This is a genomic window from Streptomyces sp. WP-1, from assembly GCF_030450125.1.
In the GTDB taxonomy this organism is placed as follows: domain Bacteria; phylum Actinomycetota; class Actinomycetes; order Streptomycetales; family Streptomycetaceae; genus Streptomyces; species Streptomyces incarnatus.
In genome coordinates this window covers 6,772,194-6,829,551 of the sequence record NZ_CP123923.1, presented here as the reverse complement: position 1 = coordinate 6,829,551, position 57,358 = coordinate 6,772,194, and the positions used below count along the sequence as shown (strand labels likewise).

Genomic DNA, 57,358 nt, shown 5'->3' with positions numbered 1-57,358 from the left:
ACGGCCTTCGCCGCGGCGGGGGCCGCCACGGCTGCCGCGGCCGTGCTCGCGATCGGCCTCCGCCTCCGCCGCACCCGGCGCGCGCGCCGCGTCGCGGTGTGACCGAGGGCTGACGGTCCGGACCGGGATCCGGTCAGGGGCGGGGACCGGCACCGGGACGCTCAGGCGCTCCGGTTCCGGTCCCCGCCCCTCCGGTTCCCGCCCCTCCGGTTCCCGCCCGAGGCGCGGCCCGCCACCCGCCGCGGGGCCGACGCGCAGCTGCGGCCGGTGACCTGGTCCGACAGGGCGCTCGCGTCGGCCGCCGGCATGGCACAGGTCCGCCACCAGATGTGCCGCATCGCGCGCGGAAGCCGCCCCACGCCCCGCACCCACCCGGCCGTCGCCCTCATCTCCGAGCAGCGCACGCAGCGGCGGCCCCTGCGCCGCTACCGCGCCTGGCTGTCCGCGTCACAGGGCGCCGCGTAGTGGTACCACCGCGCCGCCCGCCCCAGGGTGCCTTCGTACGACGCGCATGGCCGACGGCGGTCCTGGGTGGCGGCGGCAGGGCTGGGCGGTGGTCCGCCCCGTTCGCTCAGGAGGTCGGGGCGACGAGCATGTGCTCGGTGCCCAGGGCGCTGCCCGGGGTGTCGGTGTACATCGTGGTCTCGCCGTCGGACCAGCGGATGACGAGGTCGTCGGTCCGGCCGTTCCCGGTGAAGTCGCCGGTGGTCATGATGTCGCCGTGGGTCCACACCCCGTTGGGGTTCTGGATGCGCCGCTCGGCGCCGAGGCCGGACGTGGTGGTGCCGGGGTAGTTGTCGAGTTCGCCGTCGGACCAGCGGACCATGAGGTCCCACTTCTGGTTGCCGGAGAACTCGCCGCTGGTGAGCAGGGTGGCGTTCTTCCAGGTGCTGTTGGGGGCCTTGAGCCGGTGTTCCTTGCCGAAGGTGCCGGCGCCGACGCCGGTGTAGAGGGTCAGTTCACCGTCGGACCAGCGGACGATCAGGTCGGTGACGTACGGGGACGCGGCGAAGCGGCCGGCGCTGATCTGGACGGCGTTCTTCCAGGTACCGCCGGGTTTGCTCATCAGGGTGCCGGCCCGGTTCAGTCCCTTGGCGCCGACATCGCCGTACAGCGTGACCCCGCCGTCCTTCCAGCGGACCAGCAGGTCGAACTGGTCGGTCCCGGTGAAGTCGCCCGCCGTGATGGTCTGCGCGTTCTTCCAGGTGCTGTTGGGCGCCATCAGCCGCCGCTCGGTGCCGTAGCCACCGTGTCCGTCGCCGGGGTACAGCGTGACCTCGCCGTCGGTCCAGGCCACGATCATGTCGCTGTGGCCGGTCCCCCGGAAGTCGCCGGAGGCCATCAGCGCGGCCTTCCTCCAGGTGCTCGCCGATCCGGGCAGCCAGGGGTCCGTCGACCCGGCGTAAGGGGGTGTCTTGCCCAACTGCTGGTGGGCGGCGGCGTGTTGGAAGAGGTTCTGGGCGTCCTTGCCGTAGACCGGGGCGTACGTCACCCAGTCGTCGTCGGCGTCGTTGCCGCCGCCGTTGTATCCGCCGGTGTTGCCGATGACGTCGCCCTTGCCCGTGGCGCTGTCGTAGCCCTCGATCCAAGGGCCGCCGGAGACACCGCCGTAGAAGCCCTTGCAGGTCATCCGCATCTGCCGGAACCCGGGCAGCTGGGAGGTCGTGACAGGGCAACGGATCGGCTGATGCTGGGGGTTGACGCCGCCGGAGCCGGGATAGCCGAGGACGGTGACCTTGTGGGTGTAGCCGCTCGTGGGGGTGAAGGTGAGGGCGCCCGTGGCGTCCTCCACCTCGCCGCCGCTGTTGGCGTCGACCTGGGCGAAGGACAGGTCGAGGTCGGAGGCCGCCGACTTGGTGTTCGCCGTGTAGCGGGGGTCCGTGTAGACCTGGAGCACCGGGAACACGCCGAACGGCTGCTGGGCGGCGCTCTTGCCGCTGCGGTACTGCGGGACGAAGACGCGGTGCGTGGCCTTGCTCAGGCCGATGCCGCAGTGTCCGGCGGTCAGCACGATGTCCTTGGCGGCCGTGTGCACGACGCTGCCCGTGCAGTAGGTGTCGCCGCCGAGCGGCTTGCCGTCGAAGAAGAAGGTGCCGACCATCGGGTGGCCCGCGAAGTGCTCGGGCGCGGGCGTGCCGGACGGCGGCGGGGCGTGGCCGGCGGCCCGTTGTGCGCCGATGCCGTGCCGCGGGGCGGCCGGGGCCGAGGGCCCGTCGGCCGGGACCGCGTTCTCCATCCGGTCCGCCGTCCAGTACTTCTCCTCGCCGACGAGGCTCGGCCCGTTCGGGGTGGCCGCGGGGGCCGTGGGCCGGGCGGTCTCCGTCGAGGAAGCCGGGGCGGCACCGAATATTCCCGCGCCCAGTCCGAGCGCGAGCACCGGAACCCATCTGTAGCTGGAACGCACCACGGTGTCTTTCCGTCTTGGAGGAAGCCGAACGGTGAGCGATACCGGACCGTTGACATCACATCTATCGCACATACGTTCGTCACGAAGAGGATCAGCATACCGACCGGCGATGCCGACCGACACGGCGTCAGAAGACAGACAGGCACAGGCGATGGACAGACTCCGCGGGGCCGCCTGGGCGGCCCTCCCCCTCCTGCTGCCCTTGCTCGCGGCCGGGCCCGCCTGGGCCTCGCCGTCGACGTCATCGCTCACGTACGGCGGCGTCGTGGCGGTGCGGCCCGGCGACACGCTGACGGTCGACGCCCGGTCCGGCGAGGCCGCGTACGGCGACACCCTGCACTCGTCCGCGTTCCTCGCGACGGGCAGGCTGCGCATGATGGATCCGCTGCTGACCGCCACCGTCACCGTCGCCTGTGACGTCCGGCCCGGCACCTTCCCGGTCGTACGGCGCGGCGCGGGCGACGTGGGCCCGGACGAGCATCCGTTCCGCTGGGCGCGGGTGCGGGTGCGGCCGGTCGGCGAGGACGCGCGCCGGGCCTGCCGCGACAAGGTGAAGCAGCTGCCCGCGCCGAAGATGGAGGAGCGCTGGGCTCCGGACTCCACCTGGCCCCAGTCGGAATGGGACGTGCGGACCTTCCGGGCCGGCAGCCATGTCACCGTCACCGACAACGACGACGAGGGCGCGGACGGTGACATCCGCCTCACCTCCCGCGCGTTCGCCGACCGCCCCGTCCTGCGCGGCGCCAGAGCCGTCCTGACCGCCACCGCCACCCTCAAGTGCGCTGCCGCGCCCGGCCTTTACGTCGTCTACCGGCACGATGCCGGTCAGAGCGGTCCGGACCGGCCATGGGCGCGCCTGCGCGTCACCCCCGCCTCCTCCGGGAAATCCTGCTCCACCGGTCAGGCGGCAGCCGGTTCCACCCGGACGTCCCGCACCGCGGTGGTGGCCTGGACGGCGGGCGGTGCCTTCCTCGCCGCCGCGGCGGGCACGGCACTCTTCCGACGGGCCCGGCTCCGCCGCCTGCGGCAGGCAGAGGCGAAGGTTCCGGGCGAGTGACTCAGCGAGGCGCGTACGCCACCCGCTCGAACGGCCACGCGCGCTCCAGCCGGTCGCTGACGACGCGATGGAGGCCGGCGTCGAGGCAGGCATGGCTCGCCCGGACCCAGGAGCGGACGTCGGTCACGCCGGGGTCCTGGCGCGCGCCGTGGATGTGGACGCAGCCGACGACATCGCCCTCGGGGACCGACAGGACGGTGTAGGTGAAGCCGGCGCGGCGTTCGAAGTCCTCGGCGTGCCTGCGCAGGTCGTCGAGGTCGGCCTCCAGGGACATGCCCTCCGGCGGGGGGCCACGAGTGGCCGGGCAGGTGAGGTCGTCGCGGGAGGGTACCTCCGGGCCCCCGCCGATCTCCCGCCAATTTCCGCCGACCCCCCGGTGCGCCAACTCCCGCCAGGGGCCGCCACGTTGACCCCTGAGGCGGCCGCGTCTTCTCCTGGTGAGTGTCCGTAACGGGCCGTACGCGGGTCGGCATCCGTGCCGATATGGGTTTTCCCGTGATTCGGTCTCCGTGAGGCGCGAGGCTGTGCACTATGGGTCCCCGCGGGGCAGGGGTGCGGGCAGAGACGAGGAGGAAACGTTGGTCAGGCGGATAGCAGGGCTCCCGGGGCCGGCCGAGAACGAGGGCGGCAGGGACAAGCCGGGCCGCCGGGGCACCGTGCGCTATCTCAAGGACGAGGCCGTTCCGTCCGCGCCCCGGATGCTGCTCGGGCACGCGTTACGGAGCCGGCGTCACGATCTCGGGCTGAAGCAGGAGGAGGTGGCGCGCCGGATGGGCTGCTCCTCCTCGAAGCTCAGCCGGATCGAGAGCGGCATGCACCACTTCAAGGAGAAGGACCTGCTGCGGCTCTTCGCGGTGTACGAGATCGGGAGCGAGGAGGAACAGGACGTCCTCCTCGAACTCGCCGAGAGCGCCAACCAGCCGACGTGGTGGCAGGAATGGTCGACCGTCGCGCAGCCGTACCTCCAGGCGGTGATCAGCTTCGAGGACATGGCGACGCGCATCAAGGCGTACAGCAGTGATCTGCTGCACGGCCTGGCGCAGACACCGGCGTACGCCGAGGCGCTGATCCGGCGCGGCCGTGGTGAGCGCGAGACCCACGACGCACTGCTGGAGCTGCGCAAGGAGCGCCAGGCGAGGTTCGAGGCCGCCGCGGGCAAGAAGCTGATCATCGTGGTGCACGTGGCCGCGCTGCTCAATCGCGTCGGCTCCCCGGAGATCATGGCCGACCAGATGGAGCATCTGGCCGGCCTGTCCGAGCGACGCAACTACCAGCTGCGACTGGTCGATCCGGCGCACCACTACAACCTGCCGGTCGAGCTCGGCACCACGACGATCTTCGATTTCGAGGGCCGGGTGCCGAAGGTCGCCTACGCGGAGAACCTGGACGGCTGTCTGTTCATCCAGGACGAGGATCTCCTGGACCACCGTGAGGTCGTCTTCGACGAGCTGCGGTTCAAGGGGCTGGGACCGGACGCGGCGCGGCGCAAGCTCAATGATCTGGCACGCATGTACCGGCGGCTGGGAACCACTTGACGTGCGCGCGCGCCGCGTCGGTCACGGTTTGCGGGCGACGCCGGTGTAGAGGGACACCTGCCGTTCGCTGAGGACCCCGGGTCCGCTGCCGGGCCGCGGATGCCAGTGGTGGGCGAGAACCACGCCCGGGTCGACCAGTTCGAGGCCGTCGAAGAAGCGCAGCACCTCCGTCCGGCCGCGCACCTGGACGGAGGTGCCGGCCTCCGCGTACGTGTCGATGATGGCCTGCCAGGCCTCCGGGTCGAACTCCCCGGTGCAGTGGCTCAGGCTCAAGTACGAGCCGGAGGGCAGGGGTTCCAGGAGGCGCCTGACGATCTCGTACGGCTTCTGGGAGTCCGTGACGAAGTGCATCAGGGCGTGCAGGCTGAGGGCGACCGGGAGTTCGGGGTCGAGGATGCCGCGTTCCCTTACGGCGGCCCAGACTTCGTCCGGCTCGGTCGCGCTGGCCTGGACGTAGGCCGTCCGCCCCTGCGGGGTTCCGTCGAGGAGTTCGTCGGCGTAGACGAGGACGATGGGATCGTTGTCGACGTAGACGACCCGGCTGTCGGGGGCGACTTCCTGGGCCACGTCATGGAGGTTGGGCGAGGTGGGGATGCCGGTCCCCACGTCGATGAACTGCCGGATCCCCTGTTCCGCGAGGTAGCGGACGGCCCGGTGCATATAGGCCCGGTTGACCTTCGCGACGGTCTCGATCGCCGGGAAGACCCGGATCACCTCTTGGGCGGCCTCCCGGTCCACGACGTAATTCGTTTTCCCGCCGAGGTAGTAGTCGTACATGCGTGCACTGTGGGCCCTGTCCTGCCCTAAGTCCGTGTTCGTACCGTCCTGTCCTTGTCCAGGCACAGGCTGTCCCGCCACGGCACACCCCCAGGTATCCGCTGATCATCCGCCCCCTCGGGGACGGAATGCACTTGCATTATCCCTATGCATACTGGCCTGTTACCGGTGATGTCCAGAGCTGCTCGATTTCTTTGATGGAGTGTCAGAACTCCTTCACGCCTGGACGGTTCACCCCGGGCCGGGAGCCGGGAGCCGAGAGCCGCGAGGGCTTCGGCGGCCGGGCGCGCCGTCCGCGGATGCGGACGGTGCGCCCGGCGTCGGCTGTCGTCGGCTGTCGTCGCCTCAGATGTCGCCGTGGCGTACGGCGGTCACGAAGGCGGCCGCCGCGGCCGTGGAGACCTCCACCACACGGCCCGCGCGGACCTTCGAGTCGTCGAAGAGCACCTGCGCGCCCGACGGCTGTGCGACTTCGACGCACTCCCCTTCCGGATAACTGTGCGAACTCTTGCGCCACACCACACCGGCGTCGTCCGCGTCCTGCCGTGACACATACATCGACTTCCTCACCGAACTTCCTCCTACGGTGAACGAACACCCCGTCGTCGAGATGCAATTGCATCTCGTCCGGCCAGATCAGGATCGCCACGGACCCGGCGATGTATGCGTGCTTAAGGCAACAATGTCTCGATTCAACCCTTGCTCGCGCATGCAAGTGCAGCTGTGGGACCACCGGTTCATCGCACCGCCGAATGGCGTCCCGACCGGGGCGGCGAGGCGTCGGCGGCAATTCGCACGCGGACGCCGGAACGTTTGTCGTGCGACAGCCCGAGTACGGCTTTCAGCAGGGGTGATGAACAAAGTCGGCAGCCCCCTGTGCCCGTCATGTGAATCGAACGACGCGCATCCGGTCGCGTGCGGCCGAGGGCCGCTGAACAGGGGTTGCCGAGGCTCTGGGCGGACTCCGGGTGGAGAAAGGGGAAGATGTGGCGCCTTTCCGCGCCTAGCGTCATTCCCGCACCAGTCCGAACACCTCCCCTGACCGAGCTCCAGGCATGAACCAGCACGTCCCCAGAGCCCAGCGGAGCCCAGCAATGTCCGATACACGCAATCGCCCGCTGACGGGTCCCACGCACATCGGTGTCGTCCTCGAACGAGTGCGCAGGCAAGCGGGCGTCCAGCACGAGATATTGGCGCACCGGACCGGGGTCGGCGCCGACTACCTCGCCCGCGTCCTCGGCGGCGCCTGCTTCCCGCCCCGCCGCTTCATCCTCCTGTACGCCCGCACCTGCGGCGCCGATCCCCAAGTCCTGCTGAGGGTCTGGGAGGACGAACACGAACGCCTCTCCACGGGGCCGGACCAGGGGCGCGGGGGGCGCCCGCCCTCAAGAGGCGCCTGACGGCCGTCGTCCTCTGTCGCCGCTACGACGCGAGCCCTGCGGTCTCGGCCGGGTCGCGACGGCGGCGGGCCGCCGGGCCCTTGCATCGGGGGCCTGTACGGCAGCCGGGCGGGACCTCGTCCCGGTACCGCCCCGCCGGGACGAGAGTTCATGCGGGCGACCGGCACACGACGGCCGGGACATGGCGGCCGGGACATGGCGGCCGGGACATGCCGGCAGACGACGGCCGGAACATGACGGCGGGGGCACGACCGCCGACGTCGACACCCGGTCCGGCCCCGCGACCGGGCCGGTGGCTCCTACCGGTCTGCCTGCCGCGCCTCGCCCCTTCCCGCCACGAAAAAGGCCCCGCCCCCTGCCAGCCCCGCCCCTCCCCGCCAGGAGAAAGGCCCCGCCCCTCTCCTCCATGAGAAGGCCCCGCCTCACCGACATCACACCGCCGCGGTCGCGGAGAGCAGGTTGGTGACGAACAGGGTCCAGGTCGGGGCGTCGGTGGCGAGGCAGGCGACCAGGGCGGCCGGCATGGCGGCCGACCAGATGGCCGCGGGGACGGCCGTACGGGACTGGCCGTAGCGGTCGACGAGGCGGCCGAGGAGCGGGACGGTGATCAGGGTGGCGGCGAGGGCGGAGCCGCCCACGGCGCCGGCCAGCCCGTAGGAGTGGCGCAGGGCGGCGGTCATCACCACGGTGCCGACGCCGGACATGGACAGGGCGAGCCGGGCCAGGAAGCCGGTGGTGGTGAAGCCGACGCTCCCCTTGGCGGAGAACAGGCGGCGGTACGGGGCGAACATGCGGGGCTCTCTCCGTCGCGGGGCTGTGGCAACCGGGCGCGCGGAAGAGGGGCGGGTGTGCGCTGGTCGTCGCCAACGCCCGGGTCGGGGGTGGGAGTTGAGGGTAGTGCCCGGTTTCGCGTACCACCGCCCAATTGCGGCGCGTCGACCGTCTCGTCTCTCTACGTCGAGGGCTTCGACGTGGGGAAGCCCTGACCGGTGCGGTCGCCCGAGTGGTCCGGTGGCGGGCCGGTCACCTCCACCGCGGCCGGGCGCAGCAGGAGCGGACCCGCGCGGTAGCCGGAACGCAGGATCTTGGTGCAGGTCAACTCGCCCGCGTCCGGGGCGACATGGTGGACGAGGGCGTCATGCCGCTCCGGGTCGAAGTGCTCGCCCTCGCCTCCGAGGGGTTCCAGGCCCAGGGCGCCCGGCTGGGTGCGCAGGGTGTCGGCGATGTCCGCGAGGCCGGGGGCGAGGGGCTCGTGGGCGCAGGTGCGCTCGACGGCGTCCAGGACGGGCAGGAGGGTGCGCAGGACGTCGGCCGCGGTGATCTCCCGTTCGACAGCCCGGTCCCCACGCACCCGCTTGCCGTAGTTGTCGTACTCGGCCTTCACCCGCTGGAAGTCGGCCGTGCGCTCCCGGACCAGGCACCGCGGCCGTGCGGGGTCCGTGTCCGGGAGCCGGGCCTCGTCCATCGTCAGCCCGCCTCGGGCCTGTCGTCGTCGACGATCTCGGCGTCCACCACCTCGTCGTCCTCCGGGGCGGACCCAGCGGACGCCGACCCAGCGGACGCCGAGCCGCCACCCGCCGCGCCCGCTGCCGTACCCGCGCGCTGCTCGCCCCGCTCGCGCGACTGCTCGTACAGCGCCGTGCCGATCTTCTGGGCGGACTGGGCGACTTGGTCGGTGGCCTGGCGGAGGGCGGCGGTGTCCGTGTTCTCGTCCTTGAGCCTCGCCTTCAGCTCGGCGAGCGCCGCCTCGGTCTCGTGCCGCGCCTCGGCGGAGATCCGCTCGGGGTTGTCGCCGATGAGCTTCTCGGTCTGGTAGACGAGCTGTTCGGCCTGGTTGCGGGTCTCGGCGGCCTCGCGGCGCTGCCGGTCGTCCTCGGCGTGCTGCTCGGCCTCACGGACCATGCGGTCGATGTCGTTCTTCGGCAGCGCGGAGCCGCCGGTGACGGTCATCCTCTGTTCCCTGCCGGTGCCGAGGTCCTTCGCGGAGACGTGCATGATGCCGTTGGCGTCGATGTCGAAGGCGACCTCGATCTGCGGGACCCCGCGCGGTGCGGGCGGCAGACCGGTCAGCTCGAACATGCCGAGCCTCTTGTTGTACGCCGCGATCTCGCGCTCGCCCTGGAAGACCTGGATCTGCACGGACGGCTGGTTGTCCTCGGCCGTGGTGAAGATCTCGGAGCGCTTGGTCGGGATCGTGGTGTTGCGCTCGATCAGCTTGGTCATGATGCCGCCCTTGGTCTCGATACCGAGGGACAGCGGGGTGACGTCGAGCAGCAGGACGTCCTTGACCTCGCCCTTGAGGACACCGGCCTGGAGCGAGGCGCCGATGGCGACGACCTCGTCCGGGTTGACGCCCTTGTTGGCCTCCTTGCCGGTCAGCTCGTTCACCAGGCCGGGGACGGCGGGCATCCGGGTGGAGCCGCCCACCATGACCACATGGTCGATGTCGGACACCTCGATCCCGGCGTCCTTGATCGCGTTGTGGAACGGCGCCTTGCAGCGGTCCAGCAGGTCGGCGGTCAGCTGTTCGAACTGGGCGCGGGTCAGCTTCTCGTCCAGGTGCAGCGGGCCCTCGGCGGACGCCGTGATGTAGGGCAGGTTGATCGTGGTCTCCGAGGAGCTGGACAGCTCGATCTTCGCCTTCTCGGCCGCCTCCCGCAGCCGCTGCACGGCCATCTTGTCCTTGCCCAGATCGACGCCGTAGTGGTTCTTGAACTGCTGCACCAGGTGGTCCACGACGCGCTGGTCCCAGTCGTCGCCGCCCAGGTGCGTGTCGCCGTTGGTGGCCTTGACCTCGATGACGCCGTCGCCCATCTCCAGCAGGGACACGTCGAAGGTGCCGCCGCCGAGGTCGAAGACGAGGACCGTCTGGTCGTTCCCCTTGTCCAGGCCGTACGCGAGCGCGGCGGCGGTCGGCTCGTTGATGATCCGCATGACGTTCAGGCCGGCGATCTCCCCGGCCTCCTTCGTCGCCTGCCGCTGGGCGTCGTCGAAGTAGGCCGGGACGGTGATCACCGCGTCCGTGACGTCCTCGCCGAGGTACGCCTCCGCGTCCCGCTTCAGCTTCTGGAGCACCCGCGCGGAGATCTCCTGGGCGGTGTAGTGCTTGCCGTCGATGTCGCTCTGGTCGGGGAAGCGCCAGGAGTGATCGCCCATGTACCGCTTGACCGAGCGCGCGGTGCGCTCCACGTTGGTCACGGCCTGCCGTTTGGCGACCTCGCCGACCAGCACCTCGCCGTTCCTGGCGAACGCCACGACCGACGGAGTGGTCCGCGCGCCCTCCGTGTTGGTGATGACGGTGGGTTCGCCGCCCTCCAGGACCGAGACCACCGAGTTCGTCGTCCCGAGGTCGATTCCGACCGAACGCGCCATGGTGAATCCTCCCTTGCCGGCTGCTCCCCCACCCGTGTTCCCCGGTCCTCCTCGCCTATAGAGGTTTGGCTGCGTCCTGCCCGCCACAGAGGTGCGGCTGCGTCCTGCCCGCAGAGCCTGCCTCTTGCCTACAGTGCCTGAATAAAACTTGAGCTACCTCATGTCAAGCCTGGACCGCCGCTTCCGGCGGGCCGTCCAGGGCGCGGGTCCACTCGGTTCCGGCCGCGAGCGCCGTACGCCAGGGGCGCAGGACACGGGGCGACATGCCCACGGCGAGCGCTCCGGTGAGCGCCGTACCCCTGCGGTAGGCCACGAGGAAGCTGCCGTCCGCCGGGTCGCCGTCGACCACCCGGGCCTCGTCGTGATCGCGCAGGTGTCCGAACGCCTGGATCCTGAGGTCGTACTGGTCGGACCAGAAGGAGGGCACCGGCGCGAACGGTCTGGCCTGCTCGGGGGCGAGGAGGTTGCGGGCGGCGGCCATGCCCTGTTCGGCCGCGTTCGTACGATGCTCCACGCGCATGTCGGTGCCGAAGAGCGGGTTGTGCCAGCGGGCCACGTCGCCCGCTGCGTAGATGCCGGGCGCGGCGGCGCTGTACCGGTCGCAGGCCACGCCGTCGGCCAACCGCAGCCCGCTGCCCTCCAGCCAGTCGGTGTTGGGCTCGGAGCCGATGGCGATCAGGACGTCGTCGGCCGGGATCGTGGTGCCGTCGCTGAGGAGCACGCCGGTGGCCCGGCCCGCCCCGGTGGTGATCCCGGCGACCTTGGTCCCGGTCCGCAGGTCCACGCCATGGTCGCGGTGGACCTGGGCCAGATAGGTGCCGACCTGCTGTCCGACGGCGTGTGCGAGGGGGACGGGGGCGGGTTCCACCAGGGTGACGGTCGCGCCGAGGGTACGCGCGGCGGCGGCGACCTCGGCCCCGAGGAACCCGGCGCCCACCACGACCAGCCGGCCCCCGGCGGACAGCCGCTCGCGCAGGGTGAGGGCGTCCCCGAGTTCCCGCAGGACATGGACGCCGGGGGTGTCGCACTCGGGCAGCCGGCGCGGCCGGACCCCGGTGGCGATGATCAGACCGTCGTACGTCAGGCCGGTGCCGTCGGCGAGGGTAACGGTGCGGGTCGCCGGGGCGAGGGCGGCGGCGGGCACGCCGAGCCGCAGGTCGAGGGCGAGGGCGTCCAGATCGGCCGGGCGGCGCAGGTGCACCCGCTCGGGCTCCCAGGCGCCGGTGAGGACCTGCTTGGACAGCGGCGGCCGGTCGTAGGGCGGGTGCGGCTCGCTCCCGACGAGGGTGAGCGAGCCGTCGTAGCCCGCGCGGCGCAGGGTCTCGGCGGCCGTCAGACCGGCCGCCGAGGCGCCCACCACGACGACGCGGCGCGGCGGGGTGCTCGTCACGCCTCCACCAGCCGGATCGCGGCGGCGGGGCAGATCGCGGCCGACTCCCGTACGTCCTCGTCGAGTTCAGGGCCGGGGGTGGCGTCCAGCAGCTGCACTATGCCCTCGTCGTCCTGGTCGAAGATCTGGGGCGCCACCAGGACGCACTGTCCGGAGGCGACGCATTTGGGCTGGTCGACTTCCACGCGCATGGGTTCCTCGTTTCATGCTTCGGTTCGCGATGGTGCGGGTGTGCCATGTGCCGTGTGGTGCGTGGTGCGTGGTGCGTGGTGCGTGGTGCGTGGTGCGTGGTGCGTGGTGCGTGGTGCGTGGTGCGTGGTGCGTGGTGCGTGGTGCGTGGTGCGTGGTGCGTGGTGCGTGGTGCGTGGTGCGTGGTGCGTGGTGCGTGCTGTGAAGTGCTACCAGGAGACGGGTAGTTCATAAACGCCGTAGACGAAGCCATCATGCTTGAACTCCAGTTGATCGAAGTCCGTGGCCAACGCCAGGGTGGGGATGCGGGAGTAGAGCGTGCTGTAGGCGACCTGGAGTTCGACGCGGGCGAGCGGCTGGCCGAGGCACTGGTGGATGCCGTAGCCGAAGGCGACATGGCGGCGGGCGTCGCGGGTGAGGTCGAGCCGGTCGGGGTCGGGGAAGACGCCGGGGTCACGGTTGGCGATGTCGTTGGCGAAGATCACACCGTCGCCCGCGCGGATCAGCTCGCCGTCGATCTCGATGTCCTCCAGCGCGACGCGCCGGCGCCCGGAGTGGACGATGTTCAGATAGCGCAGCAGCTCCTCCACGGCGGCGGCGACCCTCTTGGGGTCCTCGCAGTCGCGGAGCAGGGCGAGCTGGTCCAGGTTGCGCAGCAGGGCGACGGTGCCGAGCGCGATCATGTTGGCGGTGGTCTCGTGTCCCGCCACGAGCAGCAGGACGCCCATCTCGGCGGCCTGGCGCCGGGTCAGCTCGCCGGTGGCGACGCGCTGGACGGCGAGCTGGGAGAGCACGTCGTCCTCGGGGTGCGCGAGCTTGGCGGCCAGGAGTTCGTCCAGGTAGTCGGTGAGCGCCTCGGACGCGGCGAGCAGTTCCTCGCGGGTGGAGGTGCGGCGCACCAGGACGCGGCTGTGACGCTGGAAGAAGTCGTGCTGCTCGTACGGCACCCCGAGCAGCGCGCAGATGACCAGACTGGGCAGCGGCAGCGCGAACGCCTCGACCAGGTCGGTGGGGTTGGGCCCGGCGAGCATCCGCTCGATCAGGTCGTCCACGATCCGCTGCACGGACGGCCGCAGGGCCTCGACCTTCCTGATCGTGAAGGGGGCCGTCACCATGCGGCGCAGCCGGGCGTGCTCGGGGTCGTCCATGGTGAGGAAGGTGCTGCGGGTGCGGTCCCGCTCCTGCGTCGCGGCGCTGCGGTGCGGGTAGCCGGGGCGCCGGGGGTCGGCGCTGATGCGGGGGTCGCCGAGCAGGGCCCGTACGTCCTCGTGGCGGGTGATCATCCAGGGGCTGCTGCCGTCCCAGATGCGCACCCGGGAGACGGGCCGTTCGTTCTGGAGGTCCTTCAGGGCGGGGGGCGGATCGAAGGGGCATCCGGTGGCGCGGGGCATGGGGTGCTCGGGGAGCCCGGTCGGCGTGTCGACGACTGTCTCGGTCACAGCTGCCTCCTCGGCAAAGAGGCACCCAACACTCCTAACGGTGTTAGGTGCTTCGGGCGACTTTAGGGATCGCGGGGGACACGTCAACGGTGCCGAAGGGTTCGCCGTCGCTATCCGGCCACGACGCGATCGAGCAGGTCGTCCGCGCGCTGGAGCAGCCCGTGCCGGTCGACCTGGTAGGGCAGCGCCATCGCGATGGTGACGATGCCGTGCAGCGCCGACCACAGCAGCAGCGCGTCCTGTCCGGTGCCCACCTGCCCGGGGCGGTCCGTCGGCAGCGCGGCCAGTGCCTCCTCCCAGGCGCCGAGGACCAGCCGCACCGGGTGGTGCGGGGAGTCCTCGCGGGGGCCGACGACGCGCTCGACCCCGAACATCAGGCGGAAGCGCCGGGGGTTCTCCAGCGCAAAGGTGCAATAGCGGTGGGCCATGGCGCGCAGGGCGGAGCGAGGGGTGTGGGGGGCGGTGGAGGTGCCGCTGTCCCGTGCCTCCCTCAGCTCGGCGACCAGTTTCTCGTAGGCCCGGCGCGTCACCGTGGCGACCAGGTCGGAACGGTCCTTGAAGTGCAGATAGATGCTGGGCGCGGCGATGCCGACCTCGCGGGCGACCGCGCGCAGCGACAGCGCCTCCTCGCGGCCCGACTCGGCCAGCAGCCGGGCCGCGGCCGCGAGGATCTCCTCCTTCAGGGCGCCGCCCTCGCCCCACTGGCTCGGGGCGCGACGCTTGAACGTCTCGGTCACCTGTGCTCCCTCCGTTGCCTGCCTGCCGGGTGAAGCATTATCGGAGGTGGCCGAATATCTGTCGCCGCGGGTACCGGCGTTCCCGCGCGCCGGTGTGCCGCTACCGCTCGACTCAGGCCTCCTGGAAGGCCGTTGACCCCAGCTGGCGGGCGAGGAAGCGGGCCGCGCCGTCCGACTCGAAGCGGGGCGGTTCTTTGTGCCGCCCGAGGGTTGGCGTGCGGCGTCTTCTCCTCCGGACGGCGGGCGACCAGAGCACGCCGGGGATGTCGCCCAGGGTGAAGTCGCGTCCGAACACGCCGTCGGACGTCGTCCGGGCGGTGAACCGCACGGATCGCACGAGGTCGGCGACGGCCGCGTCAGCCACTCGGCCATGACGAGGCGGGGAGCGCCCTCACAAACACCTCGGTCATGGGTCCCACCTCCTCGCACCGGCGCACGGTGAGCGCAAAGCCGTCAGCCCGATCGCCGCCCCGTCGGCGGCGCGCGCCGATCCCTGTGGGTGTTCCCGGAGTTACGGCTCGATAGCATCGGGCGGACGGCCGGAGGAACGCCGAATCGATCAGGCCGGGACGGGGATACGCGCCAGTGGTGATGGGTGGGGCGGCACGGTTGCGGGTGCCGGTGGGGGCGGACGCCGAGCGCTGGGTCACACGGGCCGGGTGCCGCCGGGTGCTGCTGGTGGTGCACAACGTGACGTCCGCGACCCGGCTGCTGGATGTGCTGCCCCTGTTCGGCGGGGATGTACGGCTCCAGTTGTTCGCCACGTGCACGGGGTCCTCGCCGTTCCTCGCGGGCGTGGTCGAGCTACTGACCGGCATGGGGCTGCCCGTCCTGCCGTGGGAGCAGGCCAAGGAGACCACGTTCGACCTGGCCGTCTCGGCGAGCTACGGCGGTGAACTGGACGAGATCCGCGCGGAGTTGGTCGTCCTGTCCCACGGGATGGGCTACAACAAGCGGCTCGCCGCGCCGGACGCCGAACGGCGGGCGGCCGCACCGGTCTTCGGGCTCTCGCCGGACTGGCTGCTGCACCGCGGCCGTCCGCTCGCCGCGGCCACCGTCCTGTCCCACCCCGAGCAGCTGGAGCGGCTGCGCGCCTCCTGCCCGCAGGCCGCGCCCACGGCAGTCCTGGCGGGCGATCCCTGCTACGACCGGCTCATCGCCGCGCTCCCGCAGCGGGAACTCTTCCGTCGCGCCCTCGGCGTGGCACCGGGGCAGAAGCTGGTCGTGCTCAGCTCGACCTGGTCGTCGCGGTCCCTGTTCGGCACCGCGGAGGCGGGCTCCGGCGAGGAGTCCGGCGCGGACGATGTGCTGCCCTGGCTGCTGTCCCGGCTGTCCACGGAGCTGCCGGCCGACGAGTACCGCTCCGTCGCCGTCCTGCATCCGAACATCTGGTACGGGCACGGACCGGGCCAGATCAGGGCCTGGCTCGACCACGCCCGCCGGGCCGGTCTGGACGCCGTACCGCCGCTCGACTGGTGGCGGCAGGCCCTGATCGCGGCGGACTGTGTGCTCGGGGACCACTCCAGCGTCACCTACTACGCGGCCGCCATCGGCGCCCCCGTGCTCCTCGGGGCGTTCCCGCAGGACGCGCTCGACCCGCACTCCCCGGTGGCCGCGCTCGGCCGTACGGCGCCCCGCCTGGTCCGGCGCGGCAGCCTGCGCGCCCAGATCGACACGGCGATCAGCGCCCACGAGCCGGACCGCTACACGCACTTCGCCGAGCAGGCCAGTTCGACACCGGGCGAGTCCGCGGAGTTGCTGCGCCACCTCTTCTACCGCCTCATGGGCCTGCCCGAGCCCACCGGCCACACCGCGTTGCTCGACCCCCTGCCCCTGCCGCCCCATCAACCGGCCCGCCGCACCACGCCCGTCCGGGTCTTCGCCGAGGTGACCGACGGCCGGACGCCGGAGGTGGTGCTCGTACGGCACCCGGTGTCCGGCGACGCCCCCGACCCGGCGGACGGCCTCGCGGCGGCGGCCACGGCGTACGCGCACACGGCGGTGGACGAGGAGACCCGGGAGGCCGGCCGGCTGCGCGTCGCCGATGTCGTACTGCGGCACGCGCCCGCCGACGATCCACGGCTCGGACCGCCCGGTGCCTGGACGGCGGAGGCGCTGGCGCGGTACCCCTACTGCGCGCTGGCGGCGTACGCCGACGGTCCGGACCGCTGCGTCGTGCGCACCCGGCAGGGCGATCTGCTGCGGCTGTCCGCCGCCCCGGGGCCCGACGGCCGGCCGGACCTGTGCGATCCGGCCGCGTACGCCTCCGCGCTGCACACCTGGGTCACCAGCGGGCGGAAGATCTCCGAGGCCGTTCCGCACCTCGTCGTACGCACCGGCGCCGTGGCGCACCGGGTGACGGTCGAACGGCTGCCGCTCTTCCCGGTGTAGCGCCTCAGCCCGCCAGCGCCGTGAGGCGCTCCCGGGCGCGCCGCGCTCCGGTGCCGTCCTCCTCCTTCTCGTACCGCGCGGCGGCGGCCCGGAGATCCTCGGCGGCCAGCTCCGGGCGTCCGGCACGCCGGTGGCACTCGGCCCGCTGTTCCAGCGCGTCGGCGAGCTGGAGTCCCGCGCCCTCCGTCGCCATGGCCTCGACGGCCTTGTCCAGGCAGACGAGGGCGAGTTCGAGGTCGCCCGCGCCGAGGTGGGCCTCGCCCAGGCTCATGTAGACGCGGCCCTCGTTGTAGGTGTCGGCGCCGCCGGGCAGGGTGCGGAAGCCGACCAGTGATTCGTTCAACTTCTCGAAGGCGGCGGGGAATCGGCCCTCACGGGCGAGGACGCGGCCGAGGTGGTGCTTCAGGAGCTCGGTGGCGCGTCGGACGTCCTGCCAGCCGTCGTCACCCTCGCGGATGCGTCCCAGCAGCCGCAGGGCCTCCTCGAAGCTGTGCCGTGCCTCGTCATGGCGCCACAGCTTGAGGCGGAGCAGCCCGAGGGCCTCCACGGCGGTCGCCCGGCCGCGGAGGTGGCCGCATGCCGCGTCGGCCGTGGCGGCCGCTTCCAGGGCCTCCTCGGCCTTGTCCGCGTCACCGACCCCCATGTAGGCGAAGGCCAGTTGGACCAGCATGCGGCCCAGCGCGCGCCGGTCGCCGAACTCCTCGGCGCCGCGCCGGGCGGCCTCGACGCCGCGCAGATGCGTCTCGATCCACTGAGCGTGGAAGCCGAGCCGCAGATGCAGGCTCCACATCGCCTCGCACAGCTGCCACACGAGGTCGTCGTAGCCGTGGTGCTCGGCGGCGTGGATGACGGCCGCGAGGTTCTCCCGCTCGGCGCGCAGCTGCGCCAACGCCCGGGCGCCGTCTCCCGTTTCGGTGTGCTCCGGCACGGTGAGCCGGTCGTAGACGGGGCCGAGGTGCCAGCGGTGCGGGATCACCCGCAGGTCCGCGGCCGCCGCGAACCGCAGATACGCGATCGCCACCCGGCGGACCGCCTCGCGCATCCGGCGTTCCCCGTCCTCGGCGACCGCCAGCTCGCGGGCGTGCGCGCGGGCCAGGTCGTGGAAGCGGTAGCGCTCCTCCGCGACCTCCTCCAGCAGATGGACGCGGGCCAGCTGCTCCAGCATGTCCCGCGCCCGGGCCTCGTCGACGCCGGCCGCGTGCGCGGCGCACAGGACGGTCACGGTCGGCCAGGACCAGACCGCCAGCGCGCGGTAGAACGCGGCGCATTCGGGGGTGAGTTCGTTGTACGACACGTCCTGTGCGAGCCGGACGGGGTCGGCGGGGGCGTGCGGGTCGGTGTCTCCCATGGTGACTCCTGTCTGCCGCGTGCCGTCGATCCGGTCGGAGAGTCCGCGCGCCACCCGGGCCCAGGAGAGGTGTTCGCGCACGGCGAGTCCGGCGCCGGTGGTGCACACCGCGAGCGGGATGCCGCCGGTCCCCTCCGCGACGGCCCGTACGACCTCCTCCGGGGCACCCGAACGGGCTCGCCCGGCGACGCGGCGCAGCAGCAGGACGGAGTCGGCGGTGGACAGCGGCCCCAACGTGAGGGGATACGCCCCGTGTTCGGCCACGAGCCGACCGAGGCGGTGCCGGCTGCTCACCAGGACGAGGCACCCGGGCGAGGCGGGCAGCAAAGGGAGCACCTGCGCGTCGTTGAGCGCGTTGTCCAGTACGACGATCATGCGCCGGCCGGCCGTGTACTCCCGGAACAGGTCCCGCTGCCGTGCCTCGTCGCCGGGGATGGTGCCGACCTTGAGGCTCTCCAGGAAACGGACGAGTGCCTCGGAGGGCGTGAGGGCGGTGCCGGCGGACGCCCCGGCCAGATCGACGAACAGGACTCCGTCCGGGAACTCCTCGCGCAGCTCGTGCGCGCACCGTACGACGGTGGCAGTCTTGCCGATGCCGCCCTGCCCCGTGAGGGTGGCGACGACCGGTGCGCCGGGTGCGCGTCCGGCGTCGTCCAGCAGGCCCTTGATCCAGGCGAGCACGTCCTCGCGGTCGGTGAAGGCCGCGGTGGCGGGCGGCAGCATCTGCGGGCGGGAGGCGCCGGGTGCCACGGCCGGTACCGGGCGGGGCGCCAGCCAGGACGCCTCGCGGACCCACTCCCGCACCTCGCGGGCGAACTCCGGTGAGCTGCGGGCGAGTTCCACGAGCTGTGCGGCGGCGGCCCTGCGTTCGTGCTCGGTGACGGGCAGGACGAGCACCTGCTGCCCGGACGGGGTGCCCGGCTCGGAGCCCGCCCGGCCGAGCAGTCCGTGCAGCCGCTCGGAGATCCGCCTGCCCGTCTCACCGCCCGCCCCGGACAGCGCACCGGAGGCGACCGTGCCGACCGCCGAGAACACCAAATCGATCAACGGTTCCACCCAGCACTCCCCCAACTCGCCATAACGGCCATCGTATCGACAAACCGGTGGGGAGAGAGGGCGTACGGACGAGGGGGGCGGGCGCTCGCGCACCCGCCGATGCCAGGTGGGCCGAAACCCGTCCCCCCGGAGAGCCGAAAGGCCCTGTCGGCGGTTGCGCGGTCAGGGGATGGTGGGGGCGCGGGGCTTCTCAGGGGTGGTGGGCCGGATGGTGTACGGGCACGGTGGCGGGGGCTGGGTCTGGATGGCCTTCATGCCCCTCGTGTGGATCGCGGCCCTCGGGCTTCTCGGGTGGGGGATGCTGCGGCTCACGCGGCATCACGGCGGGCACGGGTGCGGCGAGGCGGCCCGGGAGACGCCGGAGGAGATCCTCGATCGGCGGTTCGCGTCCGGTGAGATCGACGCGCGGGCGTACACCGATGCCCGTGAGCGGCTTGCGGCGCATCGGGCGAAGCCTCGGTGATCTCCGGCGCGAACCGGCGTCACCCGCTCACTCCGGCGCGAAGTCGAAGCTGTTCCACAGCCCCGTCGCCCGCACCACCTGGTCCGTCGCGCCGATGTCCAGGAAGTTGTACGCGCCGCCCGCCGGTACCGTGCAGTCGGGGGTCGTGTAGAGGCGCAGGCTGCTCTGGGTCCGGTTGGTGACCTGGGTGATGCCCTGCGGGAAGCGGTGGCAGCCCTTGACCGAGGGGTTGGTGAGGGTCTGCACGACCCGTCCGTTGTTCCGGACCACGATCTGACCGGACGCCTGGTCCTGGCATGCGGTGAGCGCGATGCCGAGCAACGCGAAACCGGTGAGCGCGGCCAGCGGCCGTGAAGCGCGCATCGGGCCTCCTGTGCCAAGACGCCAAGACGGGTGCTGCCTGGGGACCTGGTCCCTCCACCACTATCGGTCAGAGTGCGCCGACCCGCCCGGCGAGGGCGTCCGCCCCGGGCGCATCGCCTGTTCAGCGGCGTCCTGGGGGCCTTTCGGGTGCCTGTGTGGCCCGGGTGTCGCACCCGGTGTGCGGGGCGGGGCCGCCCACCCTTCACTGAGGGGAACGAAACGCGGCGAGGGCACGGGAGTCACGCATGGCAGGGCACGGGAGACGGGGCGCGGCGGGCGCGGTGCTGGCCCTGGTCATGGTGTCGGCCGCCGGCTGCGGCAACGGTTCCCCGCACTCCCCCTCACCCGCCGAGCGGGCCGCCTCGGCCGCGTCCGCCGCCGCCTCGCTCGCCTCCCGGGGCGGCGACGCGCTCGCCTCGGCCTCGGCGGAGGCCGGCCGGGGACTCGACGAGGCCAAGGGTGGTCTGAACGCCAAGGACCAGGTGCGCCTCGGCGCCGTCACCCTCGGCGGCGACGGCCGGGCCACCGCCACGGTGACCGCGCGGAACACGGCCTCCTCCGCCAAGTCCTTCGCGGTCCAGGTCAACTTCACGGACGGTCACGGCAATCTGGTCGACGTCGTCGTGCTGACGGTCAGGAACGTGGCCGCGCACGCCTCGGGCCATGGCACCGCGCGCGGCAATCGCAGGCTGCGCGGCGAGGTGCGGGCGAACGTCGGCACGGCCCTTCGGTACTGACCCCGGCACACCCAGCCCGCCACGAAGCCACTCGCCCTCGCGGGCCCTCCACCCCGCCGAGCCCGCGCCGAACCGCCGCCCGAACCCCTGCGGAACCGCCGCCCGGACCCCCGACGCTGCCGCACGAGTGAACCGCCAAACGGGTGATCCGCAGCGGCCGCCAGCCCCGGGCGCCCAAGGATCACGGCTCCATCGGGCATTTCCGGCGAGTCGGTCGAATGGTTCGAAGTGACAGGCTTACGGTGCCCTGTCCACACTGAATTGGCGGTTCGTGATCAGGAATGTGCATCAACGATCCAGAACGTTCTCGAGGAGATCGAATGGTGGAGCAGTCTTCCGAGATCGATATAAGCGGGCCGGACGCAACCGCCCTCTCCGTGAGCGGCGCCGGCCCGGACAGAACAGAGACCGAGAGCAGACTCGCGGATGTGCTCGCCGAGGTGGTGGGCACTGAGCAGGTCCCGGTGGGCAGCCACTTCTTCACCGACCTCGGCGCCAACTCCCTGGTCATGGCCCAGTTCTGCGCACGGGTGCGCAAGCGGTCCGATCTGCCGTCCCCCTCGATGCGGGACATCTACCGGTACCCCACCATCCGGGACCTGGCCGAGGCGCTCGCCCCGGCCGCTCCCCCGCCGGACGAAGCCGCGGGCACCGCGGCGGCACTCGTGGCACCGGCACCCGCCGCACCTCCCGCGCCCCTGCCGCACACCGGCCGGCTGACCCACTTCCTGTGCGGGACCGTCCAGTTGCTGACCTTCCTCGCCTACTCGTTCGTCTCCGGTCTGGTCACCGGCACCGGCTACGAGTGGGTCGCCGACGGCAACGGGATCGCCGACATCTACGTACGGTCGCTGCTCTTCGGCGGCACCGGGTTCATCGCCCTGTGCGTCTTCCCGGTCATCGCCAAGTGGCTGCTGGTCGGACGCGCCAAACCGGCCGACTTCCCCGTCTGGGGCCTCGCGTACCTGCGCTTCTGGCTGGTGAAGGCGCTGCTGCACGCGAACCCGATGGTCCTCCTCGCCGGCACCCCGCTGTACGTGCTGTACCTGCGGGCCCTGGGCGCGCGGATCGGCAAGGGGGTCACGATCCTCTCGCACACCCTGCCGGTCTGCCCCGACCTGGTGACGATCGGCGCCGGGACGGTGATCCGCAAGGACTCCTTCATCCTCGGCTACCGGGCGCACCGGGGCCGCATCCAGACCGGCCGGATCACCCTGGGCGAGGGCGTGTTCATCGGGGAGAAGACCACCCTGGACATCGACACCGCGATGGGCGACGGCTCGCAGCTCGGGCACGCCTCGGCGCTGCACCGCGGCCAGGCGGTCCCGGCCGGCGAGCGCTGGCACGGCTCCCCCGCCGAGCCCGCCGAGACCGACTACCTGCGGGTGCCGCCCGCCCGGTGCGGCACCCTGCGCCGGGCCTGGTTCGGCCTCGGCACGCTGGTCCAACTGGTCTTCGTCTACATCCCGTTGGCCGTCGGCGGGATGTACATACTGTTCACCGCGGTACCGGCGATCGGCAGCCGCCTCGACCCGGACACCGAGGATCTGGCGCCCGACCGGCTGCTCGCCGACGCGGCTCTGCTCTCCCTCGCGCTGTTCGCCGGCTTCATCCTCGTGGGCCTCGCCGTCCTGTACACGCTGCCCCGGCTGCTGCGGCTGGTCGTCCGGCCCGACCGGGTCTACCCGCTCTACGGCCTCCGCTACGCGCTGCACCGCACGACGGCCCGGCTGACGAACGTCAAGTTCTACGCCTGGCTGTTCGGTGACAGCTCGTTCGTCGTGCACTATCTGCGCGGCCTCGGGTACGACCTGTCGCACGTCGAGCAGACCGGTTCGAACTTCGGCACCGAAGTGCAGCACGAGACACCGCTGTTGGTCTCGGTCGGCAGCGGCACCATGGTGGCCGACGGGCTGTCCGTCCTCAACGCGGAGTATTCGAGCACGTCGTTCCGGCTGTCGCGGGTGTCGATCGGGCCGCGCAACTTCCTCGGCAACAACATCGCCTACCCGGCGGGCGGCCGGACCGGCGAGAACTGCCTGCTGGCGACCAAGGTGATGATCCCGCTGGACGGCGAGATCAGACAGGGCGTGGGACTGCTCGGCTCGCCGTGCTTCGAGATCCCGCGCTCGGTCGACCGCGACGCCCGCTTCGACCATCTGCGCGAGGGCGAGGAGCTGAGCACCCGGCTGCGGGCGAAGAACCACTACAACCTGCGCTCGATGGCCTGGTGGCTGCTCGCCCGCTGGCTGCACGTCTTCGTGCTCACCCTGTTCGCACTGGCCACGGTGGATCTGTACGGCGTGGCGGGCCATGTGGTGATAGGAGCCTATCTGGCGCTCACCCTCGCCTTCTCCACCGCGTACTACATCGTGCTGGAGCGCTGCATGACCAGGTTCCGGGGGCTGCGGCCCCAGTTGTGCTCCATCTACGACCGGGACTTCTGGCGGATCGAGCGCCTGTGGAAGGTGCCGTCGCAGTGGCTCAACATCTTCAACGGCACCCCGTTCAAGACCCTGGTCTGGCGGCTGATGGGGGTGCGCGTGGGCCGCATGGTGTTCGACGACGGCTGCTACATCACCGACCGCACCCTCGCGGTCATCGGCGACGAGTGCACCCTGAACGCGGGCAGCAAGATCCAGTGCCACTCGCAGGAGGACGGCACCTTCAAGTCCGACTACATCAGGCTCGGCGCCGGTACCACGCTGGGCGTCTCCGCCCATGTCCACTACGGCGTGACGATGGGCGAGGGCTCGGTGCTGGTCTCCGACTCCTTCCTCATGAAGGGCGAGGAAGTGCCCCCGCACGCGCGCTGGGGCGGCAACCCCGCGGTGGAGATGCCGGTGGCCGACGGACCGCCGGGCGCCCCCGCCCCGACCGCTTCTACAGCAGGCGCCACCGCGGCGACCGTGAGTTGAGGAAGGCCATTCGATGGGAACGCGTGTGGAAGCGGACCGGGAGTTCTGGCAGCGGGTGCTGACCGCCGGCGGTGTCACCCCGGTGCCGCGCTGGGTGCGGGAGCCGGCTGCCGGGTCGGCCGAGCACGAGATGCCGGTGCCGGACGAGGTGGCACGGGCGGTGCGCGAGCTGGTCGGGCGCCAGGGGGTGCCGGTGAGCGCGCTGCTGCTCGCGGCGCACGCCAAGGTGCTGGCCACGCTGTCCGGTGAGCCGGAGGTGGTCACCGGCTACACCACCGGGGTGCGCGGCGAACCGCTGCCCTGCCGGCTCACCGTCCGGCCCGGCTCCTGGCGGGAGCTGGCGGCGGCGGCCGAGCACGCGGAGGCGGAGGTGCTGGCGCACCGGGAGTTCCCGGTGGAGAAGCTGCGCCGCGAACTCGGTCTGACCGAGCCGCCGTACGAGGTGGTGTTCGGGCCGATCGGGGCCGACGAGAACCACGCCGACGACGGTGTCCTGCACGTCCGCTGGTCGGAGCGGGGCGGCCGGCTGCTGCTGCGCCTCGGGTACCGCAAGGACGTCCTGGACGCCGCCGCCGCTGCCCGGATCGGCGGCTACCACCTGACCGCCCTCGGGCTGCTGGCCGCCGACCCGGACGCCGACCACGGCGCGCGGAGCCTGCTGTCGGACGACGAGGTGCGCGAGCAGCTGGAGAGGCTGGCCGGGCCGCACCGGCCGCTGCCCGAGGCGCGGGCGCACGAGCTGTTCGAGCAGCGGGTGCGGACGCGTCCGGACGCGGTGGCGGTCGTAGAGGGCGAACGGCGGTGGACGTACGACGAGCTGAACCGGCGGGCCAACCGGCTGGCGCGGGCGCTCGTCGAGCGGGGCGTCGGCCGGGAGGACGTGGTCGCGGTCGTCATGGAGCGCGGCCTCGACTGGCCGGCGGCGACGCTCGCGGTGCTCAAGGCGGGCGCCGTCTATCTGCCGGTCGAGCCGCACTTCCCGGCCGGCCGGATCGCGGCGACGCTGTCGCGGGCCGGCTGCCGGCTGGTGCTGACCGAGTCCGGCAGCACCGCCACCCTGGACGAGGCGCTGACCTCGGTGACGGGGGCGGAGCGGCTGCTGGTCGAGGAGGCGTACGCGGAGCCGCACGCCGAGGACGACCTCCGCATGCGGGTGGACGCCGACCAGTTGGCGTACATCTACTTCACCTCCGGCTCCACCGGTGAGCCTAAGGGGGCGATGTGCGAGCACGCGGGACTGCTCAACCACCTCTTCGCCAAGATCGACGATCTGGGCATCGGCGAGGGCTCGGTGGTGGCGCAGACGGCGCCGCAGTGCTTCGACATCTCGCTGTGGCAGCTGGTGTCCGCGCTCATGGTCGGCGGCCGGACCCTGCTGATCGGGCAGGACGAGATCACGGACGTGGAGCGCTTCGTCGGCACGCTGGCCGACGGACGGGTCACGGTGGCGCAGCTGGTGCCCTCCTATCTGGAGGTCGTGGTCTCCTACTTGGAGCAGCGGCCGCGCGAACTGCCGGACCTGCGCTGTGTGTCGGTGACCGGGGAGGCCCTCAAGCGGGAGCTGACGCAGCGCTGGTTCGCCATCGAGCCGGACATCAAGCTGCTCAACGCCTATGGCCTGACGGAGACTTCGGACGACACCAACCACGAGGTCCTGGACCGGGTGCCGGAGCGGGTGCTGCTGGGGCGCGCGGTGAACAACGTACGCGTCTACGTGGTGGACGAGCGGCTGTCGCTGGTGCCGCTGGGCGCGCCCGGTCTGATCGCGTTCTCCGGTGTCTGTGTGGGCCGGGGGTACGTCAACGACCCGGAGCGCACCCGGGAGGCGTACCGCACGGACCCGTACCGGCCCGGCGAGCGGCTGTATCTCGGCGGTGACTGGGGGCGCTGGCACCCTGACGGCAAGCTGGAGTTCCTGGGCCGCCGGGACAACCAGGTGAAGATCCGCGGGTTCCGTATCGAGATCGGGGAGATCGAGAACGCGCTGCTGCGGGTGCCCGGGGTCCGGGACGCGGCGGTGGTGGTCACCGAGCGGGGCGGCGGCAGCAGGCATCTGATCGCCTTCTGCTCGGGCGCGCCCCGGCCGGTGGAGGAGCTGCGCGAGGCGCTCGGCGCGGTCCTGCCCGCCTATATGGTCCCCTCGGCCTTCCACTGGCAGGAGGCGCTGCCGCTGACCGCCAACGGGAAGATCGACCGCAAGGCGCTCACCGCGCTGGCGGCGAAGGCCGCGCCGGCCGCGGAGGAGACCCCGGCATCGGACGTCCCGCTGGGTCCCGCCGAACGGCGGCTCGCCGCGGCCTGGGCCGAGGTGCTGGGTGTACCGGCCGAACAGGTGCGCCGCTCGGATCAGTTCTTCGACTCCGGCGGCACCTCGCTGACCGCGGTCAAGCTCAGCATCGCGCTGGAGCGCGCGGTGTCCCTCAAGGACATCACCCGGCACCCGGTCCTCGCCGATCTGGCCGCGCTGCTGGACGGCGCGACCCGGCAGCACGGGGAGTTGCTCCAGCCGCTCGCGGAGGGGGGCGGCGCGGCCGAGGGCGCGCTGGTCTGCTTCCCGTACGCGGGCGGCAACGCGGTCAACTTCCAGCCGATGGCGAGCGCGCTGGCCGGCAGCGGGCTCACGGTCCTCGCGGTGGATCTGCCCGGGCACGATCTGGCCGCGCACCAGGAGCCATTCGTCTCCATCGCGCAGGTCGCCGAGCAGGTCGCCGCGGAGATCGTCGGGCGCGGGCTGACCCGGGTGATGCTGTGGGGCCACTCCTCGGGGGCCGCGCCCGCGATCGAGACGGCCCGGCGGCTCGCCGAGCGGGGCGTGCGGGTCACCCGGGTGTTCATCGGCGCCCAGCTCCTCGGGACCGCCGACGAACGGGGCGCCGCCGTGGCCGAGTTGACCGGCCTCGGTGACGCCGAGATCGCGGCGCGGCTGACCGCGGACAGCGGCTACACCGAGCTGGCGGAGCTGAACGAGGCACACGCCGAGCACATCGGCGCCGCCTACCGGCACGACTGCGTGGCCGCGCACCGCTATCTGCGGGCGGCCCTCCAGTCCGCGCCGCCCCCCAAACTGGCCGCGCCGCTCACGGTGGTCGTCGCGGCCGACGATCCGCACACCGCGGGCGCGCCGGAGCGCCACCGGGACTGGCTGCTGCTGGCCGACCAGGTGGAGCTGCACGAACTCGCCGACGGCGGCCACTACTTCCCCCGTACCCGGCCGGCCGAGGCGGCGCGTGCCGTGCTGCGGGCCGCCGTACCCCTGGCCACGTCCTGAGTCACGCGGACCCTCCAGACGGGCAACCGAAAGGAAACCGAGATGCCGTTCTCATCCCTTGCAGCGCCGCTCGAGGTGGAGCTGCGGCCGCACAGACCGGCGCTGCTGCGCGTCGACTCCCCGGGCGACGCCCCGGACTGGGCGGGCGCGCACCGCGAGGCGCTGCGCGCGCTGGTGACCGAGCACGGGGCGTTGCTCGTCCGTGGTCTGGGCCTGCGGGACGCGGACCAGGTCGGTGCCGTCTTCGCCCGGATCACCGGTGAACTGATGCCGGAGCGCGAGGCGTTCGCACCGCGCGAGGTCCTCGCGCCCGGGGTGTACTCGTCCACGCCGTGGCCGGCCAATCAGCCGATGTGCATGCACCACGAGCTGAGCTACACGCTGGACGTGCCCTCCCTGATGCTGTTCGCGTGCCTGACCGCGGCCGCGGAGGGCGGGGCGACGGCGGTGGCCGACGCCGAGGAGGTGCTCGACGCGCTGCCCGCCTCGCTGACCGAGCGGTTCGAGCGCGAGGGCTGGCTGCTGACCCGCAGCTACAACGACGAGATCGGGGCCTCGCTGGCCGAGTCGTTCGGCACCGAGGACCGCGAGGAGATCGAGCGCTACTGCCGGGCGCACGCCATCGAGTTCACCTGGCGGCCGGACGGCTCGCTGCACACCCGGCAGCGGCGCAGCGCGGTCGTCCGGCATCCGGTCACCGGCCGGCGCTGCTGGTTCAACCAGATCGCGTTCCTCAACGAGTGGACGCTGTCCCCGGAGGTGCGCGAGTACCTGGTGGACATGTACGGCGAGGACGGGCTGCCGTTCAACACCCGTTACGGGGACGGCACCCCGATCGGCGAGGAGGTGGTCGAACTGCTCAACTCCACCTATGAGGCACACACCCGGCGCGAGCCCTGGCAGGCCGGGGATCTGCTGCTCGTGGACAACATCTCCACCGCGCACAGCCGCGAGCCGTTCAGCGGCGAGCGGCAGGTGCTGGTGGGCATGGCGGAGCCGCACCGGCTCGCCGACGGCTGCCCGACCCCGGAGGCGAGCGAGCGATGACCGATCTGCTGACGACAGCCGCCGAGCAGACGGCGGGCGGCCCCTCGGTGCCGACGTTCTCGGTACTCTCCGGGCAGCAGGTGCAGCAGGCGCTGACCGGGCGCGAGCGGGAGCTGGTGGCGCTGGTGGAGGCCACCTACCGGCTGCACGGCGCCGGGGACTCGGTGAACCCGCCGTCGTACTTCCTGCGCTTCCCGGACCGTCCGAACTCGCGGATCATCGCGCTGCCGGCCTCGATCGGCGGTTCGGTGCACGTGGACGGCCTGAAGTGGATCTCCAGTTTCCCGGACAATGTGCGCTCCGGGCTGCCGCGGGCCTCCGCGGTGCTGATCCTCAACGACCCGGAGACGGGCTATCCGTTCGCCTGTCTGGAGAGCTCCATCATCAGCGCCACCCGGACCGCCGCGTCCGCGGCGCTCGCGGCCGACTGGCTCAGCCGCGGCCGGGGTGCCCGGCCCGCACGCATCGGGTTCTTCGGCACCGGGCTGATCGCCCGGTACATCCACACCTTCCTGGCCGGCACCGGCTGGGAGTTCGACGCGATCGGTGTGCACGACGTGTCCGCCGACAGCGCCGAGGGGTTCCGCGGCTATCTGCGCCAGAGCGGTGCGGGCGGCGAGGTCACCGTGCACGAGCGTGCCGAGGACCTGATCCGCGACAGCGATCTCGTGGTCTTCGCCACGGTCGCCGGCAAGCCGCATGTCACCGACCCGGCGTGGTTCGACCACAACCCCCTGGTCCTGCACGTGTCCTTGCGGGACCTGGCCCCCGAAGTCCTGCTGGGCGCCGCCAACTTCGTCGACGACGTCGAGCACTGCCTGAAGGCCGACACCTCACCCCATCTGGCCGAACAGCTCACCGGGGACCGCGACTTCCTCAACGGCACGCTCAACGACGTGCTCCAGGGGCGGTCCGCGCCGCCGGCCGACCGACCGGTGATCTTCTCGCCCTTCGGACTCGGTGTCCTCGATCTCGCCGTCGGCAAGTACGTCTACGACGAGGTATCCCGGGCGGGCAGCCTCCGCCTCATCGACGACTTCTTCCACGACCTGCGCCGGTACGGCTGAGGCCCGTCCTCGGCCCGGCACCAGGAGGTCCGCCGTGCCTGTCATTACCGCTCCCTATGCCTTCAACGAGGGCCATCTCTTCGTCGACCTGAAGTCGATCTGCGGACAACCCCTCCATCTCAAGTGCGAGGGCTTCAATTTCGCCGGCTCCATCAAGCTGAAGGCCGCGAACGAGATGGTGGAGAGCGCCGAGCGGGACGGACTCCTGACGCCGGAGTCCATCCTCGTCGAGTCCTCCTCCGGGAACCTCGGCGTGGCGCTCAGTATGATCGCCGCCAGCAAGGGCTACCAGTTCCTGTGTGTGACGGACTCCCGTTGCAACCTGTCGACCAGACTGCTGATGGAGGCGCTCGGCAGCGAGGTGCATGTCATCGCCGACCAGGACTCCAACGGCGGTTTCCTGGGCACGCGGATCGAGTACGTGCGCCAGCTGTGCGCGTCCGACGAACGGTACGTCTGGCTCAGCCAGTACACCAACGCGGGCAACTGGCGGGCGCACTACCGCACCACGGCCCCGGAGATCGCCCAGCAGTTCCCGGACCTGGACGTGGTGTTCATCGGGGCCGGCACCACCGGCACCCTGATGGGCTGCGCCCGCTGGTTCCGGCAGTGGCACCGGCCGGTGCGGATCGTCGCCGTGGACAGCGTGGGCTCGGTGGCCTTCGGCGGCGAGCCGGGCCGCCGGATGATCCCGGGTCTGGGCATGAGCATGCGCCCGCCGCTGCTGGACGAGTCCGTCGTGGACGAGGTGATCCGGGTGGAGGAGGCGGACACCATCCGCATGTGCCACCGGATGGCCCGCCGCGGCTTCCTGTTCGGCGGTTCCACCGGGACCGTCGTCAGCGGGGCCACCGACTGGCTCGCCCGCAACGACGCCAGCGGCCTGTCCGCGGTCGCCATCGCGCCCGACATGGGTGAGCGCTACCTCGACACCGTCTACCAGACCAACTGGCTCCAGGACCTGTACGGCGATCACGTCCTGGCGGCGGAGGGGATGGACTCCGTGACGGAGGAGGTCGAGTCCGCGACCCGGACGTCGGAGCGCAGGCGCCGCTCGTAGCGCCTCGCCCAGGGAAGGGCGCCTGACCGGGGATGTTGCCCGGAAGGCGCCCTTCGGCATGCCCTCAAGGGCAGCGCCCGGGTGCGGCGGGGGGCACTTTCACGCCGTACGGAGGGGCACTCCCGCCCGGTCCCGGAGGGCAGCCGCACCTCGGACGCGGGGGCATGGACATGGCGCACCCGGGGTACTTGCGCGAAGCGTGGCGGGATGCTTTCGCGGCGCGCGTGGGGGCGTGCGTGCGCCCGCGCGCCCCCCTCTCACGCCCCTCCCCCACATGAACGGTAGGGAATAGGCCATTCCGTCCGGACCATGTCGGTCCCCAGGCCCCGGTCCGGCTCCCGTCACGACCCGAAATCCCTGGCCATCCGCACTGACCTGCACATTTCCTGCACAGTAGGGCCCGATATCGGTTTTCGGACGGAGTGAAAGTCTCCCCTTCCCACACAGGCCACACCAGGCGAACTATTTTCGGAAAAGCCGCCTCACTGTGAGACGTTGGCGAGTACACCGCTCACGTTCAGGACCTCATGGCACTGCTGTGCCTGCCGGCCCGTGGCCGGAGTACCCGGCTTCGCGCAGCTGACCTTCGCGGTGACGGTGGCGTTCGCGGGGATCTCGATGGGGGTGACCCAGTGGTAGTCCTGGTTGCGGAAGGTCTCCAGCGCGATCGTGGTGATCTTACGGTCGCCGAAGGTGATGGTCATGACCCCCTCGTCGCCCTGGAAGTTGGCGACCACGATGTCCGTGACGCCGAACACCTTGCCCTGCGGCACCGTGTAGCTGCCGGTCTTGTCCTGTCCGCCGGCCGTCTCCACGTCGATGGTGGTCGAGCTCTGCTCGCCGCCGCCCGCCGAGGTGCCGGGACCGGTGCCACCGGGGCTCCCGCCGCCGGGCACACCGGGACCCGCGCCGCCCTGCTCCTTGCCCGTGCCGTTACCGGTCCCGGTGCCCGTGCCGGTGCCCGGCGACTGTCCGTTCTTGCCGTCGCCCGGAGTGGGCCGCGGCTGGACCACCTCGTCGGCGGCCTGCCGGGCCGCGCTGCGCACCGCCGGGCGCACCAGCGCGAACCAGGCGAGCAGCAGGGCGAGGATGGCCGCGAGGAGTGCCAGCAGCCACTTCGGGAAGATGGGGATCTGGACGAACTCGGCCTCCAGCGGAGGCCGTACGTACGCCGCGGGACGCGCGCTCGCCTCCGCCTGCGCCTCGGCCGCGCCGTCGGTGGTGTGCACGGTGAACGGCCACACGGCGGGCTTGCCGAACCACACCGGCTTGCCGATGCGCACCCGCAGCCGGGTCTCCGCCGACTCCCCGGGCTCCAGTTGCAGTTCGGCCGGCACGAACCCGAACCGCAGTTCCTCGCCCGCCTGTTCGGGCCGGAAGGAGACCCGCGTCGGGGTGTTGCCCTCGTTGCGCACCGCCAGCCGGTAGCGGCCGCGCAGCCAGCCGCGGCGGCGCCGCGGGAGGATCTCGGTCCGCAGCTCGTGGAACTCCTCGACGTGCACCGTGGTCTCGGGCACGGTGACCGACTCGGGATGCTCGGCCGGCAACACCCGTACGCCCAGCGGCACATCGCCGGCCCGGACCTCGGGCGAGCGGGGTGGGGCCAGGGTGATGGTCACCGTCTCGGAGGTGCCGGGGTAGAGCGAGATACGCGCGGGTGCCACGGTCGCCCAGGGCGCACAGTCGCCCACCACCTCCAGCGTGTACGCCTCGACGATGTCGCTGTCGTTGCGCACGGTCAGGCTGGTGGTGGCGGTGCCGCCCGGGGTCACCGACACGGCCGGGATGTCGAGGCCGGGGGCGCCGGGTCCGGAAGAGGCTGCAGATGGCGTCACGCCACGACGGTAGAGCCGTACCCGAACCGCCACGAGAGATACGGGGGCAACTTCCGGGCAGTCGACGTGCCCGCAGCGGCCAAGGTCAACACCACCGATCGGGACGCGAGCTGACACGCCGAAGGCGTCGTGTGCTCCATCCCACCGCCCCGGACGCCACCACCGCCGCCCGGGGCGCGTCCTGAAGAACGCCACCATGTCCGGCCTTGCGAAAGAAAGTACCTTCATGATCGTCCAGATGCCCGGCGGAACCCCGCCCGTCTCCGTCGGCCGCCCGGACCGGGTGACCGTGGCCGTCTACGCCCAGGATCTCGTCCTGCACATCGGCATCGTCCAGCAGCTGCGCCAGCGACCGGAATTGGAGTTGCTCCCGGACGGCGACGCGGACGGGGCGAGGATCTCGCTCGTGGTCGTCGACACCGTGGACGACGAGGTGACGGCCCTGTTGCAGCGGCTCCAGCGCAACACCGCCACCCGCACCGGGCTGGTGGTGGGCACCTTCGAATCCGCGGCACTGCAACGGGTGATCGAGTGCGGGGTGGGCGCGGTGCTGCGGCGTCAGGAGGCGGACCAGGACCGGCTGCTGCACCTGGTGCTGGCGCTGGCCAAGGGCGAGGGCGTGTTGCCCGGCGATCTGCTCGGCAAACTGCTCAGCCATGTCGGCAGCCTCCAGCGCTCGACGCTCGATCCGCGCGGTCTTTCGCTGTCCACGCTGACCGCGCGCGAGGCGGACATGCTGCGCCTGGTGGCGGAGGGGCTGGACACCTCGGAGATCGCGGAGAAGACGTCGTACTCCGAACGGACCGTCAAGAACGTGCTGCACGAGGTCACCACGCGCCTCCAACTGCGCAACCGGGCGCACGCGGTGGGGTACGCGCTGCGCAACGGACTGATCTGACGCCGGCTCGGCGGACCGGGCCGACGGCTGTCCGGGCACCCGGGGGCTGCCCGAAAGCGCAACGGGCCCTTCCCCCGGCAGGGTCCCCGCCGCCCTGCCGCCGGGCGCGCCCATGGCGCACAGTGGCGGAGCGCACCCATGTGTACTGAGACTGCGAGGTGGACCGTGAACGGCACCGCTGGCCCCGGCGGGCAGCGCCGGCTGGGGAGATTCGGCGCCTCGTCGCTGCTGCTGGTCCCGTTGTTGGCGGTGACCGCGGCCTCGGGACCGAGCGGCGCCGACCCCGTCCGGCCGACGGCCGCCCAGGTCGCGCCCGCGCGGGTGGCGTTCGCGGGCACCGACCACCGCAGCCTGGGCCGGGTGGCGAGCACCGGGAGCAGCGATCCGCTGTTCGGCGCGGGCCCGGCGCACTACGACGTGCAGGCGACGGCGCTCGGCGACACGATCGTGTTCGCGAGCCGCCGTGACGACAAGCATCCGCAGATCTATCTGCGGGCGGCGGACGGCTCGGTGCGCAAGCTGACCAGCGGCCGGGACGCGGCGCATCCGAGGCTGACCCCGGACGGCGGCTCGGTGGTGTTCGACTCGGCGGAGCCGGGCGGCCCGGACGGCGAGAAGCAGCGCGATCTCTGGCTGGTGCGCACCGACGGCACCGGTCTGACCCGGCTGACCGACACGCCGTACGACGAGCAGAGTCCGACGGTGTCGGCGGACGGGCAGCGGCTGGCCTACAGCGCGGACCCGGACGCGGGGACCGGGGCGCAGATCTATGTGCGCCCGCTGGCCGGGGGCGCCCCGACGGCGCTCACCGGGACGCTCGGCGGCAGCGCGACCGAGCCGGTGTTCAACCCGGTGAACGACGACGCGCACCGGAACCTGCTCGCGTACACGTACACCGTCGACTCCACGACCGGGCCCCGGCTGCGCGAGCTGGGCCGCCCGGACGGCGACCAGCCGCTGCTCGCGGGCACGGCGGCGCAGTGGGCGACCCACGGGGCGGCCTGGATGCCCGACGGGAACGGCGTGCTGTTCCTCAGCACCAACCACACCTGCTCCTGCGAGGGTGACTGGAACCATGTGTGGCGGGCCCCGCAGGACCCCGGCCAGCACCCGGACCCGGATCTGGTGCTCAGCGAGAACCGCGATGTCTCGTCGGTGACCTGGGTCGGCTCGGTGACCGGCGGCTACCCCGTGGTGGACCGCCTCTCGGAGCCCGCGCCCGCGGTGAAGGGCCAGAACGCGACGCCCGACCAGCGGGTGGCGACCCTCCAGGACGTGCGGATGGACGGCTCCGATCCCCGCGATCTCGGGGTGCCGGTGCTCCAGGAGGACCCGGCGGCCGACACCAACACCGATCCGACGAAGGACCCGTTGTTCGAGCCGGCGGCCGGGTACGACCCGTGGACCGAGCGGCAGAACTACACGCCGGACGGCCGGGGGATCGTGGTCACCCGGTTCGAGGACGCCCCGAGCGGCCAGGGACGGATCGAGCGGATCTGGACGACGGACGCCGACGGGCAGAACCCGCGGGCGATGCCGCTGGCCGGGCGGGGGCCGCAGGACTGGGACACCGACCCGACGTTCTCGCCGGACGGCAAGTACCTGGCGTTCACCCGGACTTCGCCGGGCGGGGTCGGGTCCGCGTCCGGTCCCGGCCGCATCCTGATCGCCGACGCCGCCACCGGCGCGATCGTGCACGAGGTGGTCCCGCCGGCCGGGCAGCAGAACGGCAGCGACGCCCAGCCCACCTGGTCCCCGGACGGCACCGTGCTCGCCTTCACCCGTAACGCGGTGATCGACGGCAAGGGCGGCAACAAGCACATCTGGACCGTGCCGGTCGACGACCTGAACGCGCAGAAGGACCTCAGCGCGGCGAACTGCCCCGGCAACTGCTCGGTCATCGACGACAGTCCCGCCTTCTCCCCCGACGGCCGCTCGATCGCCTTCAACCGCAAGAACGGCGGCGGCCTCGTGGACGAGCGCAACGGGCTGGTGCTGACCTCCGTGTCCGGCGACAGCTGCCAGGTGCTGCTGCCCGAGGCGGCGCGGGGCAGCGCGGACGCCTGCCGTCAGCAGCTGCCCGACACCACGGTCACCGGACCGCACCAGCCGCGCGACGCGGCCTGGACGGCGGACGGCTCCCAGATCGTGTTCAGCGCACGGGACGACGCGCCGGTCAACTGCCCGGAGAACCTCTACGTGTTGACCGTCTCGACGGGCCAGGTCACCCCGCTCACCACCGAGTTGCCGGGCCGGCAGAAGGAGCCCAGCGTCGAGCAGTCGGTGGACCTGGCGGTGCACGCCCCGGGTACGACACCGCCGCTGACCGTCGGCACGTCCACGGACCTGACGGTGGACGTCGTCAACAACGGCCCGGCCGCCTCGCCCGGCACCCGGCTGACCATGGCGCCGCCGGCCGGCGTGACCGTCACCAAGGTCACCTATCCGGGCGGCACCTGTGACGCGGCCACGCTCCAGTGCGACCTCGGGGTGGTGCCACCCGGTACGACGGTCCCGGTCACCGTGACCGTCACCGGGAACGTGACCGGAGACCAGCCCATCGACTGGTCGGTCACCGGCAGCGTCATCGATCCGCAGCCCGGGGACAACTCCACCCGGACCGTGGTGCCGGTACGGCCGCCCGCGCCGCCGACCCCGCCGCCCCCTACGCCCACCCCGACCCCCACGCCCACGCATACGCCCACCCCGAAGCCTCCGCCGCCCGCGCCGCCCGCTCCGCCCGCGCCCAAGGCGGGCCCGGGGGTCACCGTGACGGCGCAGCCCAACCCGGGTTACGTCGGCGGCCGGGTCGTGGTGACGTACACCGTGCGCAACGGCCGCAACGCGCTGGCCACCGGGCTGCGGCTGCGGATCTCGCTGCCCGCCGGGATCCCGAACGGCGGTCCGCCGCCGGGCTGCGACAGCTCCTGGCTGTGCGCGCTGCCCGATCTGGCGCCGGGTTCCGGCACCGTCGTACGGGTGGTGCTCGCCCCCGACCACGCGCTGACCGGCCGGGCCACCGGTGTCCTGACCACCACCGGCACGGATGCCGACCTCCGGGACAACAAGGCCAGTACGAAGCTGCGGATCCTCCAGCCGAAGATCATCGCGGTGCCGCCGATCGGCAAGCCCGGCTTCGTCACCTCGGTGCGCGGCAAGGACTTCCCGCCGGGCGTGCCGGTGCGCTTCACCTGGAAGCCGGGGATCACGGCCGCCGCCGCGCCGACCGTGCCCAAGCCCGACGGAACCTTCATCGGCCAGCTGCTCATCCTCACCAAGGACCAGACGGGACCGCGCACCATCACCGCGCGGGGCCCCGGGTTCTCCCCGGTGAAGACGGACTTCCTGGTGGTGACGGGCAGTGTGCAGCCGCCCGACGAGGTGACCCGCCGATGATCCACGAGGTCGACGAGGCGCTGCGCGCGCTGCTCGCCGGGTCCGGTCTGGAGGCGTCCGGGGTCGAGGTGGTCTTCGACGCCCCGACCCGCGACTGGGCGGCCCGCCGCAACGCGCCCACGGTGTGCGTGTTCCTGTACCACATCCAGGAGGACGCCACCCGGCGCGGCAGCGGCGCCGGTGAGGTGCACGACACCGAGGGGTATGTGGTGGCGCGGCGCACCCCGCCCCGCTGGTTCGAGCTGACGTATCTGGTCACGGCGTGGGCGAGCCGCCCGCAGGACGAACACCGGTTGCTCTCCCAGGTGTTGGGCACGCTGGTGAGCACGGACGCGCTGCCGGCGGACCTGCTCACCGGCTCGCTCGCCGAGCTGGGGCTCACGGTGTCCCTGGACACCGCCGGGGGCGGGATCGACGCGCCGTCCGCGTCCGATGTGTGGTCGGCGCTGGACGGCGAGCTGAAGCCGTCGCTCGGCGTCCGGGTGCGCGCACCGCTGGCCGCCGTGGCCCGCCCGGCCGCGCCGCCGGTGACCGAGGGTCTCCTGGTGCGCGCGGGCGGACTCGGGGCCGACGGGGAACCCGCGCCGGGACGACGGCTGCGGTACGAGGAGGTCGGCGACCCCGGTGCGGAGGGTTTCGCCGGCCTGCGTGAGCGGCCCGCGGTTCCGGCCCGGCGCCGCCGAGGGAGGCGGCAGCCCTGATGTACGCCACCGAGGCCGAGGTGGACGTCCTGTGGGCGCGGCTGCGGCTGACCGAGGAGCGGGTGCGCCGTGCGGTGGCCGCGCGGCGCGCCGTCGACCCGGATCCGGACGACCCGTACCGGGGCCAGTACCTGACCCCGCAGGCGGTGGCGCGGATCCTGGAGGAGCCGGGCGGCCTGGGGCTGCCCGACCACGAGCCGCCGCCGGTGCCCCCGACGTCCGGACTCGGGCTGCTGGCCGAGCGGTTCGGGCTCTCGCCGCTGGACACGGATCTGCTGCTGGTCGCCCTGGCACCGGATCTGGACCCCCGGTTCGAGCGGCTGTACGGCTATCTCAACGACGATCTGACGCGCCGCCGGCCGACGGTCGCCCTCGCCCTGGAGCTGTGCGGGCTGCCCGCCGCGTCCGCCGCCCGCTTCCGGCTCGCCCCCGGGGCGCCGCTGATCGCGGGCGGTCTGATCGAGGTCACCGAGCCCGAACGGCCGCCGCTGTCACGTGTGCTGGCGGTCCCGGACCGGGTGAGCGCGCATCTGCTGGGCGGCACCGAGCCGGACGCGCGGCTGGCCGGGCTGCTCGGCGAGGCCGACGCCGACCCGACGGCCGAGCCCGCCGACGTGGCCCGCGCGTCCGCCGCGGCGCTCTCCGGTCCCGGCCTGGTGCAGCTGCTGAACCGCGGCGGCGACGCGCCCGGTCTCGCGGTGGCCGCCCTGCGCGCCGCCGGGCTGCGGCCGCTGGTGCTCGACGCGGCGGCCCTCGCCCGGCACGGCGCCGAGGTGCCCGCGCTGGTCCGGGTGGCGGCCCTGGAGGCCCGGCTGTCCGGCGCGGGCGTCGTCCTCGGCCCGCTGGAGGCGCTGCCCCCGGAGCCCGCCCGACGCGACCGGATGACCAGGGACGTGTGCGCCGCGCTGCGCGGGCTCCCGCTGTTCCTGTACGGCACGGACGGCTGGGACCCGGCCTGGGCCGCCGACACCCCGGTGGTCCTCCCGGTGGCCCCGCCCTCCCCCGGCCGTCAGGCCGCACGCTGGCGGCACGCGCTGGAACGGGCCGGCTCCGACGGTGTCGACCCGGCCGCGGCGGAGACGCTCGCCTCGGCGGTCGCCGCGCACCGGCTGGACGGCGGGCAGCTGCGCCGGGCCGCGGGCGCCGCGGTGCGCACGGCCGCGCTGGCCGACCGGGCGGTGCGGCCCGACGATCTGCGGGCCGCCGTACGGGCGCAGAACGGGGCGGGGCTCGCGCGGCTGGCCCGCCGGGTGGAACCGGCCGTCGGCTGGGACGACCTGGTGCTGCCCGCGCCGACCCACCGCAGGCTGCGGGAGCTGGCGGTGCGCGCCCGGCATCGCGAGCAGGTGCTCGGGCAGTGGCGGATGCGGCCGGGCGGCGGCCGGGGGCGGGGTGTGATCGCGCTGTTCGCCGGGGAGTCCGGCACCGGCAAGACGATGTCCGCCGAGGTGGTCGCGGCCGACCTGGGCATGGATCTGTACGTGGTGGACCTGTCCACGGTGGTCGACAAGTACATCGGCGAGACAGAGAAGAACCTGGAGCGGATCTTCACCGAGGCGTCCGCGGTCAACGCGGTGCTGCTGTTCGACGAGGCCGACGCGATCTTCGGCAAGCGCTCGCAGGTCAAGGACGCGCACGACCGGCACGCCAACATCGAGTCGGCGTATCTGCTCCAGCGCATGGAGTCCTTCGACGGCATCGCCGTACTGACCACCAATCTGCGGGCCAACCTGGACGAGGCGTTCACCCGGCGGCTCGATGTGATCGCGGACTTCCCGGTGCCGGACGCCGGTCAGCGGCTCGCGCTGTGGGAGCGGTGCCTGGGCGGGCGGCTGCCGCGCGCCGCCGATCTCGACCTCGGCTTCTGCGCGGACCGCTTCGAACTGGCCGGGGGTTCCATCCGGGCGTGCGCGGTGACGGCCGCGTATCTGGCGGCCGAGGCCGGACTTCCGCTGAGCATGCGGCAGTTGATGGCGGCGGTCGCCCAGGAGTACCGCAAGCTCGGCCGGCTGGTCCTGGAGAGCGAGTTCGGGACGTGGACGCGGGATGTGCTGACGGACTCCTGAACCGCCCGCTGTCCAGCGGTTTTTACCGTTCCTAGGGCTTTTCCACAGGGCGCGTTGCCCGAAAGGGAAGGCGGTGCCGGGCGCGGGCGCCCGGAAAGGCAGCGGGGTTGCCCTCGCCCAGGTCCGCGCGCCCCTGTCGCCATGCCGCACCGGCCTCGGAGACTCGACATCGACGCAGGTGACACCATTGGCACACGAAGGAGCGAGTATGCCGACGTACCTCACCCCGGGCGTGTACGTGGAGGAGGTGCAGTCCGGTGCCCGACCGATCGAAGGGGTCGGCACCGCCGTCGCCGCGTTCGTCGGCTTCGCCCAGACCGGACCCTTCCACGAGCCCACCCTGGTGACCAACTGGGACCAGTACCACCAGCTGTTCGGCGGCTTCACCGAGGGCACCTACCTCGCGCACGCCGTGTACGGCTACTTCGCCAACGGCGGCGGCGCGGCCTACGTGGTCCGCATCGGCGGCTCCGGCGGCGACTCCGCGGCGCCCGCGGCCGCCCAGTCGGTGCCCCGCCAGGCCCCGGCGCCCGCCCCGGTGGCGGTCGGCGGATTCCTCGTCGCGGCCAAGCCCGGTGTCTCCGGCGTGTCGGTGGAGATCGCAGACCCGGAGGGCGAGGGCCCCGAGGACCGCTTCCGGCTGCTGGTGCACCGCGGCGAGCAGGTGGTGGAGAACTACGACGTCTCCACCCGCAAGAACGTCAAGGGCTATGTGGTCAACCAGGTCCGCACCTCCAAGCTGATCGAGGTCACCGAGCAGCGCGACGCCGCCGCCCAGGCGCGGCCCGCCGCCCAGACGGTGGCCCTGCCCGACGCCCCGGGCGCCCCCGCGGTCCCCGCCCCGTCCGGCGGGGTGGCGGCGCGGCTCGACCCGGCCGAGTACGTCGGCGACTCCGCCGCCCGCACCGGGTTCGGCGGTCTGGAGGCCATCGACGAGATCACCATGGTGGCGGTCCCGGACCTGATGGGCGCCTACCAGCGCGGTGACATCGATGCCGAGGGCGTGCGCACGGTCCAGCTCGCGGTGATCTCGCACTGCGAGCAGATGGGCGACCGGGTGGCCGTCCTGGACACCCCGCCGGGCCTCAACGCCCAGCAGGTGCGCACCTGGCGCAACGACGAGGCCGGCTACGACTCCCGGTACGCCACCCTCTACTACCCCTGGGTGCGGGTCTTCGACCCGGCGGCCGGCCGCAACACCACGGTCCCGCCGAGCGGTCACATCGCGGGTGTGTGGGCGCGCAGCGACGCCGAGCGCGGGGTGCACAAGGCGCCCGCCAACGAGGTGATCCGCGGCGCGGTCGACCTGGAACTGCGGCTGAGCAAGGGCGAGCAGGACCTGCTGAACCCGATCGGCGTGAACTGCGTACGGGCGTTCCCCGGCCGCGGCATCCGGATCTGGGGTGCCCGCACCCTGTCCTCCGACCCGGCCTGGCGCTACCTGAATGTGCGCCGGCTGTTCAACTACCTCGAAGAGTCCATCCTGCTGGGCACCCAGTGGGTGGTCTTCGAGCCGAACGACGACCGGCTGTGGTCCAGCATCCGGCGCAATGTCACCGCGTTCCTCACCGAGGAATGGCGGCGGGGCGCGCTGTTCGGGCGCACCGCCGAGGAGGCGTTCTACGTCAAGTGCGACCGCGGCAACAACCCGCAGGAGTCCATCGACCAGGGCCGGGTCGTGTGTGAGATCGGTGTCGCGCCGGTCAAGCCCGCCGAGTTCGTGGTCTTCCGGCTGGCCCAGTTCTCGGACAGCACCAGCCTCATCGACGAGTGAGACCAGTGACCCGCGGGTCGGTCAAGGAAAGGTGACAAAACAGTCATGGCAGAGGGCGATGCTCTTTCCACCCATGTCTTCGGCGTGCAGCTCGGCGGCTACATGGTGGAGTCCATCCAGGAGATCAGCGGCCTGACCGTCGAGGAAGAGGTCGTCGAGGTACGACAGGTCACCTCGGAGGGCAAGCAGATCATCCGCAAGCAGCCGGGCGCCCGGCAGGCGGGTGAGATCACGATCACCCGGGGACTCGACCAGTCCAGCGAGTTCACCAAGTGGATCAAGGAAACCCTGAACAACGGTGCCGTCGACACCGCCCGGCAGAACCTGACCATCGAGATCAAGGACTCCAAGGGCGACACGGTGCGCCGGATCCAGCTGATGCAGGGCTGGGCCTCCCGCTGGGAGGGTCCCTCGCTCAAGGCGGGTGAGTCCGCGGCGGCCACCGAGACGGTCACCATCGTGTTCGAGGAGATCGTCGTCGAATGAGGCGCCGTACGGTGACGGCGGGCAGCCTGGAGGAGATCCTCGACGCGACGGCGCCCGCCCCGGCCCCCGAGCAGCCGCAGGCCCCGGCGCCACCGTCCGGCCCCGCGGCCACGCGTGACCACGGGCTGCGCACCGAGTTCGAGTTCGAGCTGCCGCGCGGGTACGTGGACGAGTCGGGCACGCTGCACCGCAGCGGGTCGATGCGGCTCGCCACGGCCCGCGACGAGCTGCGCCCGCAGATCGATCTGCGGGTCAAGGAGAACCCCGCGTACCTCAGTGTGGTGCTGCTGAGCCAGGTGATCACCCGGCTCGGCACCATCACCGATGTGCACGCGGGCGTCGTGGAGCGGATGTACGCCACCGACGTCGCCTTCCTCCAGGACTTCTACCGCCGGGTCAACAGCGAGGGTCACACCCGCGCGGCGGTGACCTGTCCGCACTGCGAGGGCGGCTTCGAGGTCGACCTCTCGGGTGGGCGCCTGGGGGAATCGTGACGTACGCGCTTCCCCGGCTCCGGGAGGAAGTCGCGTACATCGCCTATCACTTCCACTGGCAGCGCGAGGAGATCCTCGACCTCACCCATGCGGAGCGCCGCCAGTGGGTGGGCGAGATCGCCCGTATCAACGCCCGTATGAACGAGGGTGGTTGAGGTCATGGTCTGGTGGGATGTACGCCGCCGACGGGACCGGGCCGCCGACATCGCGTCGGCGGCCCCGTCGGGTCCGTCCGGCTCCGGGCCGGCGCGGGCCCCTTCTGCCGTGCCCGGGAACTCCGCGCCGGGGGACTCCCTGCCCGGGGACTGGGACGGCGGCTGGCGCCGGGTCGCGCCGCCGTCGCTCACCGTGGCGCGCGCGACGCTCGGCGTCAGCGACGGCCTCACCTTCCGTGACGGCCTCACCTCCTGGCAGAACCCTGCCTTCGACGCGGGCCTCGGCCATGGGCTGCTGCCCTCGGCGCCGATGGGCCTGGTGCACGGTGTCACGCGCCCTGCCGTCCAGCGCTCGGAGTACGGCGCCGGCGGACCGCTGCTGCTGCGTTCGCTGCCGGTACCCGGTGGCGAGGAGGCGGGGGACGGCGAGGATGCCGGTTCCGCGCTGGCGCAGGTCCAGCGGGTGGTACGGGCGGACGGGCGGGGTGCCGGAGAGATACGGCGGCCGGCCAAGTCGGCGCGCCCGCAGTCCCCTTCGCCCTCGCCGGGTGCGGCGACGCACGCCGTGGCCGACGGCGCGGGGCGGCCGTCCGGACCGGAGCTTCCGGTGGTACGGCGGGTCGCCGTGGTGCCGAATGCCCCGGGCGCCGGAACCGCGCCGCAGGGTATGCGGGTTGAGCCCGGCAGGGCGGCAGCTGTACGACCGCGGGCGCTGGGCCCCTCGCTGACCGTGGCGCGCCGGGTGGCGACCGGGCCGGTACGCCGGGTGGCGTCGGTACGACCGGTACCGGCTGCCGGTGCCGATACGCGCGCCGGTGTCGCCGACTCTGGAGCCGGTGTCGGTGCCGGTGCCGGTGCCGGTGCCGATGTCGTTCAGCGTGCCTCCGCTCCCGGACGAGCCGCCGGGCGGGCCCCCTTGGGTGAACCGATGGCGGAACTGCCGTCCACCGCGACCCCGTTGGCCGTCGACAAGCCGTCCCGTTCCGTCACGGCCGATGTCCCGGCACCGAGCGGCCCGGCACTGCCGGTCGTGCAGCGCAGGGTCGATACTCCCGAGGCCGCATCCGGGGAATCCGGCGCGGCGCCGCGAGTTGTGGCGGCGGACGTGCGGCCGGACTCCGGTGCGCAGCAGCCCCCTGCCGTACAGCGCCGGGCGGACGGTACCGGTTCCGGGTCGGCCGGTGCTCGGACGGCGTCCGGGCCGCTGCTTCCCGAGGTGCGGCGTCACGTGGACGCCACCGGTTCGGCTGCTGCCAAGGGTCCGGAGACTTCCCGCGCCGCCGAGGCCCAGCCCTCGGCCGGGCCGGTGCTGCCGGTCGTACAGCGTCAGGCGGAGGCCCCCGGCTCCACGGGGCCCGAACTCCCGTCCGTCGAGGCGCCCGAGCCCTCACGCGCCGCCAAGCCCTCATACGCCGACAAGCCCTCACGCGCCGCCGAGGCCGACACTCCGACGCCTTCCCGGCCGCTGCTTCCCGAGGTGCAGCGCCTGGTGGACGCTCCCGGCTCCACCGGGGACACCCGACCGGCCACGCCCGGCCCGTCGGCCGACGGTGCGCCCGAGGCTCCCCGCGTGGCCGACGCCCCGCCCGCGGCGGGACCGGTGCTGCCCGTCGTACAGCGCCGGACGGACGACTCCGATGTCGCTCAGCCGACAACCAAGCCCCTTCTCCCCGGAGTTCAGCGCCGGGCGGACGCTCCTGCCCCGGCCGGGGGCGAACTCCCTGCCGCGCCCGTCCTGCCCGCCGCCGGCGACTCGCCCGCTCCCCCCGCTCCCCGTGCCGCCGCCGGGCCGGTGCTGCCCGTCGTACAGCGTCAGGCGGAGGCTCCCGACACCGAGGTGCCCGCCAAACCGCTGCTGTCGGCGGTGCAGCGTCAGATGGCTCCTTCCGGCTCCGCCGACAAGGAACGGCCCGCCACGGCTCCCGGGACGGCTGCCGCCGCCGACCCGACGCCCAGGTCGGCGCTGCCCGTCGTACAACGCCAGACCGATGCCTCCGCGCAGCCCGGCGCCACGACCACCCCGGCGACGCAGCCCGGCGCCACGACCACCCCGGCGACGCAGCCCGGCGCCACGACCACCCCGGCGACGCAGCCCGGCGCGACGGCCACCCCGGCGACACGGCCCGGCTCCACCACTCCGACTGCGCGGTCCGGCTCCACGACCGCCCCGGCAACCCGGCCCAGCTCCACGACCGCCCCGACGAAGCGGTCCGGCGCCGGATCGGCCGCCGAAGGGCCCGTGCCGGCCCGCCGTGACGAGCGGACCGGGCCGTCCGGGGCCCGTGCCCGTGGCGGACTCGGCGCCCCCCTATCCGCGCTGCCGCCGACCGCCGCCCCGCGTGGGCCGGCCGGTGCCGGTGGCCGTCCGGCCCAGCCCCACGTCCAGCGCGTGGCGGCGGGGCAGGACGCGCTGCGGGCCTCCATGGCGCCCCTCCTGGGGACGGCATCCCCGGACGGGCCCGCTTCCGCGTCCAACTCGCCTATCCCGAAGCTTGCTTCGGCGCCCACCGCCGAACCCGCACCGGCCACTCCCCTGGTGACCCGCGCCGTGGCCCGGCCGGGCGCCTCGGCCACGGACACGCCCGGTGTCGTACAGCGCGCGGTGCCCACCGGACCCGCGGCACCCGGACGTCGTACGAACACCGCGCGCCCGGTCGTCGTGGCCCGTGCCCTCGCCGAGCCCCGGCGGACCGTGGCCACCACCGCCCGCTCGCTCCTCTCCGCCCGCCCCCTCACCCTCAACACCCGTGCGCCGGAAGGCATGCCGCGCCCACCGCGCACCGGCACTCCCGGCCCCGCCAAGGCCCCGGTCGTGGCGGCCTCTTGGCGTCGTGAGCCCGCACCGGAAGCGGCGCGACCGGCCACCCCTGGGGCGCCCCCGGTCCAGAGGGCCGTCACGACGCGCGCCCAACCCCCCGTCGTACGCCCGGACACCCCCGTCCAGCGGGCAGGAGCCGGTGCCGCCCTGCCCCTGACCGAGGCGCAGGCTCCCCCGCTCCAGGCGTCCCCGGCCCCTGCGTCGCTCGCACCGCCCGGCGGGCTCCCCGTACCCGTGGTGCGCATGTCGCGGCCGGTGGAGCCGACTCCCGTGGTTCCGGGCGGCGTTCAGGTCGATGTCGTACAGCGGGACGCGAGGGCGGCGGCCCCCGGCAGGTCCGCGCACCAACGTCCGCGCCAGGCCTCCGCCCCGGTGCCCTCCCCGTCGTCCTCCCCCTCGCCCTCCTCGCCCTCCTCGTCGTCCTTCTCCGCGTCGAGCCCGACGGCCGACCGGAAGGAGGCCGCGCCGCAGGATCCGGGTGTCGACCTGGAGGACCTGGCGCGGCGGCTGCTGGACCCGTTGGCCCGGTTGCTGCGGGCCGACATGCGGCGGGGACGGGAACGCGCCGGACGCCCCTACGACGGACGGCGCTAGCGGACATGGAACGGATGGCCCACGGATGACGGACAACATCTTCGCGACGAGCGTGTTCTTCCGGCTCTCGATCGGCGGCAACGATCTGGGTGCCTTCCACACGTGCTCCGGCATGGGCGCGCAGGTGGAGATGGAGAGCTACGCGGAGGGCGGCAACAACGGCTTCACCTGGCAGCTGCCGGGCCGGGTCACCTGGTCCAACATCACACTGACCAGGCCGGTCACCGCCGACACGATGAAGATCAGCCGCTGGCTCGACCAGACGCTGCGCCGTGTGGAGCCCAAGGACGGGGAGATCGTGGCGCTGAAACCGGATCTGTCGCGGATCATCAGCTGGCAGGTGCTCGGCATCGTGCCGGTGCGCTGGGAGGGGCCGTCGTTCGACCCGGCCAACTCGCAGGCGGCGCTGGAGACGCTGGAGATCGCCCACGAGGGCCTGCGTCCCTCCTGATCCCACGCCCGGTGCCCGCCCTGTCATCCCGATCCGTACGAAAGGAGTTCCCGGTATGTCCTCCGCCGCCCGCACCAGCCGTGCCCGGGCCCAGCTGACCCTGAAGGAACCCCCTTCGGCGGTCGGCGCGAAGCCCGGCGGGACCATCGCGCAGCTCAATCTCCAGTTCAACCCGGCCACCCTGCAACTGCGCAAGTCGACCAGCTGGCGGCGCACCCCCTCCCGGATGGCCGGGCAGTCGGCACTGCCGGAGTTCGTGGGCAGCGGGCCGCGCGAGCTGAGCCTGGATGTCTTCCTCGACGCGACGTCGACGCACGACGACTCGGTCGAGCAGGCGGTGGAGAAGCTGATGAAGGCATGCGTGCCGACACCGGCGAGCCTCGCCCGCAAGAAGCCCGCGAGCCCCTGGGTGCGGTTCGAGTGGGGCACGGCCCGCACCACCTCGTTCGACGGGGTGATGTCGGGGCTCTCGGTGACGTACACGCTGTTCGACGTGGACGGCAAGCCGCTGCGGGCGACCTGTTCGCTCTCGGTGGAGGAGGCGAGCGTCGACCCGGCGGGGCAGAACCCCACCTCGGGCGCGCGCACCGCCCGCAGCACGCACACGATCGTGGCCGGGGACAGCCTGGCGCTGCTGGCCTGGCGGGAGTACGGCGACGCCACGGCCTGGCGGGTGATCGCCGAGGCGAACGGGATCGACGACCCGATGGACCTGCCGCCCGGCACCGAACTGGTGGTGCCGGCGCTCGGGGACGCGGGCGGTGAGGAGGAGCGGTGACGACACCCGAGGCGCGGGGCGGCCGGTCGTTCGCGGCGGACCCCGTCGTGGAGGCGCCCGGTGAGCTGCCGCAGATCTGGGCGGCGCAGCTGGTGAGTTGTGTGGTGGACGAGAACGTGGGGCTGCCGGACACGGCGGTGCTCACCTATCGCGACCCCGACAACGAGTTCCTGAAGTCGACCGGCATCACGCTCGGCACACCGCTGAAGGTGTCCGTGGTGACGGTCGCCGGGCAGGCGCGGGAGCAGTTGTTCGGCGGTGAGGTCACGGCGGTGGAGATCGACCGGGACGGCACCGGTTCGTTCACGGTGGTGCGCGCCTACTCCAAGGCGCACCGGTTGCAGCGCGGCCGGAAGGTGGTGGCGTACCGGAACATGACGGCCGCCGCGATCGTGCGCAAGGTGGCCGCGGGCGCGGGTCTGCCCGTGGGCAAGGTGGAGGCCGCGCCGGTCACCTACAAGCAGTTGTCGCAGGCCAACGTGTCCGACTGGGACTTCCTCCAGTATCTGGCGGGCGAGAGCGGTGCGCAGGTGCGGGTCGACGACAAGGGGGTGCTCCAGTTCACCCGGCCCGAGCCGGCGTCGGGGGCGCCCGCGCCGTCCACCCCGGCGACGCAGAGCCCGATGGTGCTGGAGTACGGGCGCAATCTGCTGGCGCTGCGGGCCGCCCTGTCGGGCGCGGACGGCGCGTCCCAGGTGGAGGTGCGCGGCTGGGACGTCACCACCAAGACGCCGCTGGTGGCCCGGCAGCCGTCGGTGACCAGCAAGACGGTGCAGCCGGGGCTGTCCCCGTCGCTGGCGTCCGTGTTCGGGGCGAGCGCCAAGCTGACGGTGACCGACACCCCGTACCGTACGCAGGCCGAGACGACGGCTGCCGCGACGGCGATCTCCGCCCACGTGGCTTCCGCGTTCGGCGAGCTGGAAGTGGTGGTGGAGGGCAGTCCGCGGCTGCGGGCCGGGGTGCCGGTGGCGCTCGGCAATGTGGGGCCCGCCTTCTCCGGCCGGTACACGGCGACCGCCGTGCACCACAGCCTGGATCCGCACGGCGGCTACCGGACCACGGTGTGGGTCAGCGCCAGCCCGGACCGGTCCCTGACCGGCCTGGCGACCGGCGCCAACGCGCCCGGCCGGGGCCCGCGCATCCCGGGCCTCGCGATCGGCGTGGTGACGGACGTGCGGGAGCCGGGCGGCGCGCAGAGCGGCGCGGTGCGGCTCAAGTTCCCCTGGCTGGACGACACGTATGTGTCCGACTGGGTGCGCACGGTGCAGTGGGGCGGCAAGGGCGGCGGCGGTGTGGTCAGCCCCGAGGTCAACGACGAGGTGCTGGTCGGCTTCGAACAGGGCCTGCTGGACAGCCCGTACGTCATCGGCGGTCTGTACAACGGCGTGGACACCCCGTCCGAGCACGACGTGCCGCTCGTCGACGGGACCAGCGGCAAGATCAACCGCCGTTCCATCGTGTCCCGTTCGGGGCACCGGGTGGAGCTGCTCGATCCGCGGTCGGGTCCCTCCGGGGTACGGCTGCGCACCGGGGACGAGCGCATGGAGGTGATGCTCGACGACCGCGACGACCGGATCACGCTGACCGTGTACGCGCCCGGCGGGCGCCGGGCGCTGTCCTCGGTGCGCCTGGACGAGCACGGCATCACCCTCGACGCGGGCACCGGCAAGGTCACCGTGAAGGGTGCCTCCGTGGCCATCGACGGCACCAACTCGGTGACGGTGTCCGGCCGTTCGGCGGCCGTCTCCGGGCAGACCGACCTCACGCTCGACGGCGGTCTGCTGGGGGTGCTGAAGGCCGATCTCGTCCGCATCAACTGACCCGCCAGCCCCAGACACTTCCCAGGAGGAGCCCCACATGCCCGGCGCAGCCCGTACCGGCGATTCCACCAGCCACGGCGGGGTGGTCGCCACCCCGCCGCCCGGCGCCGCCGCGACGGTGGCGCGGGTACTGATCGGCGGCAAACCCGCCGCTGTGGTGGGCAGCCTGCACACCTGCCCGATCCCCCCGCACGCGGCCCTCGGTCCCGGCAATGTGATCGTGCCCAACCCGGCCTCGCTGACCTCGGGTCTGGTCCTCATCGGGGGCCTGCCGGCCGCGCGGGCGGGCGACAAGTCCGCGTGCGGCGCGAACATCCTGCTCGGCGCCCTGAACGTGCAGATCGGGGGCCTGTGATGAGCGAGCGGTTCATCGGCCGGGGCTGGGCGTTCCCGCTGCGGGTCGGCCCGACCGGCGGGATCGCGCTGGTGGAGCGGGAGCGGGAGATCGAGGAGGCCATCCGGCTGGTCCTCGGCACCGCGCCCGGCGAGCGGCCGATGCGGCCCGAGTTCGGCTGCGGCATCCACGACTACGTCTTCGCGCCCGGCGACGGCGCCACCGCGGGCCGGATCGCCCAGCAGGTGCGCGAGGCACTGGAGCGCTGGGAGCCCCGGATCGGCGTGGACGAGGTGGTCGTCGCCTTCGACGCCGTCGACGCCGGCACCCTCTACATCGATGTGCGCTACACGATCCGTTCCACCAACGACCGGCGCAACCTGGTGTTTCCCTTCTACACGATCCCCTCCGAGGAGGGGGCCGAGGAAGCGGTCGCGGACTGATGGCCCTGCCCTCCCCCAATCTGGACGACCGGCGCTTCCAGCAGCTCGTCGACGAGGCGAAGCGCTATGTGCAGCAGCGCGCCCCGGAGTGGACCGATCACAACGTCTCCGACCCGGGCGTCACCCTGATCGAGACGTTCGCGTACATCGTGGACCAGCTGCTGTACCGGCTGAACCGGGTTCCGGACAAGAACTACACGGCTTTCCTCGACCTGTTGGGCATCCGGCTGTTCCCGCCGGCGGCGGCCGGTGCCGAGGTCGACTTCTGGCTGTCGGCGCCGCAGCAGGACGCGGTGACGCTGCCCGCGGGCACCGAGGTGACCACCGCGGACGGTGAGACCGAGGAACCGGTGGTGTTCGCCACCAAGGACGAACTGCGCATCGTGCCCAGCGAGTTGACCCGGCTGGTGGCCGCGCCCCGGGGCGGGGAGCAGACCGACCGGACCCGGGAGCTGGCCGAGGGCCACGACGTGCGCTGCTTCCAGGCGGCCCCGCAGCCTGGTGACGCGCTGCTGTTCGGGCTGCCCACGGCGGTGCCCCGGTGCATCGTGGCGGTGCGGCTGGACAGCCGGGTGGAGGGCGTCGGCGTGGACCCGCGCCAGCCGCCGCTGGTGTGGGAGGCGTGGGACGGCGGTCGCTGGCGGCTGTGCGAGACCGGCTCGGACACCACCGGCGGTCTGAACCGGCCCGGCGAGGTGATCGTGTACGTGCCCGGCGAGCACACGGCGTCCGTGATCGGCGGCACCCGGGCGGGCTGGCTGCGCTGCCGGGTCACGGAGGCGGAGCCGGGCCAGCCGTTCTACTCGGAGTCCCCGACGGTGCGCGAGGCGACGGTGTTCACGGTCGGCGGCACCACCCCGGTCGAGCACGCCGAGACCGTCACGGATGTCCCGCTCGGCACCTCGGAGGGAGTCGCGGGCCAGACGTTCCGGCTCGGCCGCCCGCCCGTGCTGCTGGACGGCGGTCCGCCGGTGGTCGAGGTGTCCTCGGCCGACGGCTGGCAGCGCTGGGAGGTGGTCGAGCACTTCGGGCGCTCGGGCCCCGGCGACCGGCATGTCCGGGTGGACGCCACCACCGGCGAGTTCGGCTTCCCGCCGGCGCTGCGCGAGCCGGACGGCACGCTGCGGCTGTGCGGCGCGGTGCCGGAGAAGGGCGCCCACATCCGGGTGTCCCGCTACCGCACCGGTGGCGGCCCGGCCGGCAATGTGGCCCGGGGCGCGATCTCGGTGCTGCGCAGCTCGGTGCCGTACATCGCGCGGGTCGTCAACCGGGAGGCGGCGCGCGGCGGCGTGGACGGGGAGACCGTCGCCAACGCCAAGCTGCGCGCCCCGGACGCGCTGCGCATGCAGGAGCGGGCGGTCACCGCCGAGGACCACGAGATCATCGCCCGGCAGGCGGCGCCGTCGGTGCGCCGGGTGCGCTGTCTGCCCGCCGCGGACGGCGGGGCGGGTGCGGTCCGGGTGCTGGTGGTGCCGGACGCGGTCGCCGACGAGGGCGACGACCGGCTCCGCTTCGAGCAGCTCATCCCCTCCGACCAGGTGCTGACCGCGATCACCGAGAGCCTGGACGAACGGCGCCTGATCGGCACCCGGTTGGTGGTGGAGCCGCCGGTCTACCAGGGCGTGACCGTGGTGGCGCGGCTCGCGACCGCGCCCGCCGACACCGACCGGGTGCGGCAGGCGGCGCTCGCCGCCCTGTTCCGCTACCTCAACCCGCTGCGCGGCGGCCCGGACGGCACCGGCTGGCCGTTCGGCCGTCCGGTGCAGTACGGCGAGGTGTTCGGCGTGCTCCAACGGGCCACCGGCAACGCGCTGGTGGAGGAGATCCGGCTGTTCGCCGCCGACCCGATCACCGGGCGGCGCGGCGCGCCGGTGGACCGTATCGACGTCGGTCCGGGCGCGCTGATCTTCTCCTACCAGCACCAGGTCGTCGTGCAGCCGATCGAACCGGAGGCCCGTCCATGAGCCGTGCCGCCGTTCCCGGTCTGCCGAGCCGGCATCCGATCGGCGGGCTGCTGCCCGCGCTGTACGCCGACGACGACTTCGCGCAGCGGTTCACCGCGGGCCTGGACACCGTCCTCGCCCCCGTGTTCTCCACCCTCGACAATCTGTCCGCCTATCTCGACCCGCGGGTCGCCCCGGCCGACTTCGTGGCCTGGCTGGCCTCGTGGGTGGGCGCCGCCGACGACCCCGAGTGGCCGGACGGGCTGCGCCGGGAGGCGGTGGTACGGGCGGTCGAGCTGCACCGCTGGCGCGGCACCCGGCGCGGTCTCGTGGAGCGGTTGCGCCTCACGCTCGGGGTGGAGGCCGATGTCGTGGGCGACGGCGGCGCGGTCTGGTCCCGGACCCCAAAGACCCCGCTGCCGCCGGCGCCGTCCGGTGAGGTGCTGGTCCGGGTGTGGCCGGGCCGGGAGCCGGTGGTGGACGCCGACCGCGTCCGCGAGATCGTCCGCGCCCACTGTCCCGTCCATGTCCCCTGCCGGGTCGAGATCCTGTCCGGACCGCCCGCCGACGAAGGGAGGTGACGCCGTGCGCGCCTGTCCCGCGTGCGGGGCGTCCAACGGCCCCGACGACGACTTCTGCGGCAACTGCGGTGCGTATCTGGGGTGGTCCTCGGAGGGCGCCGCGGCAAGCTCACGGACGCCGAGGCAGGACAACGCTCCGGTGGACGAGGGGAGTTCATCCGCTTCGACGCCGGATTCCGGCTCGGATGCGGGGAGTCCGGGTCCGTCGGCCGCCGCCTCCCCGTCCCGCGCGGAGGAGTCGCGTACGGCCCGGCGTGCGGAGGGACGCCGTACGACGCGTGCCGCCGACGACGCCCGGCCCGTCCAGGCTCCACCGGTACCCCGTACGGCACCCAACGCGTCCGGCGAGTCCGGCGCGTCCGCCGCGCGCAGTACGCCCACGGCGCCTCCGGCACCCCGTACGCCTCCGGAGCCGGCGGTGCCCCCGGCTCCGCGCACGCGCCCCGGACCGGCGGCGACCACGCCTCCAGGCACGCCGCCCGCACCCTCGGCACGACCCAGACCGCCTGCCGCGACGGCGCCCCCGGCCGCTCCGGAACCGCGCACCGCTCCTACGCGACCCACCGCCCCGGAGCCACGCACCGCCCCCGCGGCACCCATCGCTCCGGAGCCACACACCGCCCCTACGGCACCCGCCACTCCGACCCCACCGCCCGCTCCCCCGCGCCCCGCCGCGCCGCCGCCGCGCACTGCCCCGGCGTCCCCGGCGTCCCCGGCGCCTCGGGCGCCCCGCGCGCCCGAGCCCGCCGAGGCACAGGTTCACCAGCCCGCTCCCGTGCTGCCCGGGAAGCCGGTCGCGCAGCGGCCCGTCGTACGGCCGGTGGAGCAGCGGGAGGAGGTGGTCGGACCGCCGTGCCCCGCGTGCGGGACGCCGAATCCGCCGGGGCGCAAGTTCTGCCGTCGCTGTGCCGCCCCGCTGAACCCGCAGGCGGCCCCCGCGCCGCTGCCGTGGTGGCGGACGATATGGCCGTTCCGGCGCCGGGTGCGCGCCGGATCCGGGCGCTGGGTGCGGGTGCTGGTGATCCTGCTGGTGGTGATCGCGCTGGGCGTGGGCGGGTTCCTGCTGCTGCCCGCCGGGCGCGCCCTGTACGAGGACACCCGGGACAAGCTCGGCGGCACCAAGCCGATCACCGCGACCGGGGTCACGGCGAGCGCGGCCGTGCCCGGGCATCCGGCGTCGAACACCAAGGACGGTCTGAGCAACCGGTACTGGGGCGCGCCGGGTCCTGGTGCCTCGGTGACGTACACCTTCGGCAAGCCGTTCCGGTTGGTGGATCTCATCATCACCAACGGCGCCTCGGACAAGCCGGAGCAGTACGCGACCGAGGCCCGCGCCCTCGAAATGGACATGGAGGTGACGTCCTCGGACGGCACGGTCCACCACAAGTCCATCTCGCTCGACGACAAGGCGGGCCATCAGCCGGTGCAGACCGGGATCAGCGACGTGGTGCGGGTGCGCCTGGTGCTGCACTCGGTCACCGGGCTGACGGCGGGCCGCCATGTCGCCCTCGCGGAGGTGGAGTTCTTCCAGCGGAGCTGAACCCCGCCCAGGGCCGGCGGAGTTCAGGTGTTCAGCCCGGCTGCGGTCCCGACCGCGGTCGCAGCCGGGCGGCCAGGGCGGCGACGTCGTCCTCGGTGGTGCGGGCGTCGAGCCGGGTGACAACGGTGTCGAGGATGTCGTCGAGCCCCGGCGCCGCCCCGAAGTCGATGGCGCCGAGCCGGTCCAGGGAGCGGTCGATGTCCTCGCCGCGCCGCTCGACCAGCCCGTCGGTGAACAGGATCAGGGTCTGGCCGGGCACCATCCGGAAGGTGGCCGGCTCATAGCCGCCGAGCCCGGTGCCGAGCGGCGGTCCGACCGGTACCGGGAGCGCAGCCGCCCGGCCGTCCGCGTCGATCACGAACGGCGGCAGGTGCCCGGCGCTGGCCAGCGTCACCAGGCCCCGGTTGGGGTCGATCTGGGCGAGCAGGCAGGTGGCGGGCCTGCGTTCGGGTTCCTCGGCGGCCATGTCGTCCAGCTGGCGCAGTACCCGGTGCGGGGGCAGGTCGGCGGAGGCGATGTAGCGCAGCGAGGAACGGTAGGCGGTCATGTCCACGGCGGCCTCCAGGCCATGGCCCATGACGTCGCCGACGACCAGCAGGGTGCGGCCGAAGTGCAGCCGTACGGTCTCGCACCAGTCGCCGCCGACCAGCGCGCTGTGCCCGACGGGCAGATAGCGGATGGCGACGTCCAGGTTCGGGTGCGGGCGGCCGGGCTCGGCCAGCAGGGCGCGCTGGAGCTTGCCGATGATGCCGCTGACCGCGTCGTGCTCGCGGGCGTGCCGGATGTGGGAGGCGGCCCGCTCGGTGAGGAAGCGCAGGAACTCCGCCTCGGGCGCCGTGTGGGGCGCGTCGCCACGGGCGCAGACCAGCACGCCGTAGTGGCGGCCGCCGGTGGCGAGCGGCACGCAGAGCGCGGTGCGCTCGTCGCCGGGTGCGGCGGCGACGGTCAGGTCCGCGTCCGGGTCGGCGGCGACCCGGACGGCCGCGGCGACCCGCCGGGCCTCGGGCAGCGGGGCCGGGCGCCCGCTGACCGCCTCGTAGCCGACGCCCGCCTCGCGGCCCCAGCGCAGCACCGCCGCGGCGCCGCCCACCTGGGCGACGGCGGCGCGGGTCAGCTCCGCGCAGGTCGTGTCCTCGTCGAGGGTCGTGCCGATCGTGGCCGCCACCGCGCGCAGCTCGGCCGGGCCCGCGGGCACGGGGGCCGCTTCCGGGGCGGGTGTGCCGGGGCCGTGGTCGACGGCGTCGACCGCCGACTGGCGAAACGGCTGAAACCAATCCACCACAGGACTCACCTTAAAGGGGGACGCCCCCACCGTCCCACCATGAGCACATCAGCATCCGCCGGCCCCTGTCCGGGCGTGGCCGGCGGCGACGCGTTCCAGGACCGGCCGCCAGCTCTCCAGGGGCCGTACCCGCAGGCCGACGACCTTCCCGGCGTCGTCGGCGCGGCGCAGCGCGACCGCCGCCGCGACGTCCGGTCCGGCCTCGAAGGCGGCGGCCTCCGCCGGGCTCATCGGGCCGCCCTGGCAGCCGAGGGTGCGGGCGCTCTCCGGGGACAGCGCGAGCCCCGGGTCGGTGGCGGCGAGGTAGCGCTTGGCCGGAATGTGCAGGGCGACCAGGCGGGCGACGCGCGGCCCGAGCAGGCCCTCGACCGCCGTCGCGGCGTGGCCGCCGTGTCCGGCCTCGTCGCCGGGCACCAGGTGGTGGCCGATGTCGTGCACGAGCCCGGCCGCCTGCGCCTCCTCGTCGTCGGGGCGGCTCACGGCCAGCAGGGCGGCGACCTGGGGGCCGTGGTCGAGGAGGTCCACCGGGTCGCCGGAGCGGTCCGGGGTGTCCCAGACGCCGGCGCACCCGGCCAGCAGGCCCAGGAGCGCGTCGACGCAGGTGATCGGGCGGTGCGTCATGGGGACACGCTGCCTCGGCGGGGTGTACGACGGGGTGTACGACGGGTGGCCGGGGGATGTCGGTCCGCCCCGGCCTGTACGTCCGCACGAATCCTTCACGCGCGCGAATCTTTCCCGCGCAGGATGCTGGTGAGCGAGGAGCCCTGCGAGGAGGCCAGGAGGCGTGGCCGGTGATCGCCGTCAACCCGTTGGACAGCGCCTCGGTGCTGGCCGCCTTCGGCGCGCTCGGTGTGCTGGCGGTGATCTTCGCGGAGTCGGGGCTGCTGGTCTTCGGCTTCTTCCTGCCCGGGGACACGCTGCTGTTCCCGGCGGGTGTGCTGTGCGCGGGCACCGCCGGGCAGCCGCCGCGGCTCTCGCTGTGGCAGGTGCTGCTGTGCGCGGCGATCGGCGCGGTGGCGGGGGGCCAGGTCGGCTATCTGATCGGGCGGCACGGCGGCCAGGCGCTGCTCGCGCGCACCTCCAGCCGCCGGGTGCGGGGCGCGGCGGCCCGCGCCGAAGGCCTGCTGGCCCGGTACGGCTACGGAAAGGCGCTGGTGATCGGCCGGTTCGTGCCGCTGCTGCGCACGGTGCTGCATCCGGTGGCCGGGGCGCTCGGGGTGCCCGCCCGGCCGTTCACCCTCTGGCAGACGGTGGGCGGGGTGCTCTGGTCGCAGGCCCTGGTCCTGGCGGGGTTCACCCTCGGCGCCTCGGTCCCCGAGGTGGACGACTACCTGTTGCCACTGGTCGCGGTGGTGGTCGTCCTGTCGATGCTGCCGCTGCTGGTGGAGGCCCGCAGGACACGACGGGAGCGGCGCGCCGGGCCGGAAGGGGAGGCGGAGCCGGAAGGGGACGCCGAGCCGGAACCTCACGACGAGCCAGGGCGGCGCGACCAGTGAGACGGGTGTCCCCCAAAAAGACCCCTAGAGCCCCCAGCGCCCCCGAACAAAGCCCCTGAAGCCCCTGAAGCCCCTCCTACATCCCCTCCCCCCGATACCTCACCCGCCCCTCCACCACCGCGAGCACCACCGGCACCTCCGCCAGCTCGGTGTCGGCCACTGCGAGGGGGTCCTCCGCGAGCACCGTGAGGTCGGCGCGGTACCCGAGAGCGAGCCGCCCCGCGTGCTCCTCCTCCCCCGCGACCCAGGCGGCGTTCACGGTCATGGCCCGCAGCGCCTGGAGCCCGGTGAGGGCCTGTTCGGGGCCGTGCGGCGGCAGGGAGAGGTCGGCGGGGCGGCGGTGCCGGGCCCCGGCCATGACCTGGAGCGGCGGGTACGGCGCGATGGGCCAGTCGGAGCCGAGCACCACTCTCGCCCCGGCCGCCCACAGATCACGGCAGCGGAACGCGCGCGCCGCCCGCTCCTCGCCGAGCCGCCGCGACCAGTTGTCGGTGTGGTCGGCGCGGGTGAACTCGCAGCAGTGCGTCGGCTGCATGGACGCGGCGACCCCGAGCGGCGCGAACCGCCGTACGGTGTCGTCCGGCACGGTCTCGATGTGCTCGACGCGGTGCCGCGGGCCGCCCGGACGCCCGGCCTGCGCCTTCTCCACGGAGTCCAGCACATGCCGTACGGCCGCGTCGCCGATGGCGTGGGTGGCGGTGGGCACCCCGGCGCGGTGCAGGGCGGTGATCACCTGGGTGTAGCGCCGGGGTTCGGGCCAGAAGGCACGGGCGGACTCGCCGTGCCGGTCGGGGTCCTCCAGCCAGGCGGTGCCGTTGTCGATGGTGCCGTCCATGAACAGCTTCACGCCCGCCACCCGCCACAGCGCGCCGCCGCTGCCCTGGAGCCGGATCAGTCCGGCGAGGGCGTCGTCGTCGGTCTCCGGGCGGCACCAGGGGTGGACCCGCAGCCGCAGGGGCAGCGCGTCCTCGGCCTCCAGGGCGGCGTAGACGTCGCGGCCGGTGCCGTCCATGGCGTGCCCGCCGGTGAGGCCGGCCGCGGCCATGGCGCCCAGCACCTCGGCGGTCCGGGCCCGTATCTGGGCCTCGGTCGGCTTGGGCGCGGCGGCCTCGGCCAGTTCGCAGGCGGCGTCCTCCAGGAGCAGTCCGGTGGGCCGGCCCTCGGCGTCGCACACGATCTCGGAGCCCTGTGCGAAGGTGCGCGGCCCGTCGATGCCCGCCAGGTTCAGGGCGCGTTCACTGGCGAGCAGCGAGTGGCCGTCGAAGAGGTCGAGGAGGGCCGGAACGCCGTCGAGGACGGGGGCGAGTGCCGCGTGGCCGACCGGTGCGGTGCCGAAGGCGTTGGGGTCGAGGCCCCAGCCGCGCAGCCAGCCGCCCGGCGGCAGCTCCCGCGCGGCCCCGGCGAGCGCGTCCCGTACGGCGGTCAGGTCGCGGCAGCCGGAGAGGTCGACGC

The 57,358-nt window shown here is 73.1% G+C and carries 49 protein-coding genes (2 of these 49 only partly in view); 31 read left to right on the top strand and 18 right to left on the bottom strand.

The features are described 5' to 3' along the window. Window positions 1-102 carry the end of a hypothetical protein gene (locus QHG49_RS30385; RefSeq protein WP_301492011.1) on the top strand. It extends 720 nt beyond the left edge of the window, so 102 of the gene's 822 nt are visible here — the last part of the coding sequence; the start codon falls outside the window, past its left edge; the stop codon is at window positions 100-102. Between the two features lie 165 nt (window positions 103-267). Further along, window positions 268-465: a hypothetical protein gene (locus QHG49_RS30380; RefSeq protein WP_301492010.1), complete on the top strand. Its 198-nt coding sequence runs from the start codon at window positions 268-270 to the stop codon at window positions 463-465. A 106-nt stretch (window positions 466-571) separates the two neighbouring features. On the opposite strand, the gene QHG49_RS30375 is transcribed toward QHG49_RS30380, so the two are convergent. After that, window positions 572-2,407 (bottom strand): trypsin-like serine protease, encoded by a 1,836-nt coding sequence (locus QHG49_RS30375; RefSeq protein ID WP_301492008.1) that lies wholly within the window; start codon window positions 2,405-2,407, stop codon window positions 572-574. A gap of 151 nt (window positions 2,408-2,558) precedes the next feature. Between QHG49_RS30375 and QHG49_RS30370 the strand changes: the two genes are divergently transcribed. Beyond that, entirely contained in the window at window positions 2,559-3,464 is a 906-nt protein-coding gene (locus tag QHG49_RS30370) for a hypothetical protein (RefSeq protein ID WP_301492007.1), read from the top strand. Between the two features lies 1 nt (window position 3,465). Here QHG49_RS30370 and QHG49_RS30365 read toward each other — a convergent pair whose 3' ends face one another. After that, window positions 3,466-3,738, bottom strand: a complete 273-nt coding sequence (locus QHG49_RS30365; protein ID WP_201300511.1) for a hypothetical protein — start codon at window positions 3,736-3,738, stop codon at window positions 3,466-3,468. A 304-nt stretch (window positions 3,739-4,042) separates the two neighbouring features. Here QHG49_RS30365 and QHG49_RS30360 point away from each other — a divergent pair, with 304 nt between their 5' ends. Then, window positions 4,043-4,999, top strand: coding sequence for a helix-turn-helix transcriptional regulator (locus tag QHG49_RS30360; protein WP_244320394.1), 957 nt, complete (start codon window positions 4,043-4,045; stop codon window positions 4,997-4,999). Between the two features lie 21 nt (window positions 5,000-5,020). Here the strand turns inward: QHG49_RS30360 and QHG49_RS30355 are convergent, their stop codons facing one another. Both QHG49_RS30355 and QHG49_RS30350 read right to left on the bottom strand, forming a co-directional pair. After that, window positions 5,021-5,842 (bottom strand): SAM-dependent methyltransferase, encoded by an 822-nt coding sequence (locus QHG49_RS30355; protein WP_301492965.1) that lies wholly within the window; start codon window positions 5,840-5,842, stop codon window positions 5,021-5,023. A 279-nt stretch (window positions 5,843-6,121) separates the two neighbouring features. Next, window positions 6,122-6,346 carry a DUF397 domain-containing protein gene (locus tag QHG49_RS30350; protein ID WP_301492004.1) on the bottom strand — a complete coding sequence of 75 codons (225 nt, stop codon included), beginning with the start codon at window positions 6,344-6,346 and terminating at the stop codon, window positions 6,122-6,124. Window positions 6,347-6,870: 524 nt separating this feature from the next. On the opposite strand from QHG49_RS30350, the gene QHG49_RS30345 reads away from it, so the two are divergent. Next, complete coding sequence (locus QHG49_RS30345; protein WP_301492003.1) at window positions 6,871-7,176, top strand: helix-turn-helix transcriptional regulator; 306 nt, start codon at window positions 6,871-6,873, stop codon at window positions 7,174-7,176. 431 nt (window positions 7,177-7,607) lie between these two features. Here the strand turns inward: QHG49_RS30345 and QHG49_RS30340 are convergent, their stop codons facing one another. From QHG49_RS30340 to QHG49_RS30305, 8 genes are all read right to left on the bottom strand, one after another. After that, entirely contained in the window at window positions 7,608-7,967 is a 360-nt protein-coding gene (locus tag QHG49_RS30340) for a hypothetical protein (RefSeq protein WP_301492002.1), read from the bottom strand. Between the two features lie 161 nt (window positions 7,968-8,128). Continuing rightward, window positions 8,129-8,641 (bottom strand): nucleotide exchange factor GrpE, encoded by a 513-nt coding sequence (gene grpE, locus QHG49_RS30335; protein WP_301492001.1) that lies wholly within the window; start codon window positions 8,639-8,641, stop codon window positions 8,129-8,131. A gap of 2 nt (window positions 8,642-8,643) precedes the next feature. Next, window positions 8,644-10,548 carry a molecular chaperone DnaK gene (gene dnaK / locus QHG49_RS30330; protein ID WP_301492000.1) on the bottom strand — a complete coding sequence of 635 codons (1,905 nt, stop codon included), beginning with the start codon at window positions 10,546-10,548 and terminating at the stop codon, window positions 8,644-8,646. A 163-nt stretch (window positions 10,549-10,711) separates the two neighbouring features. After that, the gene (locus QHG49_RS30325) at window positions 10,712-11,938 is read right to left on the bottom strand and encodes an NAD(P)/FAD-dependent oxidoreductase (RefSeq protein WP_301491999.1); all 1,227 of its coding nucleotides are present in this window, start codon (window positions 11,936-11,938) and stop codon (window positions 10,712-10,714) included. Continuing rightward, window positions 11,935-12,129 carry a ferredoxin gene (locus tag QHG49_RS30320; RefSeq protein WP_145486070.1) on the bottom strand — a complete coding sequence of 65 codons (195 nt, stop codon included), beginning with the start codon at window positions 12,127-12,129 and terminating at the stop codon, window positions 11,935-11,937. Before QHG49_RS30320 ends, QHG49_RS30325 begins: the two co-directional genes overlap by 4 nt. A 207-nt stretch (window positions 12,130-12,336) precedes the next feature. Then, complete coding sequence (locus tag QHG49_RS30315) at window positions 12,337-13,566, bottom strand: cytochrome P450 (protein WP_301491998.1); 1,230 nt, start codon at window positions 13,564-13,566, stop codon at window positions 12,337-12,339. A gap of 110 nt (window positions 13,567-13,676) precedes the next feature. Further along, window positions 13,677-14,303, bottom strand: a complete 627-nt coding sequence (locus QHG49_RS30310) for a TetR/AcrR family transcriptional regulator (RefSeq protein ID WP_301491996.1) — start codon at window positions 14,301-14,303, stop codon at window positions 13,677-13,679. Window positions 14,304-14,415: 112 nt separating this feature from the next. After that, window positions 14,416-14,667, bottom strand: a complete 252-nt coding sequence (locus QHG49_RS30305) for a hypothetical protein (protein ID WP_301491994.1) — start codon at window positions 14,665-14,667, stop codon at window positions 14,416-14,418. 227 nt (window positions 14,668-14,894) lie between these two features. On the opposite strand from QHG49_RS30305, the gene QHG49_RS30300 reads away from it, so the two are divergent. Then, complete coding sequence (locus QHG49_RS30300; RefSeq protein WP_301492963.1) at window positions 14,895-16,694, top strand: hypothetical protein; 1,800 nt, start codon at window positions 14,895-14,897, stop codon at window positions 16,692-16,694. A 4-nt stretch (window positions 16,695-16,698) separates the two neighbouring features. Here the strand turns inward: QHG49_RS30300 and QHG49_RS30295 are convergent, their stop codons facing one another. Beyond that, window positions 16,699-19,098 (bottom strand): tetratricopeptide repeat protein, encoded by a 2,400-nt coding sequence (locus QHG49_RS30295; RefSeq protein ID WP_301491993.1) that lies wholly within the window; start codon window positions 19,096-19,098, stop codon window positions 16,699-16,701. A gap of 208 nt (window positions 19,099-19,306) precedes the next feature. Between QHG49_RS30295 and QHG49_RS30290 the strand changes: the two genes are divergently transcribed. After that, on the top strand, window positions 19,307-19,561 hold the full coding sequence (locus QHG49_RS30290) for a hypothetical protein (protein WP_145486073.1): 255 nt from the start codon (window positions 19,307-19,309) through the stop codon (window positions 19,559-19,561). 27 nt (window positions 19,562-19,588) lie between these two features. Here the strand turns inward: QHG49_RS30290 and QHG49_RS30285 are convergent, their stop codons facing one another. Continuing rightward, the gene (locus QHG49_RS30285) at window positions 19,589-19,924 is read right to left on the bottom strand and encodes a hypothetical protein (protein ID WP_159699123.1); all 336 of its coding nucleotides are present in this window, start codon (window positions 19,922-19,924) and stop codon (window positions 19,589-19,591) included. Window positions 19,925-20,169: 245 nt separating this feature from the next. Between QHG49_RS30285 and QHG49_RS30280 the strand changes: the two genes are divergently transcribed. From QHG49_RS30280 to sbnA, 6 genes are all read left to right on the top strand, one after another. Beyond that, window positions 20,170-20,661 (top strand): hypothetical protein, encoded by a 492-nt coding sequence (locus QHG49_RS30280; protein WP_301491992.1) that lies wholly within the window; start codon window positions 20,170-20,172, stop codon window positions 20,659-20,661. Window positions 20,662-20,981: 320 nt separating this feature from the next. Then, complete coding sequence (locus QHG49_RS30275) at window positions 20,982-23,579, top strand: Pls/PosA family non-ribosomal peptide synthetase (RefSeq protein ID WP_301491991.1); 2,598 nt, start codon at window positions 20,982-20,984, stop codon at window positions 23,577-23,579. Window positions 23,580-23,592: 13 nt separating this feature from the next. After that, window positions 23,593-26,847 (top strand): amino acid adenylation domain-containing protein, encoded by a 3,255-nt coding sequence (locus QHG49_RS30270; RefSeq protein ID WP_301491989.1) that lies wholly within the window; start codon window positions 23,593-23,595, stop codon window positions 26,845-26,847. Window positions 26,848-26,889: 42 nt separating this feature from the next. After that, complete coding sequence (locus tag QHG49_RS30265) at window positions 26,890-27,894, top strand: TauD/TfdA family dioxygenase (RefSeq protein WP_159699133.1); 1,005 nt, start codon at window positions 26,890-26,892, stop codon at window positions 27,892-27,894. After that, window positions 27,891-28,961, top strand: coding sequence for a 2,3-diaminopropionate biosynthesis protein SbnB (sbnB, locus tag QHG49_RS30260; RefSeq protein WP_145486079.1), 1,071 nt, complete (start codon window positions 27,891-27,893; stop codon window positions 28,959-28,961). Before QHG49_RS30265 ends, sbnB begins: the two co-directional genes overlap by 4 nt. Before the next feature lie 34 nt (window positions 28,962-28,995). Continuing rightward, window positions 28,996-30,021, top strand: coding sequence for a 2,3-diaminopropionate biosynthesis protein SbnA (sbnA, locus tag QHG49_RS30255; protein ID WP_145486080.1), 1,026 nt, complete (start codon window positions 28,996-28,998; stop codon window positions 30,019-30,021). Between the two features lie 482 nt (window positions 30,022-30,503). On the opposite strand, the gene QHG49_RS30250 is transcribed toward sbnA, so the two are convergent. After that, window positions 30,504-31,856: a hydrolytic protein gene (locus QHG49_RS30250; RefSeq protein ID WP_301491985.1), complete on the bottom strand. Its 1,353-nt coding sequence runs from the start codon at window positions 31,854-31,856 to the stop codon at window positions 30,504-30,506. Between the two features lie 226 nt (window positions 31,857-32,082). Here QHG49_RS30250 and QHG49_RS30245 point away from each other — a divergent pair, with 226 nt between their 5' ends. The 17 genes from QHG49_RS30245 (at window position 32,083) to QHG49_RS30165 (ending at window position 53,128) form a co-directional block, all read left to right on the top strand. Continuing rightward, window positions 32,083-32,754, top strand: a complete 672-nt coding sequence (locus QHG49_RS30245) for a LuxR C-terminal-related transcriptional regulator (protein WP_145486081.1) — start codon at window positions 32,083-32,085, stop codon at window positions 32,752-32,754. Window positions 32,755-32,919: 165 nt separating this feature from the next. Further along, complete coding sequence (locus QHG49_RS30240) at window positions 32,920-36,150, top strand: hypothetical protein (protein WP_301491984.1); 3,231 nt, start codon at window positions 32,920-32,922, stop codon at window positions 36,148-36,150. Further along, on the top strand, window positions 36,147-36,851 hold the full coding sequence (locus tag QHG49_RS30235; RefSeq protein ID WP_301491983.1) for a DUF4255 domain-containing protein: 705 nt from the start codon (window positions 36,147-36,149) through the stop codon (window positions 36,849-36,851). The genes QHG49_RS30240 and QHG49_RS30235 overlap by 4 nt, the downstream gene beginning before the upstream one ends. Beyond that, complete coding sequence (locus QHG49_RS30230; RefSeq protein WP_301491981.1) at window positions 36,851-38,917, top strand: ATP-binding protein; 2,067 nt, start codon at window positions 36,851-36,853, stop codon at window positions 38,915-38,917. Before QHG49_RS30235 ends, QHG49_RS30230 begins: the two co-directional genes overlap by 1 nt. A 208-nt stretch (window positions 38,918-39,125) precedes the next feature. Next, complete coding sequence (locus QHG49_RS30225) at window positions 39,126-40,691, top strand: phage tail sheath family protein (RefSeq protein WP_145486085.1); 1,566 nt, start codon at window positions 39,126-39,128, stop codon at window positions 40,689-40,691. Window positions 40,692-40,736: 45 nt separating this feature from the next. Continuing rightward, complete coding sequence (locus QHG49_RS30220) at window positions 40,737-41,177, top strand: phage tail protein (RefSeq protein WP_159699147.1); 441 nt, start codon at window positions 40,737-40,739, stop codon at window positions 41,175-41,177. Then, window positions 41,174-41,671, top strand: coding sequence for a zinc-ribbon domain-containing protein (locus QHG49_RS30215; RefSeq protein ID WP_111585469.1), 498 nt, complete (start codon window positions 41,174-41,176; stop codon window positions 41,669-41,671). Before QHG49_RS30220 ends, QHG49_RS30215 begins: the two co-directional genes overlap by 4 nt. Continuing rightward, window positions 41,668-41,826 carry a DUF6760 family protein gene (locus QHG49_RS30210; protein ID WP_164932503.1) on the top strand — a complete coding sequence of 53 codons (159 nt, stop codon included), beginning with the start codon at window positions 41,668-41,670 and terminating at the stop codon, window positions 41,824-41,826. The genes QHG49_RS30215 and QHG49_RS30210 overlap by 4 nt, the downstream gene beginning before the upstream one ends. Window positions 41,827-41,935: 109 nt before the next feature. After that, window positions 41,936-45,238, top strand: a complete 3,303-nt coding sequence (locus QHG49_RS30205) for a hypothetical protein (protein WP_301491977.1) — start codon at window positions 41,936-41,938, stop codon at window positions 45,236-45,238. 25 nt (window positions 45,239-45,263) lie between these two features. After that, window positions 45,264-45,689, top strand: a complete 426-nt coding sequence (locus QHG49_RS30200) for a phage tail protein (RefSeq protein WP_145486087.1) — start codon at window positions 45,264-45,266, stop codon at window positions 45,687-45,689. A gap of 55 nt (window positions 45,690-45,744) precedes the next feature. Next, window positions 45,745-46,467, top strand: a complete 723-nt coding sequence (locus QHG49_RS30195) for a LysM peptidoglycan-binding domain-containing protein (protein ID WP_145486088.1) — start codon at window positions 45,745-45,747, stop codon at window positions 46,465-46,467. Beyond that, window positions 46,464-48,287 carry a VgrG-related protein gene (locus QHG49_RS30190; RefSeq protein WP_301491974.1) on the top strand — a complete coding sequence of 608 codons (1,824 nt, stop codon included), beginning with the start codon at window positions 46,464-46,466 and terminating at the stop codon, window positions 48,285-48,287. The genes QHG49_RS30195 and QHG49_RS30190 overlap by 4 nt, the downstream gene beginning before the upstream one ends. A gap of 37 nt (window positions 48,288-48,324) precedes the next feature. Beyond that, window positions 48,325-48,642 carry a PAAR domain-containing protein gene (locus QHG49_RS30185; protein ID WP_085562784.1) on the top strand — a complete coding sequence of 106 codons (318 nt, stop codon included), beginning with the start codon at window positions 48,325-48,327 and terminating at the stop codon, window positions 48,640-48,642. Then, window positions 48,642-49,064, top strand: a complete 423-nt coding sequence (locus QHG49_RS30180; protein ID WP_159699156.1) for a GPW/gp25 family protein — start codon at window positions 48,642-48,644, stop codon at window positions 49,062-49,064. The genes QHG49_RS30185 and QHG49_RS30180 overlap by 1 nt, the downstream gene beginning before the upstream one ends. Further along, window positions 49,064-51,028 carry a putative baseplate assembly protein gene (locus QHG49_RS30175; RefSeq protein WP_159699159.1) on the top strand — a complete coding sequence of 655 codons (1,965 nt, stop codon included), beginning with the start codon at window positions 49,064-49,066 and terminating at the stop codon, window positions 51,026-51,028. Before QHG49_RS30180 ends, QHG49_RS30175 begins: the two co-directional genes overlap by 1 nt. After that, window positions 51,025-51,588: a phage tail protein gene (locus tag QHG49_RS30170; protein ID WP_145486092.1), complete on the top strand. Its 564-nt coding sequence runs from the start codon at window positions 51,025-51,027 to the stop codon at window positions 51,586-51,588. Before QHG49_RS30175 ends, QHG49_RS30170 begins: the two co-directional genes overlap by 4 nt. Before the next feature lie 775 nt (window positions 51,589-52,363). Further along, window positions 52,364-53,128: a zinc ribbon domain-containing protein gene (locus tag QHG49_RS30165; RefSeq protein ID WP_145486093.1), complete on the top strand. Its 765-nt coding sequence runs from the start codon at window positions 52,364-52,366 to the stop codon at window positions 53,126-53,128. Between the two features lie 31 nt (window positions 53,129-53,159). Here the strand turns inward: QHG49_RS30165 and QHG49_RS30160 are convergent, their stop codons facing one another. Together QHG49_RS30160 and QHG49_RS30155 are read right to left on the bottom strand one after the other, a co-directional pair. Then, window positions 53,160-54,410: a SpoIIE family protein phosphatase gene (locus QHG49_RS30160; RefSeq protein WP_301491970.1), complete on the bottom strand. Its 1,251-nt coding sequence runs from the start codon at window positions 54,408-54,410 to the stop codon at window positions 53,160-53,162. Between the two features lie 48 nt (window positions 54,411-54,458). Next, a complete protein-coding gene (locus QHG49_RS30155; protein WP_301491969.1) occupies window positions 54,459-55,031 on the bottom strand; it encodes an HD domain-containing protein in 573 nt (190 codons plus the stop codon). A 170-nt stretch (window positions 55,032-55,201) separates the two neighbouring features. Between QHG49_RS30155 and QHG49_RS30150 the strand changes: the two genes are divergently transcribed. Continuing rightward, window positions 55,202-55,906 (top strand): DedA family protein, encoded by a 705-nt coding sequence (locus tag QHG49_RS30150; RefSeq protein WP_159699168.1) that lies wholly within the window; start codon window positions 55,202-55,204, stop codon window positions 55,904-55,906. Window positions 55,907-55,982: 76 nt separating this feature from the next. Here QHG49_RS30150 and QHG49_RS30145 read toward each other — a convergent pair whose 3' ends face one another. Further along, window positions 55,983-57,358, bottom strand: partial view of an amidohydrolase gene (locus tag QHG49_RS30145; protein WP_301491968.1) — the 3' portion only. The gene runs 238 nt beyond the window's last position; 1,376 of the gene's 1,614 nt are visible here — the last part of the coding sequence; the start codon falls outside the window, past its right edge; its stop codon occupies window positions 55,983-55,985.

What these genes read in the sequence shown, in the direction of transcription:
- QHG49_RS30370 (WP_301492007.1), top strand. Translation starts at nt 2,559, where the DNA reads ATGGACAGACTCCGCGGGGCCGCCTGGGCGGCCCTCCCCCTCCTGCTG.
- QHG49_RS30365 (WP_201300511.1), bottom strand. Translation starts at nt 3,738, where the DNA reads ATGTCCCTGGAGGCCGACCTCGACGACCTGCGCAGGCACGCCGAGGAC.
- QHG49_RS30345 (WP_301492003.1), top strand. Translation starts at nt 6,871, where the DNA reads ATGTCCGATACACGCAATCGCCCGCTGACGGGTCCCACGCACATCGGT.
- QHG49_RS30340 (WP_301492002.1), bottom strand. Translation starts at nt 7,967, where the DNA reads ATGTTCGCCCCGTACCGCCGCCTGTTCTCCGCCAAGGGGAGCGTCGGC.
- grpE (WP_301492001.1), bottom strand. Translation starts at nt 8,641, where the DNA reads ATGGACGAGGCCCGGCTCCCGGACACGGACCCCGCACGGCCGCGGTGC.
- dnaK (WP_301492000.1), bottom strand. Translation starts at nt 10,548, where the DNA reads ATGGCGCGTTCGGTCGGAATCGACCTCGGGACGACGAACTCGGTGGTC.
- QHG49_RS30320 (WP_145486070.1), bottom strand. Translation starts at nt 12,129, where the DNA reads ATGCGCGTGGAAGTCGACCAGCCCAAATGCGTCGCCTCCGGACAGTGC.
- QHG49_RS30300 (WP_301492963.1), top strand. Translation starts at nt 14,895, where the DNA reads ATGGGTGGGGCGGCACGGTTGCGGGTGCCGGTGGGGGCGGACGCCGAG.
- QHG49_RS30290 (WP_145486073.1), top strand. Translation starts at nt 19,307, where the DNA reads ATGGTGTACGGGCACGGTGGCGGGGGCTGGGTCTGGATGGCCTTCATG.
- QHG49_RS30285 (WP_159699123.1), bottom strand. Translation starts at nt 19,924, where the DNA reads ATGCGCGCTTCACGGCCGCTGGCCGCGCTCACCGGTTTCGCGTTGCTC.
- QHG49_RS30280 (WP_301491992.1), top strand. Translation starts at nt 20,170, where the DNA reads ATGGCAGGGCACGGGAGACGGGGCGCGGCGGGCGCGGTGCTGGCCCTG.
- QHG49_RS30275 (WP_301491991.1), top strand. Translation starts at nt 20,982, where the DNA reads ATGGTGGAGCAGTCTTCCGAGATCGATATAAGCGGGCCGGACGCAACC.
- QHG49_RS30270 (WP_301491989.1), top strand. Translation starts at nt 23,593, where the DNA reads ATGGGAACGCGTGTGGAAGCGGACCGGGAGTTCTGGCAGCGGGTGCTG.
- QHG49_RS30265 (WP_159699133.1), top strand. Translation starts at nt 26,890, where the DNA reads ATGCCGTTCTCATCCCTTGCAGCGCCGCTCGAGGTGGAGCTGCGGCCG.
- sbnB (WP_145486079.1), top strand. Translation starts at nt 27,891, where the DNA reads ATGACCGATCTGCTGACGACAGCCGCCGAGCAGACGGCGGGCGGCCCC.
- QHG49_RS30245 (WP_145486081.1), top strand. Translation starts at nt 32,083, where the DNA reads ATGATCGTCCAGATGCCCGGCGGAACCCCGCCCGTCTCCGTCGGCCGC.
- QHG49_RS30235 (WP_301491983.1), top strand. Translation starts at nt 36,147, where the DNA reads ATGATCCACGAGGTCGACGAGGCGCTGCGCGCGCTGCTCGCCGGGTCC.
- QHG49_RS30230 (WP_301491981.1), top strand. Translation starts at nt 36,851, where the DNA reads ATGTACGCCACCGAGGCCGAGGTGGACGTCCTGTGGGCGCGGCTGCGG.
- QHG49_RS30225 (WP_145486085.1), top strand. Translation starts at nt 39,126, where the DNA reads ATGCCGACGTACCTCACCCCGGGCGTGTACGTGGAGGAGGTGCAGTCC.
- QHG49_RS30220 (WP_159699147.1), top strand. Translation starts at nt 40,737, where the DNA reads ATGGCAGAGGGCGATGCTCTTTCCACCCATGTCTTCGGCGTGCAGCTC.
- QHG49_RS30215 (WP_111585469.1), top strand. Translation starts at nt 41,174, where the DNA reads ATGAGGCGCCGTACGGTGACGGCGGGCAGCCTGGAGGAGATCCTCGAC.
- QHG49_RS30200 (WP_145486087.1), top strand. Translation starts at nt 45,264, where the DNA reads ATGACGGACAACATCTTCGCGACGAGCGTGTTCTTCCGGCTCTCGATC.
- QHG49_RS30195 (WP_145486088.1), top strand. Translation starts at nt 45,745, where the DNA reads ATGTCCTCCGCCGCCCGCACCAGCCGTGCCCGGGCCCAGCTGACCCTG.
- QHG49_RS30185 (WP_085562784.1), top strand. Translation starts at nt 48,325, where the DNA reads ATGCCCGGCGCAGCCCGTACCGGCGATTCCACCAGCCACGGCGGGGTG.
- QHG49_RS30180 (WP_159699156.1), top strand. Translation starts at nt 48,642, where the DNA reads ATGAGCGAGCGGTTCATCGGCCGGGGCTGGGCGTTCCCGCTGCGGGTC.
- QHG49_RS30175 (WP_159699159.1), top strand. Translation starts at nt 49,064, where the DNA reads ATGGCCCTGCCCTCCCCCAATCTGGACGACCGGCGCTTCCAGCAGCTC.
- QHG49_RS30170 (WP_145486092.1), top strand. Translation starts at nt 51,025, where the DNA reads ATGAGCCGTGCCGCCGTTCCCGGTCTGCCGAGCCGGCATCCGATCGGC.
- QHG49_RS30155 (WP_301491969.1), bottom strand. Translation starts at nt 55,031, where the DNA reads ATGACGCACCGCCCGATCACCTGCGTCGACGCGCTCCTGGGCCTGCTG.